This window comes from Paenibacillus sp. J2L1-98 (assembly GCF_056269405.1).
Window position 1 is genome coordinate 346,029 of record NZ_JBWDNW010000003.1, and the last position, 57,671, is coordinate 403,699.

At 47.7% G+C, this 57,671-nt stretch carries 50 protein-coding genes (2 of these 50 cut by a window edge); 44 read left to right on the forward strand and 6 right to left on the reverse strand.

The features are described from left to right. The 7 genes from AC0YNZ_RS09890 to AC0YNZ_RS09920 all read left to right on the forward strand — a co-directional run. Positions 1–491 carry the end of a trans-sulfuration enzyme family protein gene (locus tag AC0YNZ_RS09890; protein ID WP_475826434.1) on the forward strand. 682 nt of this gene lie to the left of the window's left edge, so 491 of the gene's 1,173 nt are visible here — the last part of the coding sequence; the start codon falls outside the window, past its left edge; the stop codon is at positions 489–491. A 162-nt stretch (positions 492–653) separates the two neighbouring features. Next, positions 654–1,790: a cyclic dehypoxanthinyl futalosine synthase gene (gene mqnC / locus AC0YNZ_RS09895; RefSeq protein ID WP_475826435.1), complete on the forward strand. Its 1,137-nt coding sequence runs from the start codon at positions 654–656 to the stop codon at positions 1,788–1,790. 178 nt (positions 1,791–1,968) lie between these two features. Beyond that, positions 1,969–2,901, forward strand: a complete 933-nt coding sequence (locus AC0YNZ_RS09900) for a putative sporulation protein YtxC (RefSeq protein WP_475826436.1) — start codon at positions 1,969–1,971, stop codon at positions 2,899–2,901. 426 nt (positions 2,902–3,327) lie between these two features. After that, positions 3,328–5,265: a threonine--tRNA ligase gene (gene thrS / locus AC0YNZ_RS09905; protein WP_475826437.1), complete on the forward strand. Its 1,938-nt coding sequence runs from the start codon at positions 3,328–3,330 to the stop codon at positions 5,263–5,265. Between the two features lie 61 nt (positions 5,266–5,326). Continuing rightward, positions 5,327–5,941 (forward strand): 3D domain-containing protein, encoded by a 615-nt coding sequence (locus tag AC0YNZ_RS09910; protein ID WP_475826438.1) that lies wholly within the window; start codon positions 5,327–5,329, stop codon positions 5,939–5,941. A gap of 60 nt (positions 5,942–6,001) precedes the next feature. Continuing rightward, entirely contained in the window at positions 6,002–6,130 is a 129-nt protein-coding gene (locus tag AC0YNZ_RS09915; RefSeq protein WP_475826439.1) for a hypothetical protein, read from the forward strand. Positions 6,131–6,341: 211 nt separating this feature from the next. Continuing rightward, a complete protein-coding gene (locus AC0YNZ_RS09920) occupies positions 6,342–6,725 on the forward strand; it encodes a hypothetical protein (protein WP_110769871.1) in 384 nt (127 codons plus the stop codon). Between the two features lie 65 nt (positions 6,726–6,790). On the opposite strand, the gene AC0YNZ_RS09925 is transcribed toward AC0YNZ_RS09920, so the two are convergent. Beyond that, complete coding sequence (locus AC0YNZ_RS09925; RefSeq protein ID WP_475826440.1) at positions 6,791–8,086, reverse strand: ammonium transporter; 1,296 nt, start codon at positions 8,084–8,086, stop codon at positions 6,791–6,793. Positions 8,087–8,348: 262 nt separating this feature from the next. Here AC0YNZ_RS09925 and liaF point away from each other — a divergent pair, with 262 nt between their 5' ends. The 11 genes from liaF (at position 8,349) to serC (ending at position 21,131) form a co-directional block, all read left to right on the forward strand. Further along, on the forward strand, positions 8,349–9,377 hold the full coding sequence (gene liaF, locus AC0YNZ_RS09930; protein ID WP_475826441.1) for a cell wall-active antibiotics response protein LiaF: 1,029 nt from the start codon (positions 8,349–8,351) through the stop codon (positions 9,375–9,377). A gap of 6 nt (positions 9,378–9,383) precedes the next feature. Continuing rightward, positions 9,384–10,415: a sensor histidine kinase gene (locus tag AC0YNZ_RS09935; protein WP_475826442.1), complete on the forward strand. Its 1,032-nt coding sequence runs from the start codon at positions 9,384–9,386 to the stop codon at positions 10,413–10,415. Next, positions 10,415–11,080 carry a response regulator gene (locus tag AC0YNZ_RS09940; RefSeq protein ID WP_475826443.1) on the forward strand — a complete coding sequence of 222 codons (666 nt, stop codon included), beginning with the start codon at positions 10,415–10,417 and terminating at the stop codon, positions 11,078–11,080. The genes AC0YNZ_RS09935 and AC0YNZ_RS09940 overlap by 1 nt, the downstream gene beginning before the upstream one ends. Positions 11,081–11,151: 71 nt before the next feature. Then, positions 11,152–11,565: a YugN family protein gene (locus AC0YNZ_RS09945; RefSeq protein WP_475826444.1), complete on the forward strand. Its 414-nt coding sequence runs from the start codon at positions 11,152–11,154 to the stop codon at positions 11,563–11,565. Positions 11,566–11,750: 185 nt separating this feature from the next. After that, positions 11,751–13,427, forward strand: coding sequence for a S1C family serine protease (locus AC0YNZ_RS09950; RefSeq protein ID WP_475826445.1), 1,677 nt, complete (start codon positions 11,751–11,753; stop codon positions 13,425–13,427). A gap of 84 nt (positions 13,428–13,511) precedes the next feature. Then, the gene (locus tag AC0YNZ_RS09955) at positions 13,512–14,204 is read left to right on the forward strand and encodes a response regulator transcription factor (RefSeq protein WP_475826446.1); all 693 of its coding nucleotides are present in this window, start codon (positions 13,512–13,514) and stop codon (positions 14,202–14,204) included. A 4-nt stretch (positions 14,205–14,208) separates the two neighbouring features. Continuing rightward, positions 14,209–15,732 carry a sensor histidine kinase gene (locus AC0YNZ_RS09960; protein WP_475826447.1) on the forward strand — a complete coding sequence of 508 codons (1,524 nt, stop codon included), beginning with the start codon at positions 14,209–14,211 and terminating at the stop codon, positions 15,730–15,732. A 40-nt stretch (positions 15,733–15,772) separates the two neighbouring features. Next, positions 15,773–16,759 (forward strand): 4-hydroxy-3-methylbut-2-enyl diphosphate reductase, encoded by a 987-nt coding sequence (locus AC0YNZ_RS09965; protein ID WP_475826448.1) that lies wholly within the window; start codon positions 15,773–15,775, stop codon positions 16,757–16,759. Positions 16,760–17,018: 259 nt separating this feature from the next. Then, a complete protein-coding gene (gene aroF / locus AC0YNZ_RS09970) occupies positions 17,019–18,080 on the forward strand; it encodes a 3-deoxy-7-phosphoheptulonate synthase (RefSeq protein WP_475826449.1) in 1,062 nt (353 codons plus the stop codon). 322 nt (positions 18,081–18,402) lie between these two features. Continuing rightward, complete coding sequence (gene glnA, locus AC0YNZ_RS09975) at positions 18,403–19,827, forward strand: type I glutamate--ammonia ligase (RefSeq protein ID WP_110769882.1); 1,425 nt, start codon at positions 18,403–18,405, stop codon at positions 19,825–19,827. A 218-nt stretch (positions 19,828–20,045) separates the two neighbouring features. Continuing rightward, entirely contained in the window at positions 20,046–21,131 is a 1,086-nt protein-coding gene (serC, locus tag AC0YNZ_RS09980) for a 3-phosphoserine/phosphohydroxythreonine transaminase (protein ID WP_475826450.1), read from the forward strand. 129 nt (positions 21,132–21,260) lie between these two features. Here serC and AC0YNZ_RS09985 read toward each other — a convergent pair whose 3' ends face one another. Further along, positions 21,261–21,983, reverse strand: coding sequence for a response regulator transcription factor (locus AC0YNZ_RS09985; RefSeq protein ID WP_475826451.1), 723 nt, complete (start codon positions 21,981–21,983; stop codon positions 21,261–21,263). Positions 21,984–22,133: 150 nt separating this feature from the next. On the opposite strand from AC0YNZ_RS09985, the gene trmL reads away from it, so the two are divergent. The 3 genes from trmL to AC0YNZ_RS10000 all read left to right on the forward strand — a co-directional run bounded on the left by trmL (position 22,134) and on the right by AC0YNZ_RS10000 (position 24,653). After that, positions 22,134–22,598, forward strand: a complete 465-nt coding sequence (trmL, locus tag AC0YNZ_RS09990; RefSeq protein WP_475826452.1) for a tRNA (uridine(34)/cytosine(34)/5-carboxymethylaminomethyluridine(34)-2'-O)-methyltransferase TrmL — start codon at positions 22,134–22,136, stop codon at positions 22,596–22,598. Positions 22,599–22,774: 176 nt separating this feature from the next. Further along, positions 22,775–23,023: an AbrB/MazE/SpoVT family DNA-binding domain-containing protein gene (locus AC0YNZ_RS09995; RefSeq protein WP_110769886.1), complete on the forward strand. Its 249-nt coding sequence runs from the start codon at positions 22,775–22,777 to the stop codon at positions 23,021–23,023. A gap of 433 nt (positions 23,024–23,456) precedes the next feature. Next, a complete protein-coding gene (locus AC0YNZ_RS10000) occupies positions 23,457–24,653 on the forward strand; it encodes an aminotransferase-like domain-containing protein (protein WP_475826453.1) in 1,197 nt (398 codons plus the stop codon). Here the strand turns inward: AC0YNZ_RS10000 and AC0YNZ_RS10005 are convergent. Beyond that, complete coding sequence (locus AC0YNZ_RS10005; RefSeq protein ID WP_475826454.1) at positions 24,637–25,362, reverse strand: DUF2161 family putative PD-(D/E)XK-type phosphodiesterase; 726 nt, start codon at positions 25,360–25,362, stop codon at positions 24,637–24,639. The two genes, AC0YNZ_RS10000 and AC0YNZ_RS10005, sit on opposite strands and share 17 nt — an antisense overlap. Before the next feature lie 241 nt (positions 25,363–25,603). On the opposite strand from AC0YNZ_RS10005, the gene AC0YNZ_RS10010 reads away from it, so the two are divergent. The 10 genes from AC0YNZ_RS10010 (at position 25,604) to AC0YNZ_RS10055 (ending at position 36,688) form a co-directional block, all read left to right on the forward strand. Beyond that, positions 25,604–27,499 (forward strand): PrkA family serine protein kinase, encoded by a 1,896-nt coding sequence (locus tag AC0YNZ_RS10010; RefSeq protein WP_475826455.1) that lies wholly within the window; start codon positions 25,604–25,606, stop codon positions 27,497–27,499. 250 nt (positions 27,500–27,749) lie between these two features. Then, positions 27,750–28,640, forward strand: a complete 891-nt coding sequence (locus AC0YNZ_RS10015) for a protoglobin domain-containing protein (RefSeq protein WP_475826456.1) — start codon at positions 27,750–27,752, stop codon at positions 28,638–28,640. A 227-nt stretch (positions 28,641–28,867) separates the two neighbouring features. Next, positions 28,868–30,325, forward strand: coding sequence for a circularly permuted type 2 ATP-grasp protein (locus tag AC0YNZ_RS10020; protein ID WP_475826457.1), 1,458 nt, complete (start codon positions 28,868–28,870; stop codon positions 30,323–30,325). A gap of 18 nt (positions 30,326–30,343) precedes the next feature. Continuing rightward, positions 30,344–31,339 (forward strand): alpha-E domain-containing protein, encoded by a 996-nt coding sequence (locus AC0YNZ_RS10025; RefSeq protein WP_475826458.1) that lies wholly within the window; start codon positions 30,344–30,346, stop codon positions 31,337–31,339. After that, complete coding sequence (locus AC0YNZ_RS10030; protein WP_475826459.1) at positions 31,336–32,226, forward strand: transglutaminase family protein; 891 nt, start codon at positions 31,336–31,338, stop codon at positions 32,224–32,226. The genes AC0YNZ_RS10025 and AC0YNZ_RS10030 overlap by 4 nt, the downstream gene beginning before the upstream one ends. Before the next feature lie 166 nt (positions 32,227–32,392). Then, on the forward strand, positions 32,393–32,950 hold the full coding sequence (locus AC0YNZ_RS10035) for a YhcN/YlaJ family sporulation lipoprotein (RefSeq protein ID WP_475826460.1): 558 nt from the start codon (positions 32,393–32,395) through the stop codon (positions 32,948–32,950). 255 nt (positions 32,951–33,205) lie between these two features. Further along, positions 33,206–34,120, forward strand: coding sequence for a ribokinase (gene rbsK, locus AC0YNZ_RS10040; RefSeq protein ID WP_475826461.1), 915 nt, complete (start codon positions 33,206–33,208; stop codon positions 34,118–34,120). A gap of 29 nt (positions 34,121–34,149) precedes the next feature. Next, positions 34,150–35,133: a LacI family DNA-binding transcriptional regulator gene (locus AC0YNZ_RS10045; protein WP_475826462.1), complete on the forward strand. Its 984-nt coding sequence runs from the start codon at positions 34,150–34,152 to the stop codon at positions 35,131–35,133. A gap of 237 nt (positions 35,134–35,370) precedes the next feature. Further along, complete coding sequence (locus tag AC0YNZ_RS10050; protein WP_475826463.1) at positions 35,371–35,988, forward strand: DNA-3-methyladenine glycosylase family protein; 618 nt, start codon at positions 35,371–35,373, stop codon at positions 35,986–35,988. Positions 35,989–36,004: 16 nt separating this feature from the next. Beyond that, positions 36,005–36,688 (forward strand): DNA alkylation repair protein, encoded by a 684-nt coding sequence (locus AC0YNZ_RS10055; protein ID WP_475826464.1) that lies wholly within the window; start codon positions 36,005–36,007, stop codon positions 36,686–36,688. Positions 36,689–36,782: 94 nt separating this feature from the next. Here the strand turns inward: AC0YNZ_RS10055 and AC0YNZ_RS10060 are convergent, their stop codons facing one another. Next, complete coding sequence (locus AC0YNZ_RS10060; protein WP_475826465.1) at positions 36,783–37,331, reverse strand: methylated-DNA--[protein]-cysteine S-methyltransferase; 549 nt, start codon at positions 37,329–37,331, stop codon at positions 36,783–36,785. Between the two features lie 445 nt (positions 37,332–37,776). On the opposite strand from AC0YNZ_RS10060, the gene AC0YNZ_RS10065 reads away from it, so the two are divergent. The 7 genes from AC0YNZ_RS10065 to AC0YNZ_RS10095 all read left to right on the forward strand — a co-directional run bounded on the left by AC0YNZ_RS10065 (position 37,777) and on the right by AC0YNZ_RS10095 (position 46,567). Then, positions 37,777–38,799 (forward strand): LacI family DNA-binding transcriptional regulator, encoded by a 1,023-nt coding sequence (locus AC0YNZ_RS10065; RefSeq protein ID WP_475826466.1) that lies wholly within the window; start codon positions 37,777–37,779, stop codon positions 38,797–38,799. 233 nt (positions 38,800–39,032) lie between these two features. Further along, positions 39,033–40,346, forward strand: a complete 1,314-nt coding sequence (locus tag AC0YNZ_RS10070) for an ABC transporter substrate-binding protein (RefSeq protein WP_475826467.1) — start codon at positions 39,033–39,035, stop codon at positions 40,344–40,346. 70 nt (positions 40,347–40,416) lie between these two features. After that, on the forward strand, positions 40,417–41,295 hold the full coding sequence (locus AC0YNZ_RS10075; RefSeq protein ID WP_475826468.1) for a carbohydrate ABC transporter permease: 879 nt from the start codon (positions 40,417–40,419) through the stop codon (positions 41,293–41,295). Then, the gene (locus tag AC0YNZ_RS10080) at positions 41,292–42,107 is read left to right on the forward strand and encodes a carbohydrate ABC transporter permease (RefSeq protein ID WP_475826469.1); all 816 of its coding nucleotides are present in this window, start codon (positions 41,292–41,294) and stop codon (positions 42,105–42,107) included. Before AC0YNZ_RS10075 ends, AC0YNZ_RS10080 begins: the two co-directional genes overlap by 4 nt. A gap of 33 nt (positions 42,108–42,140) precedes the next feature. Next, complete coding sequence (locus tag AC0YNZ_RS10085; RefSeq protein ID WP_475826470.1) at positions 42,141–44,339, forward strand: alpha-galactosidase; 2,199 nt, start codon at positions 42,141–42,143, stop codon at positions 44,337–44,339. Between the two features lie 308 nt (positions 44,340–44,647). Beyond that, the gene (cysI, locus tag AC0YNZ_RS10090; RefSeq protein ID WP_475826471.1) at positions 44,648–46,432 is read left to right on the forward strand and encodes an assimilatory sulfite reductase (NADPH) hemoprotein subunit; all 1,785 of its coding nucleotides are present in this window, start codon (positions 44,648–44,650) and stop codon (positions 46,430–46,432) included. Continuing rightward, entirely contained in the window at positions 46,433–46,567 is a 135-nt protein-coding gene (locus AC0YNZ_RS10095; protein ID WP_475826472.1) for a hypothetical protein, read from the forward strand. 79 nt (positions 46,568–46,646) lie between these two features. Here AC0YNZ_RS10095 and AC0YNZ_RS10100 read toward each other — a convergent pair whose 3' ends face one another. Continuing rightward, on the reverse strand, positions 46,647–47,135 hold the full coding sequence (locus tag AC0YNZ_RS10100) for a FixH family protein (protein ID WP_475826473.1): 489 nt from the start codon (positions 47,133–47,135) through the stop codon (positions 46,647–46,649). 19 nt (positions 47,136–47,154) lie between these two features. Then, positions 47,155–48,570, reverse strand: coding sequence for a PepSY-associated TM helix domain-containing protein (locus AC0YNZ_RS10105; RefSeq protein WP_475826474.1), 1,416 nt, complete (start codon positions 48,568–48,570; stop codon positions 47,155–47,157). Between the two features lie 573 nt (positions 48,571–49,143). On the opposite strand from AC0YNZ_RS10105, the gene AC0YNZ_RS10110 reads away from it, so the two are divergent. From AC0YNZ_RS10110 to AC0YNZ_RS10135, 6 genes are all read left to right on the forward strand, one after another. After that, on the forward strand, positions 49,144–50,886 hold the full coding sequence (locus tag AC0YNZ_RS10110; RefSeq protein ID WP_475826475.1) for a sensor histidine kinase: 1,743 nt from the start codon (positions 49,144–49,146) through the stop codon (positions 50,884–50,886). A 19-nt stretch (positions 50,887–50,905) separates the two neighbouring features. After that, on the forward strand, positions 50,906–52,516 hold the full coding sequence (locus AC0YNZ_RS10115) for a response regulator (protein ID WP_475826476.1): 1,611 nt from the start codon (positions 50,906–50,908) through the stop codon (positions 52,514–52,516). A 142-nt stretch (positions 52,517–52,658) separates the two neighbouring features. Beyond that, complete coding sequence (locus AC0YNZ_RS10120; protein WP_475826477.1) at positions 52,659–54,206, forward strand: ABC transporter substrate-binding protein; 1,548 nt, start codon at positions 52,659–52,661, stop codon at positions 54,204–54,206. Positions 54,207–54,518: 312 nt separating this feature from the next. Then, positions 54,519–55,451 (forward strand): ABC transporter permease, encoded by a 933-nt coding sequence (locus tag AC0YNZ_RS10125; RefSeq protein WP_475826478.1) that lies wholly within the window; start codon positions 54,519–54,521, stop codon positions 55,449–55,451. A 17-nt stretch (positions 55,452–55,468) separates the two neighbouring features. Then, a complete protein-coding gene (locus tag AC0YNZ_RS10130) occupies positions 55,469–56,356 on the forward strand; it encodes a carbohydrate ABC transporter permease (RefSeq protein ID WP_475826479.1) in 888 nt (295 codons plus the stop codon). A gap of 61 nt (positions 56,357–56,417) precedes the next feature. After that, positions 56,418–57,671, forward strand: partial view of a glycoside hydrolase family 43 protein gene (locus AC0YNZ_RS10135; RefSeq protein ID WP_475826480.1) — the 5' portion only. Its footprint extends 279 nt past the window's final position; 1,254 of the gene's 1,533 nt are visible here — the first part of the coding sequence; its start codon is at positions 56,418–56,420; its stop codon lies off the right edge, out of view.

The following is a 57,671-nucleotide window of genomic DNA, read 5'->3' on the forward strand; positions in this document are numbered from 1 at the left end:
GCAAACGCTTGAAGCAGCTTCAAAACGGTATGGGAACTGTTCTAAGCGCGCAGGAGTCGTGGCTGCTGATGCGCGGCATGAAAACGCTGAAGGCGCGGATGGAGTATAGCGAGCAAAGCGCGCGCAGATTGGCAGAATGGCTGTCGGGACATAAGGATGTAACTGCTGTTTATTATCCAGGCCTCGCTAACCATCCGGGCCGGGCTATACATGAGAAGCAATCGCTTGGGTACGGCGCCGTCGTCTCCTTCGATGTGGGCAGCGGGGAACGTGCCAAATCGCTGCTGAGCAAGGTTCAACTACCTCTGGTAGCTGTCAGCTTAGGTGCGGTAGAGAGTATTTTATCCTACCCGGCGATGATGTCGCATGCGGCAATGCCTAAGGAAGTGCGTCATGAGCGCGGCATAACGGACGGCTTGGTTCGTTACTCGGTAGGCTTAGAGGATATCGAGGATCTGATCGAGGATTTGGATCAAGCGCTTCGCGCTTAATCGGGACGAAATGAAAGAAAAGCACGGTTGTTCTAACGGACACGCCGTGTTTTTCCTTATTTCAGGCCGAGAGGGCATCATATGGCAAGTGACTTGGAGCAGAGATATATGTTAGGATAAAGTGATTGTCTACTAAGAACGGAACTAAGGAGGTCTTACGGAATGGGAACGTTAGACCATATTTTGGATAAGGCATTGCGCGGAGAGCGAATTGAGCTTGAAGAAGGCATGGAGCTGTTAGCTTCGGATCAGATCGAGAAGATGGGACATGTGGCTAATCAGATCATGCTGAAGCATCATCCTGAACCGATAACGACATTTGTCGTTGGCCGAAATGTTAACTACACGAACGTATGCGATGTCTATTGCCGTTTTTGCGCGTTTTACCGCGCTCCGGGCTCTAAGGAAGGCTACGTGCTGCCTGATGAGACCATCTTGAATAAAATTCAAGAGACGGTTAACGTTGGCGGTACCGAAATTTTGATGCAGGGCGGTACAAATCCTAATTTGCCGTTTACGTATTATTTGGACCTGCTTCGCAAGATTAAGCAGCACTTTCCAGACATTACGATGCACTCGTTCTCGCCTGCGGAAATTCAGAAGATGAAGGTCGTATCGGACGGCCTCTCGCTCGATGAAGTCATTAGACAGCTGCATGAAGCGGGACTCGATTCTTTGCCCGGCGGCGGAGCAGAAATTTTGGATGACCGCACGCGCCGGAAGATCAGCCGGATGAAGGGCTTATGGACGGACTGGATGGACGTAATGAAGTCTGCGCACCGCCATGGGATGAACACGACTGCAACGATGGTGTACGGACTCGGCGAGACGGTCGAGGAGCGCGCGTTACATATGCTGCGCATCCGTGACGCTCAAGACGAATGCATTGCGAATAAATACGATTCGACCGGCTTCCTGGCTTTCATCTCCTGGCCTTTCCAGCCAGACAATACAAACTTGAAGCTGGAGAAGGCGAAGCCTGAAGAATATTTGCGCATCGTTGCGGCCAGCCGTATTATGCTTGATAACATTCCGAATTTCCAGTCGTCATGGGTGACAATGGGTCCGGAAATGGGCAAGCTGTCGCTGTCCTATGGATGCAACGATTTTGGCAGCACGATGATCGAGGAAAACGTAGTTTCGGCTGCGGGAACGACTCACAAAGTAAACATCGAACTCATTCTTCAGCTCATTCGCGAATGCGGTAAAATCCCTGCTCAGCGGGATACGAAATATAATATTTTGAAAGTCTACAATGAAGCCGATAAAGCTGATCTTGATTTTATTATGCAAAATTAGCTTGTTTTGGCCATATAGCAACGGATTAGATGCGTTTGTCGATCGTTCTCCTCTTAGCAGGCAAGAACGGTCGGCAGACGTTTTTTCGTATGTCCAGATTCCCTTACATTCCAATGTCTTCATCGTATATCCCCGTACGCGGCACCATATACTGATAAGGAAGGAAAGGGGTGAGCTTATGGAGCTATTTACGGTATCGTTGCCTACAAGCCTCCAAAAGTCGGTTAATAAACTCACGAATTTGTTGACGGAACAAGCGCTCGTCGATTTACATATTGGCTCAAATGCTGAGCAACCGGCCGTAATCGAATTTTTGCAGGTATCCGGGCAGGATATACGGTGTCAGGCATTATTGCCGCATTTTCAACTGAAAACGCATGGTCCAGCTGTGTATAAAGCAGCGGCGGCGGCGATTGCCGAATTCGTGGTTAGCGAATTGGAGCCGGGCATGCTGTCTTTCATTATCCGCAGAAAGTATCGGAATAATCATTCGGCCGATGCAGCGGCTATTGAACGTTATTGTCATGATTTGCTCCATGGGAAAGAATGGGATGGCCTAGGCACAAGGTTTCTGGACGCAGACCGGTTAAGGCGGAAAAGCAAGGTGGCCGCTGAGATCGAGCAGTTTTTACAGGAAAATACGCAGCTTAACGTGACAGGATTTACAACATTCAGGCTGGAGCCTTATCGAAAGGAACTAGCCGAGGTCGTGGAATATGCTTTGGATGAATATGTACTCGATAAACAATACCAGGAGTTTATTTCCCTGTTAAAATATTTCGTATTTCTCCAGGATACGAAGCTGCCGATGGTCCATTTGCTGCATAAGGGCGGGCATGACTTCATGCTTTATAATGACAGCTTTCAGCCAATTGACCCGAATCCGCCAACGGACCGCATCGTAGCGGAAATGCTTGAAACGGAAATGAATATCGAGGATATGGTCATTAGCTCGCTGATTGCGGTATCGCCGAAGCATATCACAATTCATACAAAGCAGCCGGATATGCAGGTTATTCGAACGATTGAAACGATTTTTGATCAGCGGGTAACGGTTTGCGTGCAATGCGCATCGTGCAGCAGCAGTCTGGATGAGCTCATACAGCCGTAGGCATCTGTAGCTATAGTCTTGACCAAACGCGCAAGTCGAGCTATAATGACACACATATACGATCTAATCAGCAATGACAAAGACATGTGTCTGCTTACGATATTTGGCCCAGAGAGAGGAAACCCGGCTGTAATTTCCTTCCGTAATATCCGCAGATGTACCCCTTTGAAGCTGTATGGCCCAACCTGTAGCATACTCAATTTTGAGTGAGGCTGCGGCAGTATGCTGTACCGGAAATCTCCGTTACCAGATAATACGAGGACTGCAGGCTTAAGCTATTGCGCTGGAGCAGTCGAAGTAGGGTGGAACCACGAGCACACAAGCACTCGTCCCTTTTTAGGGATGCGTGCTTTTTTTGTGTTCTTTTTTGCTTGGAATAATGGATTTAAGCGATTCGCTTACAGACAAACTGGAGGATGAACGAAAATGGCCATTCAAATCACTTTGCCGGACGGCGCGGTTAGGGAATATGCCGCCGGCACAACAATTGAAGAAGTAGCGGGCTCGATCAGCCCGGGACTGCGGAAAAATGCGATTGCCGGCAAAATCGACGGCAAGGTAGTCGATGTATATACGCCGATCGATGCGGATGCGGCTATCGAGATCGTTACCGTTGAATCGGCAGACGGCCTTGAAGTATACCGCCACAGTACAGCTCACTTACTCGCGCAAGCTATTAAGCGCCTGTACGGAAATACAAACGTTAAGCTTGGCATCGGTCCGGTTATCGAGGACGGCTTCTACTACGATATCGATATGGAGCAATCGTTGACGCCAGAGGATCTCGTGAAAATTGAGAAGGAAATGGAGAAAATCGTTCAGCAAAATATCGATATTCGCCGCCGCGTCGTAAGCAGAGACGAAGCGCTGGCGATTTTCACAGAATTGGATGACAATCTGAAGCTGGAGCTCATTCGTGATCTGCCTGCTGATTCGGTTATTACGATGTATGATCAAGGCGAGTTTTTCGACTTGTGCCGCGGACCGCATCTGCCGTCTACCGGCCGGATTAAAGCCTTTAAGCTGCTGAGCGTCGCTGGTGCTTACTGGCGCGGCGATTCCAAAAACAAAATGCTGCAGCGGATTTACGGAACGGCTTTCCCGAAGAAAGCGCAGCTGGATGAGCATCTCCACTTCCTGGAGGAAGCGAAGAAGCGCGATCACCGTAAGCTGGGCCGCGAGCTGAAAATGTTCACGTTCTCGCGCGAGGTTGGTCAGGGCTTGCCGCTATGGCTGCCGAATGGCTCAAAGCTTCGCAGAACGATGGAGCGTTATATTGTTGATCTAGAGGAAAGACTGGGCTACGAGCATGTATACACGCCTGTTCTTGCGAATGTAGAGCTCTACAAAACCTCCGGCCACTGGGAGCACTACAGCGAGGATATGTTCCCGAAAATGATCATGGATAACGAGGAGCTTGTCCTGCGTCCAATGAACTGTCCTCACCATATGATGGTATTTAAAAGCGATATGCGCAGCTACCGTGATCTGCCTGTTAGGATTGCCGAGCTTGGAACGATGCATCGTTATGAAATGTCGGGCGCGCTCACCGGCCTGCACCGCGTACGCGCGATGACGCTTAATGATGCCCATATTTTCTGCCGGCCGGATCAGATCAAGGAAGAATTCGCGCGCGTCGTCAACCTGATCCGCAAAGTATATGAGGATTTCGGCATTAAAGAATACCGTTTCCGCTTATCCTATCGCGATCCGAAGGATACAGAGAAATATTTCCAAAACGATGAAATGTGGGAAATGTCGCAGCGCATGCTTCGCGAAGTAGTAGAGGAGCTTGATCTTCCGTTTTTCGAGGCAGAAGGAGAAGCGGCATTTTACGGGCCTAAGCTCGACGTACAAATCAAAACGGCACTTGGCAAAGAGGAGACGCTGTCGACTGCACAGCTTGATTTCTTGCTTCCTGAGCGCTTCGAGCTTGAGTATATCGGCGAGGACGGCAAGAAGCATCGTCCGGTCGTTATCCACCGCGGCATCATAAGCACAATGGAAAGAATGACTGCATTCTTGCTTGAAAACTTTGCGGGCGCTTTGCCGCTGTGGCTGTCGCCGGTGCAAGCGAAGGTCATTCCTGTGTCTACTGCTTACGAGGGCTATGCGCGTAAAGTAGCTGAACAGCTGCAATTAAGCGGCGTTCGCGTTGAGAGCGACCTGCGAAACGAGAAGCTGGGCTACAAAATTCGCGAGGCTCAGCTGGAGAAAACGCCTTACATGCTCGTCGTTGGCGAGAATGAAATGCAAGCAGAGGCCGTTTCCGTGCGCAAACGCGGCGAAGGCGATCTCGGCGCGATGCCTGTTGCTGAGCTGATCGCATTGCTCCAGAAGCAAATTGCAGACAAAGAACAATAAGGAATAGCGCATAAAGCTTGGGCCATCGGGGCATTATTCTTCTGAGGAGGAAGTAACCCAGATGGTCACAAGCTTTTTTTATTTTAGAAAAGGACTTACCGCCTTGCTGCTCCTATCTGTTATCGTAATCGGTATAAATGCAACGAGATGCTCGGAGCTAGCCGCGGCGTCATCGCCACAGCCCAGCGGTGCAGGCGGCAAGGCCGCGAATAAGAACAGTGTTACAGGTAAGCTGAACGCATCCGCCCGCACCTCTAAACAGGCAAAGCCGGATACCGTTGAGGTTATCGCCACAGGCTATACGGCAGGCGTGGAATCGACGGGCAAACGTCCGGGGCATCCGCAATACGGCATTACGTTTTCGGGCGTTAAGGTGCGCAGGGATCAAGTGTCGACGATAGCTGCCGATACGAGGCTTTTTCCGATCGGAACTTTGCTGTATATACCCGGTTACGGCTATGGCGTAGTGGCTGACACAGGTTCGGCAATAAAGGGAAAGCGCATCGATTTGTATTTTGAAACGATCAAGCAGGTGTACGAGCAGTGGGGTAAGCGGACGGTTCACGTAGAGGTGCTGCGCAGAGGAACGGGCAAGCTTTCGCAGGCGTGGCTGAACAAAATCAATCTGGCAGTCGAAGCCGGAAAGCCTATCCCGCAAACATATTTGGAATCCTAAAAACCCGTATAATAAGCGGCAGGAATGCCATACTATCATTGAACGGGGAGGTGACCTACAATGGCTAAAAACAAAAAAAACAAAGTCCAAAACAATAAATTTAATGCAGAGTTCGCAGAAGAATTTAACCAGAACAATGCTGCCGGAAAACAAGCAGCTAACACAGCTCAGCAAAAAGCTGAGAAGTAGTATTTTTTGCCATGTTATTAATGAAGAAACACAACGAGGAGCCCATGCGGTTCCTCTTTTCTTTTGTCCAAAACTTGGTTATGACGGTGAGGCGTCGTTTGATATAAGCGCAGATATTTCCATGTTATAAAAAACAGTTTTCAAATGACCCTGATCTGTTGTATGATTAAATATGTAAGAGATAATAACATGACAAGACAGGTGAATTCTCATGACAGATCCGATCATTCATTCAGGCTTTATAGCTGCTGCCCATCATCGTAAAGCGGGCGAGGTTTTACCTTTTATAGATGCTTTCGTTGCCAAGAAAGAGCAGGAAATAGCCGAAATTGAACAGATGGTCGAACGTTATGAGAAAAGAAGAATGATGGAAGACCGCGCTTATCAATCGATGTCTACTTTAAGACGGATGTTGACGGGTAAGAAGCCTGATCATCACTTGGCCGTTGAATATATTCATTTTGTAAGAAAACCGATGGAAAAGGTTCGCGCGCTCCGCTTAGAAATCGATAGCGCCCGTTCCATTCAGAATGTGTCGGCTCCGACTGATATTGTGACCGTATCCTATGAGCTTGCCAGTGAAATGAACGAGTAACGCATCTGAGCTGATTATAAATAAAGAACCGTCCAGGCCGAAGGGGCTTAGACGGTTCTTTTCGGTTACTTGCTATTTTTCAGACGATCGTAATCGAGGAAATCATGCTCCTGGCTGTAAGCAGGAACGCCATGAATGCCGACATCGAGACCGATAAGCTCCTCATCCTTGGAGACGCGGACAGGCGTAATCTTGCGAATAATCAACAGTGCCCCCCAAGTTAAAATGAAGCCCCATACGGAAACGATGACGAGTCCAATCGCTTGAACGCCAAGCAAGCTGAAGCCCCCGCCATAAAATAAGCCATAATAGCCTTTGCCGACGCCCTCCGTTAATTCCGGGAGAGCGAACAAGCCGACAGCGAGCGTGCCGATGCTGCCGCTAATGCCGTGTACGGCGAAGGCGCCGACCGGATCATCGACTTGTTTGCCCTCCAGCCATTCGGTTACCAGCACCATCACAATTCCTGATACTGCTCCAATGACGATAGCAGCAATATCGGATACGAAGGCGCAGCCCGCGGTAATTGCAACCAGGCCTGCTAGCGATCCGTTAATAACCATCGGGGGATCGGCCTTCTTATAGCGGAACATCGTAAATAAGATACACGTTGCGCCGCCAGCAGCCGCCGACAGCATGGTTGTAATTGCGATATGCCCGATCGAGCCATTCGTAGCGCTGAGCGTACTGCCGGCATTGAAGCCGAACCATCCAAACCATAGAATGAACGCACCAACGGAAGCGAGCGGCAGGTTAGAAGGCGGTACGATGTTCACTTTGCCGTCTGCACTGAACTTTCCGATTCGCGGGCCGATGAATATCGCAGCAGCAAGCGCAGAAAAGCCGCCCAATGCGTGAATGACAGCGGATCCGGCAAAATCTATCATTCCGAGCTTTCCGAGAAAGCCGCTTCCCGACCATACCCAATGTCCGGCGAGCGGGTAGATGAAGCCGGTCATCACAATGGTATATAAAATATAAGCTCTAAAGTTGATGCGTTCCGCAACCGCTCCGGATACGATCGAGATAACGGCAATAACGAACGCACATTGGAACAACCAATAAGTTTCATGAGTGATATTTAATGCTATGTGAGACAGGTCTCCTTTAATAAGAAAACCGGTCGTGCCTATAAATCCGCCGGCATCCTGTCCGTACATGAGAGCGAATCCCCAAAAATAAAAAACGAGTGCGCCGAAAGCGATGTCGACGAACACCTTCATAATAATGCTGACTGCATTTTTCTGCCTGACAAAACCCGCCTCAAGCAAAGCGAATCCGCCTTCCATGAGCAAGATCATGGCTGCTGTCAAAACGACCCAGATGGTATCCAGTCCTTTTGACAGTTCAATAACGTCCATTGCTTCATCTCCTGTTCCTCTTATTCATGCATAGTTATCTCTTCTGCCTAATCCGTTCATCATTATAAATAGTAGAAGTAAACAATGTCAACGCTGTGCGTGATGTTTCATAACGCATGTCAGGTTTGAATTGGATAAGATCAACAAATGCTCGGTCTAGAGGCTGATTGCGATTTCAATCGGCCGTCCCTTTTTCAAATGAATGGGGTCCGCTATACTAGAATTATCAAACGACGATGGAATCGTAAGGAGCTGGTGCCGCTTGAACGGAAATTTCGCAAACCGGTTATTCACCGGGTTAATTATTATTGCAATCGGTGTATTGTTTTTGCTAAGGCAAACAGGTCATGTGACCTTTGATATTAGTGATCTATTTTCCACCTATTGGCCTGTCATCCTTATTATTGTTGGCATTCGGGGGCTGTTGACCTGCAGGACGCATGGTTCAGGCCCAAGCTGGTGGGGAGCTGTCGTACTTTTAGTCGGATGTATATTTCTGGGACGCAATCTTGAATGGTTCTCATGGTCCATCGGTGACATTGTTCCTTATATTTGGCCAGTTGCGGTTATTTTAATCGGCATCAATTTAATTTGGCGACCCAAATCAAGGCGCCATGAGCCTCCAACCGATGATTGGGAATCATATCGCCCATATTCGGACCAAGCTGCCGTTCCTCCAGCGCCGCCTTTGCACCCTGATCCAACCAAGACACCGGTAGATCCGTTTGGAACGCATACGCAGGAAGAGAAGCGGGAAGGCATAGACCATAATCCATTTGGAGGCTACTCTGCAAGCAAGAAGGAATTCAAGGAGTGGAAAAAAGATCACAAAACCGAATACAAAAAACGTGCCCATGATTGGAAACGGAATCATAAGGAGCACATAGAGTGGTGGAATCACGGCGACTCGAATGTGCAGACCCGTTCCGGATTTATCGGCGATATTCATATCGGTCAAGATTATTGGGATTTGAAGCCGCTTAACATCTCTCATTTTATTGGAGATACGGTGCTCGATTTAACGAAGGCGCAAGTATCGCTTGGCGAAACAAAAATTCATGTTTCTTCCTTTATAGGCGACGTGAAGGTTTACGTGCCGAATGATTATGAGGTAGGCGTGCAGGTCGTATCAAGCGCTTTTATCGGCGACGTAAAAATTTTAGGCCAGAAAGAGGGCGGCATGTTTACGAACATCAATATCCAATCGCCTTCTTATCAGCAGTCCGACAAAAAAATCAAGCTGGTCGTCAGCACATTTATCGGTGATGTCCGCGTCACAAAGGTGGGGTGAGTTCAGATGATGGTCCGGTTTTTGAGAAGCGGAAAATGGGAGCTCATCGGAATGTTCGTCATTGCCTCCGTCGTTTCGCTGATGCTTGGAGCGGTGGCATGGATTGGTCTTGTAGATGAAACAGGAAAGACGGAAGCGCGCCTCGGGGCAGCCTCCGTCTTCCTGCTTGTGAGCGCGGCCTTCGGCTATTGGGCGGCACAGCGTATCGGGCGCAGGATCGATACGCTTCATTTATCGCTCAAGCAAGCCTCCAACGGCAACTATGGCGTTCGAATTACGGAAGGCGGTCATAATTCATTTATTGAGGTGTACCGTGAATTTAATGAGCTTGCAGAGCAAATGGAAGAGAAGATGAAATGGCTGCAAATGCGCGGTGAAGAGTATGTGATGACGGAATCGGCTTCGAATGAAGCGGCTGTGCTCGAGGAGCGCAAGCGGCTGGCAAGAGATTTGCATGATACGGTAAGCCAGCAGCTGTTTGCCATTCATATGTGCGCATCTTCACTGCCTAAGCTGCAGCAGGTTGATCGCGAGCGCGCCGATTCCGTGCTGGAGCAGCTAGTTCAAATGTCTAATTTGGCCCAAAAGCAAATGAGAAATTTTATCGCGCAGCTGCGGCCAATGGAGCTTGAGGGCCGGACATTGTATGAAGCGCTTGATAAGTGGTTTCCTGATTATTGCCGGCAAAACAATTTGCAGGGAGAGCTGGAATGGCGTCTGAAGGAGCACCTGTCCGAGGCGAAGGAGCATCAGCTTTTTCTTATTGCGCAGGAAGCGATGGCGAATATCGTTAAGCATGCGGGAGCGAGCGGCTGTACGCTTACGCTGGCGGATAATGAACGCCAGGTCGTTATGATTTTGCAGGATGACGGGGGTGGCTTCAAGGCAAATGAGGTGAAGCAAGGCTCATACGGGTTGTCCACGATGCAGGAGCGGGCGCAGAAACTTGGCGGTGCGGCGGAAATATGGAGCAAGCCGGGAAGCGGTACGAGAGTAAAGGTTACGATACCAAAAATGTTGCGGGGAGAGCATGAATAATGAATGGATCCGAGCTAATAAAAGTAATGATTGTCGATGATCATGATATGGTAAGAACCGGCCTGCGGACTTATCTGATGCTGGAGCCGAGGTTTCATGTCATTGCGGAAGCGGGCACCGGTCAGGCTGCAATAGATTTGCTGGAGACGTGCACGGACGAAAAGCGCCCTCATATTATTTTGATGGATCTCATGATGCCTGGCATGGACGGCATCGAAGTGACGAGAGCGATCATCTCCCGTTTTCCCGAAATGAAAATCGTCATGCTGACCAGCTTCCTTGAAGATGATAAGGTGTATGGCGCGATAGAAGCGGGTGCTGTAAGTTATGTGCTCAAAACCGTATCCGCTGAAGAGCTTATTTACGCAATTAGCGGCGCGTTCAAGGGCATGCCGGTCATGACCGCAGATGTTTCCCAAGCGTTAACGAGAGGCTTGAGACAGCGGACGGCTCAATCTGGCGATGAAGGCTTGACGGAGCGGGAGAAGGAAGTGCTGCTGCTCATCGCAGATGGACAATCAAACAAAGAGATTGCGGAAGAGCTGCATATCAGCGTGAAAACGGTAAAAACACATGTCAGCAATTTGCTTATGAAATGCGAGCTGGATGACCGGACGCAGCTTGCTGTGTTCGCTCACCGCAAGGGCTGGGCGAACCGCACATAAATGAAGAAATGGGCGGGTATACTACCAACTAGCGAAAATTGAAAAAAAAAGCTAGTAAAGGAGCAGCTGTCATGATACCCATTTCGTCCGTGCTGGAGTCACGGGAGCAACATTTTTTGGAAACGAAAGAACTGCTGGAGACGCAGCAATTTACGCTTGGCGGCAATTGGGAGTACGATGGCGGGTCCTTCGACCGCTCGCTCGATGAAGCGCATAAAGTATGGCTCCGCATTCCGTTTGAAGTCATTGCCGGCCATATCGATGTTGAGGAAAAAGATAATGAAGCGACGATTAAGCTCGGTACTCCCTATGTGCTCAAGCATCTCTACCGTGAAGGAAATGATCCTGAGGCATCTGTACGCGTTGCCGGTGCGCTGTTCGATCAATTTCAATCCCCCTCCGATCCCGATGCCAAGGTGGAGCCCCAGTGGATTGACCGTGCAAAGCAAGCGATGAATGAAGTCGAACAGCTTTTTCCAAGCTGATTATAAACATTGGACAAAAAACGTTCCTAAAGTGACGACGGAGCGTTTTTTTTTATTTCTGTTTAAATTCCTTTTAAGTTTGTTTTAAGGTAGAATGTGCATGATAGAGATAATGAAATGACATGCAGCGGGGCAGCAGGCCAAGCAGACGCATGATGGAATAAGATTCAAGGAGGAGAACGTACATGGACGATCAGAACAACAAAAAGGGCTTCGACGATTTTTTTCGTAAAAATGATGAGGGGCAAGGCGCTGCTGAGAGCGCTGACAGCGGAATAAATGCAAAGCCTGATGTTTTGGACGATGCGCAGGAGCAATCCGCTAAGCCATCTTATTACTATTCATATGGACCGTTTAAAGCAAATTCACAGGAGGACGGCAGCCCATCCAATCATGGGTATGCAGCAGACAAGCCTAAGCTGATTCAAGATCAGCCTTATGGGATTACGGGAAGCACATCCTATGCACAGCAACCGGAAAGGCAGTTGGAATCGCTTAATGAGACTGAGCAGGCAGCGCCAAGACCGTCTCAACAATCGCCAATTCGATCCTTTACTCCTTCATCGCAGTCCGCTAAAGGGGCTTGGCAAGTACGGGAGCCGCGCCGGACGTCCTTTAAAGCGGTATTCGCATCGTTTCTTGCAGGCGTCATCCTTGTAGGTTCTTTAATGTATACAGCGGATTTAAATAACTGGTTTACGAAAGAGCAAGCGTTAGCATCAAATACGCAATCGAACGGCTCGGGTTCAGCGTCCACTTCCAATACTGGGACTAGCGGCTCGGGTTCAGCATCAACGGTAGCCGCCAGACCGGATAATATCGCTCATTTATTCGAGACAGCAAGCCCGGCCGTAGTCAAAATTGAAACGTATGTGAACACGGCAAAACGCAGCAACAGCGGCAGCATGCTCGACGATTCGTTTTTCCGCCAATTTTTTGGCGATGACTACCCGGGTACGTCACAGCCGGAAGCAGGACAAAAGAATGAGGAAGGCCAAATGCAGCAGTCGGGCATTGGTACCGGATTTTTCTTCGAATCGACGGGATACATTTTGACCAATCAGCATGTGGTTGGTGATTCGGATCAAATCAAAGTTGTCGTTCAAGGCTATGACAAGCCGTTTACTGCTGAATTGCTCGGTTCCAGCTATGATTTGGATCTGGCTGTAATTAAGATAACCGGCGACAAAGCGTTTCCAACGCTTCCGCTTGGCAACTCTGATAATATCAATATTGGCGACTGGGTAGTTGCGATCGGTAACCCTTACGGCTTCGACCACACGGTAACCGTTGGCGTGCTGAGCGCGAAGGAGCGTCCAATCGATATTCAAGATACGCAAGGCGAGCGCAAATACGAACATTTGCTGCAAACGGATGCGTCCATTAACCCTGGTAATTCCGGCGGTCCGCTTCTGAACGTGAACGGCGAGGTCGTAGGTATTAATACGGCAGTCAGCTCGCAGGCGCAAGGCATCGGCTTTGCGATCCCGACGAGCACGATTCAGGAAGTACTGGATAATTTGAAAAATAACACAACGATTCCTAAGCCGGCTGCTCCTTACATTGGGGCTGAGCTGCAGGATGTAACAGAGGAAATTGCGAAACAGTTAGGCATGGACAAAGTGGAAGGCTCAATTGTGCGCAATGTATACTATAATTCTCCGGCTTACTTGGCAGGTCTGCAGCAATTCGATGTCATTGCGGGTATCGACGGCAAAAAACATGAGAATACGCAAGCTCTTATTACAGCGATACAAGCGAAGAAAGTCGGCGATAAGATCGAGCTGAATATCGTTCGCAAAGGAAGCGAAATGAAGCTGCAAGTGGAGATTGGTGACAAGAATACGCTTGGCGCTCAATAAAGCTGAACGAGATTGAAAGAAATGAAAAGCGCAGAGAGACAGCAGGCTCTGCGCTTTTTGTTGCAAATAGAGGGGGATAAAAAGATGAGGCAGCATATTGTAGTGGTGGATGACGATGATAAAATTATTTCTTTGCTTCGGAGAAGCTTAGCATTTGAAGGGTATGAGGTAACGACGGCGGCAAATGGAATGGAAGGGCTGAAGGTGCTGCTCAAGACTGAACCGGACCTGCTTATTCTCGATGTCATGATGCCGCAGGTGGACGGCTGGGAAGTTTGCCGCCGCGTGCGCGAGAGCGGCAGTACGGTACCGATTATGATGCTGACCGCCAAGGATGATGTTATTGACCGCGTGAAGGGACTAGACCTTGGCGCCGATGATTATTTGGTCAAGCCGTTTGCGCTTGAGGAGCTGTTAGCCCGGGCGCGCGCTTTGCTGCGCCGCAAAGCGGATAAAATCGAGCAATCCGCCAATCAGCTGCTTTATGAGGATTTAATATTGGATATGGACGCCAGGGAGGCTGTACGCTCCGGACGCCGGATTGAGCTTACGTCCAAGGAATATGATTTGCTTCTCCTGTTCATGCAAAATCCGCGCCGCGTGCTTACGCGCGATGCGATCATGGAGAAAATCTGGGGCTATGACTTTAGCGGTGAATCGAATGTGCTGGAGGTGTACATCGCGATGCTGCGCCAGAAGGTAGAGGACGGAGGCAGAAACCGGCTTATTCAGACGGTTCGCGGCACCGGCTATGTGCTTCGCGGAGAGGCAGGATAAAATTATGTCCATCCGGCTTAGACTAACGCTTTGGTATTCGGGGTTGCTTGCTGTAACTATGGTTGTTTTTGGCATTTGTATTTATTTTTTCGTAAATTGGAACACCTATGCGGAAATTAAAGAGCAGATCCGGGTTCAGGATAGTAAAATCGATGTTATCGGTGCAACAAATTTTTTGGATCAGAAGCTGGATTTAATCGTTGGTCCGCAGTTCCGCATTGACAAAAAGGATATGCTTGTCCAATTGGTTAATTATAAGGAAGGCGCTATTAAGCAATCAAACAACTTTCCATATGAATTTGTCATCCCGTATCCCGAGGCGAAGACTAACCCCAAAAAACGTTTTGTTAAAACCCACGTCGTAATAAACAATAACAAATATGCCATGCTCACATACCAACGGCCTGTTTATTTGGACAAAGATCATAGCTTAGTAGGATTAGTGCAGGTGGGCGTATTTTCTTATAACGAGGAAAAATTTCTGGGCGGTCTTCGCACGATATTAATTTTTTCCTCGCTAGTCGTTGTATTCATTGCCTTTACTGTAGGATTATTCATTGCCCGTCAAGCGCTACGTCCGATTGAACGTGTGATTCGCGCAACGGAGCAAATTGAAAACGGGTCTGATCTGAGCGTGCGAATTCCGGCGATGGGACCGAAGGATGAAATCGGGCGGCTCGTCAGCACGCTTAACGTGATGCTCTCCCGTCTGGAAATGGCATACAATGAGCTTGATGAGGCGTATAAGGCACAGCGCAGATTTGTCTCCGATGCTTCGCATGAGCTGCGAACGCCGCTGACGACGATACGCGGCAATATCGAGTTGCTGGAGCGGATGTGGACGAAGATTCGGGAGACGAACCGGGATGCTGAGACAGGAGATTGGCTGCCACTTGATACCGAGCGCTTTGAGCTTTCGAAGGAAGCGATGAGCGATATTTCCGCCGAGGCGAAGCGGATGAGTACGCTTGTGAACGACCTGCTTGCGCTCGCCAGAGCCGATGCGGGTTATATGATGGAGAAGACGCCGCTCGACCTGCTGCCGCTTACGGAAGAGGTCGTGCGCAGAGCGCAGCTCCTTCCGCGTACAGCTGAGTGGAAAGTGGGCGATCTGTCCGCTCTGGAGGGCGTACGCGTAAACGCGAACCACAATTATTTGCAGCAGCTGCTGTTTATTTTCATCGAAAATGCTTTCAAGTATACGCCTGAGGGCATGATTGAACTGAGCGCATTAAGGAGAGAACGGCAAGTCGGTTTTGTTATCGAAGATACCGGCATCGGAATGAATCCAAAGGAGATACCCCATATCTTCGACCGCTTCTACAGGGCGGATGAATCGAGGGGGGTAACGGTCGGTACAGGTCTCGGCTTATCGATTGCCAAATGGATCATTGACGAGCATCAGGGCTCCGTGGAAGTGACGACCCGCGAGGGAAATGGAACGAAGTTTACAATCTGGCTGCCGATAACCTTTTCTGACACGTCTCATTCGTCTATAATAGTAGCAACGGATGAAATACAGGAATGATCATTTATACGCATATCCGGTCAGAAAGCAGGTGCAAGTAATGGAAATTGTTAGAATATCACCGCGCGGCTATTGCTATGGCGTCGTTGATGCGATGGTGCTGGCTTTGCAGACAGCCAAAAATTTGGAGCTGCCGCGGCCCATCTATATATTAGGCATGATCGTCCATAATGCGCATGTAACGGAAGCATTCGAGCAGGAGGGCGTCATTACGCTTGATGGCGCTAATCGTCTCGATATTTTGGATCAAATTGACAGCGGCACTGTCATTTTCACTGCGCATGGCGTATCGCCGGAGGTTCGTCAGCGCGCCCGTGAAAAAGGATTGTCTGTCGTTGATGCAACTTGTCCGGATGTTACGAGAACACATGATTTAATCCGGGAGAAGTCGGCGGATGGATATCATATTATTTATATTGGCAAGAAGGGTCATCCCGAGCCGGAGGGCGCAATTGGAGTTGCGCCAGAGCAGGTGCATCTTATCGAGCGTGAAGAGGAGATCGCTTCACTTAACATACCGGAAGGGCGCATCATCATAACGAACCAAACGACGATGTCGCAATGGGATATTCGCCATATTATTAGCCGGCTACTTGTGCGCTATCCTGCAGCGGAGGTTCATAACGAGATCTGCATGGCCACGCAGGTCCGGCAGGAAGCGGTTGCGGAGCAGGCTGGCGAAGCGCAGCTGTGTATCGTCGTCGGAGATCCAAGAAGCAACAACTCCAACCGCCTTGCCCAGGTGTCCGAGGAAATTGCCGGTGTTAAAGCCTACCGGGTATCCGATGTGTCTGAGATCGAGCAGGAGTGGCTCAAAGGTGTTGACCGTGTTGCCGTTACGTCCGGCGCTTCTACCCCGACGCCGCTGACTAAAGAGGTAATCACATACCTGGAGCAATATGATCATAACAATCCGGATACATGGGAAATCCGTCGTACCGTGAATATGAATAAGCTGCTTCCTAACGTCCGGATTAAGTCAACAAATACGGATTCCGCAACGGCAACAGCAGAGAAGACTGAATAAATCGTTTACCCCAAAAGTGAGGCGGAACGTATTCTCCGTGAGGCGGTTTGCACGGCGAGTAAGTTTTTCCTCATTTTTTTTCATGTGATGGGTTGACGGATAGGCTCTTCTCTTGTATATTTACTTTAGTGATTAAAAGCGTAGAAGCTACGAAGCATAAAAGCTATAAAGCGTATAAGCGTTGAAGTGCGAATACAAAATCAAGCGAAAACTTACGAAGTAAGCTTTACTTTTACAAAAATTTCAAGGAGTGATCCCCATGATCGTTATTACTAATTCAAACATTGCTGAAGAACGCATTACTGAAATTGTTGCCCATATTGAAAGAGCCGGCGTACAGGCGCATGTGTCAAGAGGTACCGACCGTACCGTTATCGGAATCATCGGACAAGCCGCGCCAACGCTTGCTGAGCATTTGCGTCAGATGAAGGGTGTAGAAAATGTTATCAAAATTTCGAAGTCCTACAAGCTTGCAAGCCGCGACTTCCATCCCGACGATACAGTTATCGATATTAAAGGTGTGAAAATCGGCGGAAGCAACCTCGTGATTATGGGCGGCCCGTGTGCGGTTGAGACTCCGGAACAAATCGATGAGATCGCCCGTCTAGTTAAAGCGGCCGGCGGCCAAGTGCTTCGCGGCGGCGCGTTCAAGCCTCGTACAGGGCCTTACAGCTTCCAAGGTGTAGGTGTTGAAGGTCTCGTCATGATGGCGGAAGCAGGCAGGAAGCACGGGCTTCTGACGATTACGGAGGTCATGACGCCGGAGTATGTGGACGTTTGCGCGGAATATGCCGACATCCTTCAAGTCGGTACACGCAACATGCAGAACTTTGACTTGCTTCGCAAGCTGGGCACGATTCAAACGCCAGTGCTTCTGAAGCGCGGATTCAGCTCAACCTATGATGAGTTTTTGAATGCTGCTGAATACATTCTGGCAGGCGGCAATCCGAATGTTATGCTTTGCGAGCGCGGAATCCGAACGTTCGAGACTTACACGCGCAACACGCTCGATTTGTCGGCTATTCCAGTGCTTCAATCGCTCAGCCATCTGCCGGTTATTTCTGATCCGAGCCACGGCACAGGCCGCCGCGAGCTGGTAGAGCCAATGTCCAAAGCATCTGTAGCTGCGGGAGCGAACGGGTTGATCGTAGAAATGCATACCGATCCGGACAACTCGATGACCGGCGACGGCGTACAATCGCTATTCCCGGATCAATTCGCTAATCTTTTGAAGGATCTGGAGCAGCTTGCTCCGATTGTTGGCAAACAATTCGATACGCCTAAAGCGCCTGCAGAAGCCTTTAAGGAATGGAAAATCTAATCCAGCAAGCGAAAAAAGCTTTGTCATCCTGCGATGGCAAAGCTTTTTTTTATGCTTGTGATTTTTTACAATTATATATTTGCAGAAAGCTGTAAAGACTACATTATTCAAGGGCTGCGGGGCTTTTCATTACCTATTAAGGAGTAATTGTGAACAACTGTACAAACTTGTAAGTATAGCTCACATACCCGCAAAAAATACCTTACATAGCTATTGACGGAGCTTGAAGGCTAGTTTTATAATAACGTCATGGATTTGGAGCAATAATTGAACAATACCTGTTCAACACTACGCTAATGTTCGGAAATGGAGGAAATTATTAATGTCAGTTCAAAATGTTTTGGACAATATTAAAGAAAACAGCATTCAGTTTGTCGATTTCCGCTTCGTGGACCTTCTTGGTCATGCACACCACATCACTCTGCCTGCAGCTGAGGTTGACGCTGATACTTTTGTAAATGGGGTAGCGTTTGACGGTTCTTCCATCCACGGTTTCCGTGGTATCGAGAATTCCGATATGGTTATGATCCCAGACACTGAGTCTGTATTTATCGACCCTTTCACTGATCACCCTACACTGAACGTTATGTGTAATATCCATACACCTGAAGGCGAACGCTATGACCGCGATCCGCGCAGCATCGCTCAAAAGGCTGAAGAATATCTTCAAACAACTGGCATCGGTACGACAGCATTTTTCGCACCTGAGCCTGAGTTCTTCATTTTCGACGAAGTTCGCTATGAAAGCTCAATGAACGCTTCTTCTTACGTGGTTGAATCCGAGGAAGCTGGCTGGAACACGAACCGTAAAGAAGAAGGCGGAAACCTTGGTTCTAAAGTACCAGTTAAAGGCGGTTACGTTCCAGTAGCTCCGGTTGACTCCCAACAAGACATCCGTAGCGAAATGGTTCGCCTCTTGCAAGAATCGGGCCTTCGCGTTGAACGTCATCACCATGAAGTTGCAACAGCTGGTCAAGCGGAAATTAACTTCCGTTTCGACACGTTGACAAAAACAGCTGACAACCTGATGAAATTCAAATATATCATTCATAACACTGCTCGCCAATATGGCAAAACGGCTACTTTCATGCCGAAGCCACTATTTGGTGACAATGGTAGCGGTATGCACGTTCATACTTCTATCTTCAACGGCGACGAGCCTATGTTCTACGACAAAGGCGCGTATGCAAACCTTAGCGAATTGGCTATGCACTACATCGGCGGCGTGCTTTACCACGCACCGGCTTTGATCGCTATCACTAACCCAAGCACGAACTCGTTCAAACGTTTGGTGCCTGGTTATGAAGCGCCAGTTAACCTTGTATTCTCCAAAGGTAACCGTTCTGCAGCGATCCGTATTCCGATTGCAGCTGTAACGCCTAAAGGTTGCCGTATTGAGTTCCGTACACCGGATAACACTGCTAACCCTTACCTTGCATTTGCAGCGATGCTGCTTGCTGGTTTGGACGGCATCAAGCGTAAACTTGATCCGGTTGCTCTTGGCTACGGTCCTTTCGACAAAAACATTTACGAATTGCCTGAAGAAGAGAAAAAAGAAATTCGCAGCGTTCCTGGAACGCTTGACGAAGCGCTTAGCGCTCTTGAAGCTGATTCCGATTTCTTGACTGAAAGCGGCGTGTTCACGAAAGAGTTTATCGAGAACTATGTAGCAATCAAACGTCAAGAAGCTAAAGCAGTTGCAATCCGTATTCATCCGCATGAGTTCAGCCTTTACTACGATTGCTAATCCAATCGTTAGGATTTATACGAAACGGGTCCTTACAGGACCCGTTTTTTTTATTGATTGTGAAGGAATTATGAATAAAAACCGAATGTTTGTTGTCAGCAATTCGACATACGTTCGACTTTTTGTTTTTTGAAAATGTGGAATACACTTGATGCGGCTCTTCAAAATTGCTATCATAACCATATCATATATAAAGAAACAGAGGTGGGTATCCGAAGATGACTAGAGCGTTTAATTTTAATGCAGGACCAGCCGCAATACCACTTGAGGTACTGAAGCAAGCACAGGAGCAATTTGTCGATTATAAGGGTGCTGGGATGTCCATTATGGAAATGTCTCACCGGAGCGCATTGTACGAGCAGGTAAACAATGAATCGCAAGCCTTGCTTCGCGAACTGTTCGGCATTCCCGACAATTATCATGTGCTTTTATTGCAAGGCGGCGCAAGCACACAATTTGCAATGCTTCCGCTAAACCTGCTTCGTCCTGGTAAACCGGGTGCTTACGTCATGACAGGAGCTTGGGCTGAAAAAGCGCTGAAAGAAGCGAAACTTGTCGGAGAAACGGTAATAGCTGCTTCGACGGAATCCGACAAGTTTATGCGTATGCCGACAATGTCCGAAATTGAAGTTCCAAGCAACGCTTCCTATCTTCACCTTACTTCGAATGAAACGATCGGCGGAACGCAATTCAATGAGTTCCCGGATACCGGCGATATACCGCTTATCGCCGATATGTCCAGCGACATCTTGAGCAGACCTATTGACGTAAGCAAATTCGGCGTTATTTATGCGGGCGCTCAAAAAAACCTGGGACCATCGGGGGTTACCGTTGTCATCATCCGTGACGATCTAGTCAAAGAAAGCCCGAAAACAATTCCGGCCATGTTCCGTTACGAAACGCATGCGAAGAGCAGCTCGCTCTATAACACGCCGCCGTCTTTCTCGGTATACATGGTGAATCTGGTGCTTCAATGGATCAAAAACAAAGGCGGAGTTGCTCAGCTTGAGCAATACAACCGGGACAAAACGAAGTTCATCTATGACGCAATCGATCAAAGCAGCGGCTTCTACCTGGGCTGTGCGCAGCTTCAAAGCCGTTCTAACATGAACATTACATTCCGCATTCACAGCGAAGAGCTGGAGAAGCTGTTCATTAAAGAATCGGAGAAGGAAGGTTTCGTAGGCTTGAAGGGACATCGCGATGTCGGCGGTCTGCGGGCTTCAACCTATAACGCTGTGCCGCTGGAAAGCTGCCAGGCGCTTGCGCAGTTCATGATCGATTTCCAAAAACGGAACGGTTAATAAGCCATTTGCCCCTTTTCAATGAAATAGCAGGGGTAGAAAAAACCGCCCTCACCTTCTGAAAATGAAGGGCAGGGCGGTTTTCGTTTGTTGAAATGCATGAATATATTCGTTTGAGCTGTAAGGCATCTATGCTTGCGCAACTGAGCTCTCGGCTGCATGAGGTCCATTAAGCTTGTAACCAACATTGCGCACGGTCATGATGTATTCAGGTGTGCGTGCGTTTTTCTCGATTTTGTCACGCAGATGGCTGATATGCACGTCGACGATTCGGGTATCGCCAAGGAAATGATAATCCCAAACCCCGTGCAGCAGCTGCTGGCGGCTGAGCACTTTCCCTTTGTGACGGCAGAGGAACAATAGCAGTTCGAATTCCTTTGGCGTCAGCTCAACGGGCTTGCCTTCGATGAATACTTCGCGCTGTTCGACCCTGACGTTCAAACGGCCGATGTCGAAGGCGGTATCGTCTGCGATGCCAGGCAGCGATTGAACGCGGCGCAGGATGGCTTGAATGCGAGACACAAGCTCTTGCGGGCTAAAAGGCTTCGTCATATAATCATCGGCTCCATTATCGAGTCCGGCTATTTTATCTGTCACGTCTTGAAGCGCGGTGAGCATTACGATCGGTACTGCATTGCTTTGCTTGCGCAGCTCGCGGCAAACTTGAATCCCGTCCATTTTTGGCAGCATGAGGTCTAGAACAATTAAATCAGGACGAAAAGGCTTTAGCATGTCGAATACAGCTTCACCATCACCAACGCAACGCACATCATAGCCTGCCAGCTTTAAATTAAATTCAATCAACATCGAAATTGATGGCTCATCATCCACGACCAAAATCTTTTTTCGCATTGTTCAGCTCTCCTCCATGTGTTTCCGCCTCTTATGATTCCTATTATGAAGGTGGAAATTATGCTTGAGATTAACGGTACGTAAAGTGGGTGTAAAAATATTGAGCGTTTTCGTGTATAATAGGCAAAATGAGAGGTGAGATAGACAGCTATGCCATTTCATATCGTATTGGTAGAACCGGAAATTCCGGCAAACACAGGCAACATTTCACGTACCTGTGCTGCAACCGGCACGCATTTGCATTTAGTAAGACCGCTTGGTTTTGATACGGATGACCGTACCTTGAAGAGGGCGGGACTTGATTACTGGCATTCGGTTCATATTGAGTATCATGATTCCTTCGAAGAGGTGCTTGCCAGCTATCCGGAAGGTCGTTTTTTCTATGCGAGTACAAAAGCGACTAAGCAGTATTCACAATTCAAATACCGGGATGGCGATTTCTTCGTATTTGGCAAAGAAACGAAAGGGTTGCCGCAGGAGCTTATAGATGCGAATTTGGAAACCTGTATTCGAATGCCGATGACAAATACAGTGCGATCACTTAATTTGTCCAATTCTGCAGCAATCATCGTGTATGAAGCGCTTAGACAAAATGATTTTCCAGGACTTGATTAAGAAAAGTTACAGTATTTGTAATTTTATGGAATTTATTTGTCTGAAAATGAAGATTTATTGCAGGATATTAAGAAATTATGAAATTAGGAAGGAAAAGCCGAAGTACCATCGAAACACTATACGCAGAGGTTTCTCAGAGATGACTTGCGAAACCAGACACAGAAGAGGTGAAAGTGATGAAACCAGCAGGTGTAGTAAGGAAAGTGGACCAACTCGGCCGAATTGTACTTCCAAAATCATTACGTAAACGTTATTTGATGAACGAGGGCGATCCCGTTGAAATTTTCGTCCAAGGTGACCATATTATTTTGGAGCGTTACCGTCCAAAATGCGTTTTTTGCGGTTCTATGGTTGAAGTTCGTGATTTCAAAGATCGCTACGTTTGTAGCGTATGTATGGAAGAAATGGCAGAGCTGCCAAGCTAACTATCGTTTGGTCTGCTATTTTAACGAAAAGAAGCTTCCCGTGTTGAGCGCATGCGCTCAACGGGAAGCTTCCTTTGTTTGAAAATATAAGGCAGTATAAGCTTCAAACTTATACTGCCTTATATTTCATAGCGTAACGAATAGATGCCAAATGCTGGGCTGGAGTCGTCTACGCTTGCCATAAGCTCTAACTAGCAGGCTTATAGTCCTTTTGTTTTGTCTTCATTGTAGGAGCTGGTCAACATCGCCGTAATGAACAATGCTAACACAGTCATGACAATAATAAAGTTCATCTGTGGGACACCTCCAAGCATGCTGTCTTTATTATAACCAACGTCAGCTAAAAAGAAAACTTTAAAAGTTGTGAACACATTGTTAACATAGAGAGTATGAGCATAGCGAGCCTTTAAGCTTGCAAGGAGGAGCATACAATATGAATTATCGTTTTTCATCCAGAGTATCACAGCTAAAGTCGTCAGCAGTCAGAGATATTTTGAAGCTGACGCAAGGGAAAGATATGATCTCGTTTGCCGGAGGTCTACCCGCAGAGGAGCTTTTCCCGGTACAGGCGGTGCGTGAAGCGGCTGACCGCGTTTTTGCGGCAGGAGCAAGCGCTTTGCAATACGGCTTAACGGAAGGGTACTTGCCGCTGCGTGAGCAGCTTTGTGAGCGGATGGCGGCCAAGCAAATGCATGTAAACCCGGAACAAATGATTTTGACGACAGGCTCGCAGCAAGCGATAGATTTGCTGATTGGCGTACTTACGGAGCCTGGAGACGCCGTGCTGGTCGAGAAGCCCACTTACTTGGCAAGCCTGCAGGTGTTCGCGCTGCATGGATTAAAGGTGATAGCGGCGGAGAGCGACGAGAATGGTATTATTCCTGAGGATGCGGAGCGGCTCATTCGCGAGCATCGTCCGAAGCTGCTCTATGCGGTGCCGACGTTTGGAAATCCGACGGGTCGTGTATGGAGCGTGGAGCGGAGGAAGAAACTGCTCGCCCTGTGCAAACAAAATCAAATGCCAATCATAGAAGATGATCCCTATGGGGATATTAAATTCGATGATAACGAGCAATTCCCGACGCTGCTGGCGCTTGATGGTCAAGTGGAGCGCGGAACCGTCTTCTATACAAGCACATTCTCCAAAACGGTAGCGCCTGCACTTCGAACGGGATGGGCAATCGGGGATAGCAGCGTAATCGGAATGGTGGCAAAAGCTAAGCAAGCGGCTGACCTCCATTCGAGCGCGATCGATCAGCAAATTTTGAGCCAGCTGCTTTCAGGCTTTAAACTGGATGATCATATACGGCTTATTTCCAAATCATACGGTGAGCGGATGCTTGAAATGCATGAGCTTCTGAAGAGGCAGGGTCTGAGGGATGTCACGTGGGTGAAGCCGAAAGGCGGCATGTTCCTATGGCTAGAGCTGCCTGACGGTCTTGACGCAGAGGCGCTCCTTCGGTGTGCGGTCCAGAAGGGGGTTGCGTTCGTGCCGGGCAGCTCGTTCTATGCCGATAATCCGCAGCGCAACACCGCCAGACTGAACTATACGTACAATACAGGAGCGCGTACAAAGCAAGGCGTTGAGCGCTTCGTAGAGGCGCTTGGCGAATTTACGGCGCGGAGCTGACGGACGAGACCCATTCGGCTATCACATTGCCGTATTCGGATAATGCAGCCGCGCCTTCCGGACGAAGGCTGTATTTACCCCGGGCGATACGATCGAACCAGCCGTAATAATTGTTGCGCAGCGTTTCGCCGCTGCGTCTGTATCCAGTAATGGAGGCCACCTGACTTGGAGCCAGCGGACCTGATGTATGAAGAGCGTAGGCGCAGCGGAGCGCCTTCTCGCGGTAGGCGGTAACGAGCTTGCGCCCGGTGCTGCCGCCGACGTTATAATCGCCGCTGCGCTCTCTGAATTCGGTGAGCAGCTGCGCCTGCTTCTTGCGCCTAACGCCACGCTGAGGCGGATCGCCCGGCTGGCAGAGCAGCTCGATGACCGGCGGCTTTGTTTTATAGAACGTAACGGTCATGAACCCAAGGCCCAGCATCCGGCAAAGCTCAGTCAAATCACCGAAGCGCTGGTTATGGGCGCCGCTTTTCTTTCGGTTCCGTTCAACGGCAAGCACGACTTGGCTATTCAAACGCAGACGTTCAACCCCTTGCAAAAGCAAGGCGAGGTTGAACGTTTTTTTCATTTCGACAATTATCGTCTCGGCGCTGTCTGGATGAACTGCGACCAAATCGCAATGAAGCACCTCGCTTTTTACAGTAAAGCCAAGCTGCTCGTAGTACTTTTTTATAGGATTGTAAAGCTCTTCTTCGCGTACAACTGCCACGTTTAGTTTCTCCTCTCCAATCGGTCCTAACGAAGCTTATGCCCCCATTATAGCAAAGGATTTTGTGAGCTTGTCGTATTTTGATGGATGAAGGACAAAAATAGTGTGCAATTATCTCCCTGAATAAGCATAGGAATGTAATACCTCAATAAAAGTTAGCACCACTTGATAGAGCGTCTAGAGACAAATCCCGGGCGTAGAACGATTAATGGAATGCGGAAGCGATGGGAGGAGGCACGGTATGGACATTTTCAAGCGAATATCGGAGTATCAGGCTGAGAGCGAGAAGCTCGCATGGACAGGAACATTCAAGGAGTATATTGAATTGCTCGGGAAGGACCCGTCCCCGGCCATGACTGCACATTCACGCGTTTATGAAATGATTGAATCTCACGGGGTAGAAGACGTAGGAGGTCACAAGCAGTATAAATTTTTTGATCAAGAAATTTTTGGTTTGGATCGTGCGGTGGAGAAGCTGGTTGAGGAGTACTTCCATTCTTCGGCTCGCAGGCTTGAGGTTCGAAAACGGATATTGTTATTGATGGGGCCTGTTAGCGGAGGGAAGTCAACCATTGTCACGATGCTCAAAAAAGGGCTTGAGCGTTTCTCCAGAACCGAACGTGGAGCCGTTTATGCGATTAAAGGCTGCCCGATGCACGAGGATCCGCTGCATCTTATCCCCCATGAGCTTCGCTCTGATATTGAGAAGGAGCTCGCTGTCCGAATTGAAGGAAACCTTTGTCCTTCGTGCCAAATGAGGCTGCAGACGGAATACTATGGCGATATTGAAAACGTACTCGTTGAGCGTGTGTTTATTTCGGAGGATAACCGCGTCGGAATCGGCACGTTCAGTCCATCCGACCCGAAATCGCAGGATATAGCCGATCTTACGGGAAGCATCGATTTTTCAACTATAACAGAGTACGGTTCCGAATCCGATCCGCGCGCCTATCGGTTTGACGGTGAGCTTAACAAAGCGAATCGCGGACTGATGGAGTTTCAAGAGATGCTGAAATGCGATGAGAAATTTTTGTGGAATCTGCTCTCGCTGACGCAGGAGGGCAACTTTAAGGCTGGCCGCTTCGCTTTAATAAGCGCCGATGAGCTCATTATTGCGCATACGAATGAATCGGAGTACAAATCGTTTATCAGCAACAAGAAAAACGAGGCGCTGCATTCCAGAATGATCGTCATGCCGATTCCTTACAATTTGAGGGTTACGGATGAAGAAAAGATCTATAAGAAGCTTATCGCTCAAAGCGACATGCGCCATATTCATATTGCCCCTCACGCGCTGCGTGCGGCTGCTATCTTCTCGATCCTGACAAGGCTTAAGGAAACAAAGAAGCAAGGCATGGACTTAGTGAAGAAGATGCGGATGTACGACGGCGAGGAAGTAGAAGGCTTCAAGGAAGCGGATTTGAAGGAGATGCAAAATGAATACCTGGAGGAAGGCATGACGGGCATTGATCCGCGCTACGTTATTAACCGAATCTCCAGTGCGCTGATTAAGCAGGATACACAATGCATCAATGCGCTTGACGTGCTGCGTGCCCTCAAGGAAGGACTGGATCACCATCCTTCTATCACGAAGGAAGAGCGTGAGCGGTACTTAAATTTCATCTCGGTCGCGCGCAAAGAATACGATCTGCTGGCGAAGAAGGAAATCCAGAAGGCATTTGTATATTCCTATGAGGAGTCTGCCCGCACCTTGTTTGAAAACTACCTGGATAACATTGAATCTTATTGCAACTGGGCCAAAATCAAAGATCCGTTAACCGGGGAGGAGATGGATCCAGACGAGCGCTTAATGCGTTCGATTGAGGAGCAAATCGGCGTTTCCGAAAATGCGAAAAAAGCATTCCGCGAAGAGATACTGATCCGCATTTCGTCGTATTCACGAAAAGGGAAAAAGTTCGATTTTACGAGTCACGAGCGTTTGCGTGAGGCTGTAGAGAAAAAGCTGTTCGCCGACCTGAAGGATATCGTCAAAATTACGACTTCCACCAAGACGCCGGATGAGAGCCAATTGAAGCGGATAAATGAAGTGACGAAGCGGCTTATGGATGAGCATGGTTACTGCAAAGTATGCTCGAATGAACTGCTGCGTTATGTAGGAAGTCTGCTGAACCGTTAATTTGTCTGCATGGACAGGAGAAAAGCTGATAGACAAATGTCTATCGGCTTTTCTTACTGCTCCGGGGTTTAAAAAGATTTTGTATGTCAATACTGTTTCATGTATGTTTTCCGATATAATAGGTGATAGTTGTCTACTATACACTGAAGGAGTCGGACTATTTGATTAAAGTATCAGCAGAACGCAAGAGACAGCTTGAATACACGGGCATCACAGAGCAGAGCCTATTTTTCAGCGGATTGTCGGTGAAGTGGTAGACAGATTTTATGACAGTGTCGGCCAGCAGCCGGAATTAGTTGCGATTATTTCGAATGTAAGCACCATTGAACGGCTGAAGGAAACACAGCGCTGGTACTACATGTCGCTTACCGAAGGGGTAATCGATCAAGCTTATATTGAGAATCGTATAAAGATAGGCGCCGTCCATTCACGAATCGGATTAACGACCGATTGGTATTTGGGTACATATATGACATATCTGGACATTTCGACGAATGTGCTTCAGAGAGTTCTTCCTGACGGGTGGCAGGAAGTGGTACATGCTTTGACGAAATTGTTTAATCTGGATTCGCAATTCGTGCTTGAAGCCTACAACCGGCATGAGCAGCAGAAAATTCAGGATCTTGCGGACAACCGTCGGGCGATGCTGGCAACTGTTACGAGCGCGGTGCAGGAGCTGGCTTCACTTATGTTCGAATTGGACGAGGGTGCTCAATCTATTGCGGCTACCGCGATTTCAACCTCGCAATCCCAGGATAAGACGCATACACTATTAGGAGAGCTTCGTGAGGAGCTTGACGGTATTAATGACATGGGCACATTAATTCGCGGATTGTCGGATCAGACGCATCTGCTTGGGCTTAATGCCGCGATCGAAGCGGCTAGAGCTGGAGAAAATGGGCGGGGCTTCGAGGTTGTTGCGAATGAAGTGCGCAAGCTTGCCGCCTCCTCGCGAAATGCGCTTGAAGGGATACAGTCGAAGCTTGATGAGATTGACAAGAAGCTGTCCGCCGTACGTCATGAATCAGAGCAAACATCGGTCGAAGCGCGAAACCAGGCTGCCCGCTCGCAGGAGCTTGCATCGTTCGTTCAAATGGTCGATAAGGTTACGAAGGATTTACAGCAATTAAATCAATCCTAGAATAAAACGCAGCTTAGAAAAAGCAGGAATTCTCTCAGGTGAGGGTTCCTGCTTTCATGTTATATAAGTTGACACAATATTCAGATTTTAGTATGATATTCCTAACATTAAGATGCATTCCAGTTATAATTGTTAAGTTTTTTGACATGAATATAACATAAATGATCAAATGTTTAACCAACTTGTACTAAATTGGTGCAGCGCCCATCATGGAGGAGGCGGTTGTCATGTCGACGGCCAAACAGTCACAAACGCAATATTACGATTCACAAACATTTTACGATGAAATGTTCGACAAGGACTTGTCTGTTCGCGCTCACTATGACACTGTTCATCGTGTATTCGGAAGAATGAAACCGGCAGAGCTTGCAATCCGTCAAAATGCCATTAACCAAAGAATGATGGAGGAGGGTATTACGTTCACGCTGTACAGCGGAGCTCAAAATGAACCCCTCGAGCGAACGATTCCGTTCGATTTTATTCCCCGCGTTATTCCGAGGCATGAATGGGAGGGGGTAGATCGGGGCGTGCGACAGCGGATTCGTGCTTTGAACGCTTTCGTCCATGACGTTTATCACGGACAGCGAATTGTGGCTGACGGCATCATTCCCCGGAAGATGATCGTTTCAAATACTTATTTCCGTCCGGAAATGGCGGGTCTACATGTTCCTGGCGGTGTATATATTACAGCATCAGGCATTGATTTGATTCGTGACGAGAAAGGCCGTTATTATGTGCTGGAGGATAATTTGCGGTCTCCATCAGGCTTTTCTTACCTCTTTAAGGGTAGAACGTTAATGAATGAGTTGTTCCACGATTTATATTTATCGAGTTCAGTACAGAGTATTGACCGCAGCTTAAATTGTTTTTTAAGCTCGCTCCGCGCCCTCTCTCCTAACGGGAAACGTGATCCGCTTATCGTTCTGCTTACGCCAGGTGCTTATAATTCCGCGTATTACGAGCATACCTTTTTAGCGCAGCAAATGGGCATCCACCTCGTTGAAGGCAGAGATCTCGTGTACAAAGACCATAAGATCTATTTGCGCGATTTGCGCGGACTTCGTCAGGTCGACGTCATTTACCGCCGCATCGATGATGATTTTCTGGATCCTCTTGCCTTTCAGCCGGATTCCGTTCTGGGCGTACCGGGTTTAATGAATGCTTATCGCGCCGGAAACGTAGCCATTGCGAATGCGCCGGGTACAGGAGTAGCGGATGACAAGGCAGTATATGCGTATGTTCCGGATATGATCCGTTACTATTTGGGAGAAGAGCCCATTTTGCACAACGTTCCTACGTACATTTTGTCGCGTAAGGAAGAGCGTGATTACGTGCTGGATCATTTGGATCAGCTCGTTGTGAAGGAAACTTCGCTGTCTGGCGGTTACGGCATGCTGATAGGACCTAGCGCTACCTCTAAAGAGATTCAAGCATTTGCTGAAGCTATAAAGCGTGAACCGGGGCGTTATATCGCACAGACGACGATGAAGCTGTCACGCGCTCCGGTTATGGTTGATGGAGCCATGACGCCTCGTCATATTGATTTACGCGCTTTTGCATTAATGGGAGAGGAGACGCATGTCATTCCGGGAGGCTTAACGCGTGTTGCGATGAAAGAGGGTTCGCTTGTCGTCAACTCTTCACAGGGCGGCGGAGTTAAGGATACGTGGGTGCTTAATCGATAATTATAAGGAGGGAATGCTATGCTGAACCGGAATGCAGAGGCATTATTTTGGATTGGACGTTATATGGAACGTGCTGAAAATCATGCTAGGCTAATTGATGTTCATTATCATCTTCAGGTTGAAGATACAGCAATGAACATGGAAGGAAAGCCGGAGGGCGATGTGACCGAGTCCAGCTCAAAATGGGCGAGAATCGTCGATGCCTTAGGCAGCCGGGAAGCCTATGAACAGCAGTACGGCAGCTATAATGAACGGGATGTGCTCTTTTATACGACGCTGGATCGTGATAATTCGAATTCGCTGGTTTCATGCGTCAGCCATGCTCGCGGCAACCTGCGAACGCTGCGCGAGAAGGTGCCGAGCGAAATGTGGGATGCGACGAATGCGTTCTATTTGTGGCTGCGCGAGAAGCAGCCGGATGATCTGCTGCGTGAGTCTCCGCATTTGTTCTTCGGAAGGATTAAGGAATGGACGGCATTGTTTCAAGGCGTCAGCCAATCCGTAATGCCGAGAGAGAACGAATGGCATTTCATCGAATGCGGCCGATATTTGGAGCGCTCGGAGAATACGCTGCGCATCATTAAAGCGGTAGGCAATGCGGCAAGCGGCGAGGGCTGGAACAGCGCGAACGCTTATCCGTATTTACAGGCTGTATTGCGTTCCGTGAGCGGCTATCAGGCGTTCCGCAGATATTATGCGGACGGCATTTCCGTCGAATCAATCGTTGAATTTGTCGTGCTCAATGGCGCCTTTCCCCGTTCCCTTCATTTTGCTCTCCATACGCTTGATGATCATATGCGGAATATCGAGCTGCAGGATAAGCAGCTGCGGACGGCGCATGAACGTGTAATTCGCCAAGTCAGCAAGGTAAAGGCGGATTTAGCGTGCTTGGAGCGGGAGGATATGGTTATCGACCGGGGCGGAACGATCGTTGCGCATTTGCTTGACGCATGCCAGCAGCTTGGGCTCGCATTCGCTAAAACCTTTTTTCGCATGGGGGAGGCAAGCGCATGAAGTTGAGTATTTCACATGTGACGCAATACGAGTACGCGGATACGGTTACGGACAGTGTCAATGAAATTAGGCTGACTCCGAGCACGAATGAAAGACAGTCCTGCTATCAGCAAGCGATCGCTATTGAGCCGAATGCCTCTTTATTCACCTATGAGGATTATTTCGGCAACCGGGTGCATGCCTTCTCGGTGAACGGACCGCATAAGCGGCTCACGATACGCACATCTATGATTGTTGTAACGAAGCAGGCTCCTTCGCCCGAGGAGCGCGCGCAATATTTAAGCAAGCGAACGCCGGAGCAGGCGTGGAAATGGCTGGGGACGGAGGATGCGGCCAACCGTTTTACAGAATTTTTGCTGACGACGGAATATACGGCCGTAACGACTGAAGTGGAGCTATTTGCCCGTGAAATTTCTGAGTTTGATGAAAGTGGCCAAGCCAGCGTGTTGGACTGGCTGAGCGCTTTATCAACGAAAATTCGCACCGAATTTATTTATGACCCGGAAGCGACTGATGTTAAAACCAAAACATCAGACATGTTCTTGAGCAAGCGCGGCGTGTGCCAGGACTTTGCGCATTTGATGATCGCAAGCTGCAGGGCGACCGGTATTCCAGCCAGATATGTGAGCGGGTATCACTTTGTCGGTGATTTGCAGGGCGGAAGCGCGGACTTTGAGCAGGCGTCGCATGCTTGGGTTGAAGCTTTCGTGCCGGGGCTTGGCTGGTGCAGCTTTGATCCGACGAATGTCGACCCTGTCGGCGAGCGGTATGTGAAGCTGGGACATGGACGCGATTATAAGGATATCGTACCCGTAAAGGGAGTTTATAGAGGTACAGGCGAGCAAGTGCTGCATGTAACTGTCGATGTAAGAAATATTGAGGACTAATAGATGAATAGGCAAAAATAAAAAGAACAGTAATCCGCAATTTCAGTTTGCGGGCAACTGTTCTTTTCATTTTGTCAAAGCAATTTGGGGGTATTTAGCTGCTTTTGCCACGTATGATTACTTGCGTTTAGTTAATCTTATAATCATTAAACAGGAGGTGTTAAGTGTGCATAAACAGATCAAGCCCGTCGTTGTTTCGTTAATGGTTGTTGCCTTAGGTCTTTCAATGTCAGCATGCGGACAAGGCTATACGGCGAAAGAAAATGCGGTCCGTGTAAAAAACCGCATCGAATCGAAGTCAATGCCATACCGGGACAACATTACGGACAATCGGGTGAATAAGTTCGATAACCGAATGGATACGCTGGATTACAGAGGAAACCTGGCGAATCCTTCGAGAAGCGCAAAGCAGCTAGCGAATCGCGCTGATAAAGTACCGGGAGTAAGCAAGGCTACTGTCGTTATTCATAAAAATGATGCGATAGTCGGTCTTGATGTGGATAATACGGGTAAAAAAGCAATCATTGAAAAGCAGGTTTACGCTGCCTTAAAAGGCCAATATCCGGAGTATAACATTCATGTAACTTCTGAAGGACGTATCCATCAAAAAATAAAGTCACTTAACGTCAGTATGACAAATGGGCATCCCCTTAAAACATTAGCTAATGACGTAGCTATTATTATCCGGAATATCGGCGAAACGGTAACCGCTCCGCTGCGGTAACGATTGATAGAACGGCAGTTTGTACGGGGCTTCCGGATCCTGATTGAGCTTGAATACGAATGGGATATTATCGTTTGATTAAAGGAATGGCAGACTGGCGTCTCAATTTTGACGCTGGCCTGCCATTCCTGTTTTTCTATGCGCCTATTTTTCCGGTTGACAATCGTAAATACGGGCTATAAAATAATAAAAAGTGATGTGTAACCGATTACACATCTGATATGAAAATATAATGCGAACAAAGAGGTGCAGCAAATGAACAAGCCGAAAATTACGGTTATAGGAAGCATGAATATAGATATGGTTACAGAAACGGATATTATGCCAAATCAAGGCGAGACGATATTTGGCAGCGTTTTCTCCAGCTTTACTGGCGGGAAAGGGGCTAATCAGGCAGTTGCATGCGCACGTCTCGGCGCACATGTGACGATGGTCGGATGCGTTGGCGGGGATTCTTTCGGCAAGCAGCTTTTGGAAGCTTTGGAGAAGGAAAGCGTTGATACGAAGAATGTGAAAACGGTTCCTCATATTACTACAGGCGTAGCTGCGATTACCGTATGCGACAACGATAACCGAATTATTGTTGTGCCCGGCGCAAACCACTGTCTGCTGCCAGACGATGTTTTGTCCTTGAAGGAAATCATTGCGGGCTCGGATATGGTGCTGCTGCAGCAGGAAATTCCATTCGTTACAGTCGAGGCATCTATTAAGCTGGCTAGTCAGCTGGGCGTTCCGGTTATTTTAAATCCTGCTCCCGCCGTCAAGCTGCCTAAGGAGCTGCTGGAGATGATTCATATTATTACGCCGAACGAATACGAACTTGCGATACTGCTGGGCTTGGACGACAAGCAGGAACGTACGTATGAGCAGCTGATTGAGCTGTATCCGCATCGTATTGTCATGACCGGCGGCAGCAAGGGCGCATTTTACAAAACAAATGACGGTCAGATCAAGCAGCAGCCGGGGAGAAAGGTAGAAGCAGTCGATACGACCGGAGCAGGGGATACCTTTAACGGCGCATTAGCCGTTAGGCTGAGCGAAGGTTTGGCGTTGGAGGAGGCGGTGAGGTTTGCAGTCGCTGCCAGTGCATTGTCGGTAACCAAGCTTGGCGCTCAAAGCGGAATGCCGCTGCGGGCTGAAGTAGAGCGTTTTATGGAAATGGAGCCCTAATCGGGCAGGCTGAAAGGATTTTGTTATTTATGACTACAATTAAAGATGTCAGCAAGCTGGCCGGCGTGTCCGTCGCCACTGTATCCCGCCTGCTTAATCAAAGCGGCTATGTCAGCAAGGAAGCGGAGACAGCCGTCATGTCTGCGATCCAAAAGCTGAATTATAAGCCTAATAATATTGCAAGAAGCTTAGCAGGCAAAAAAACCGGAGCTGTCGCGTTAATGGTGCCAGACATTTTAAACCCGTTTTTCCCCGAAATAGCCCGAGCAGCCGAGGATGCCGCAGCGGCTCACGGTTATACGCTCGTGCTGTGCAATACGGACAATAATCCGGACAAAGAGAAGAAGTATATGGAAACGCTTATTAACAAACAAATCGACGGCATTATTATTTCGTCCTATACGGTTCTTCCCGAGCAGATCATTGCCTTGCAGGACCGTTCCATTCCGATTGTAGCCATCGATAAATCCTTTTCTGGTTATCCGATCCTTTCGGTTACGGCCGCTAACCGTCATGGCGGCGAGATGGCGGTACAGCATCTTCTATCTGGCGGCTGCCGCAAGATTGCTCATATTTCCGGTCCCGCGCATGTGCATTCCTCCAGGGAAAGGACGCTTGCTTATGAGAATTCGTGCAGAGATTTACCGTGGTTTGTGCCAAGTCTGATTGGTTACGGCAACTTCAATGTTGCAGGCGGTTATGAGGCGATGAAGGAAATTTATAAACAGCATCCTGATTTGGACGGCGTGTTTGCAGGCAATGATCTGATGGCCGCCGGAGCCTTGAAGGCGTTAATGGAGCTGGGAGCTGCTGTGCCGGAGCAAGTGAAGCTAATCGGCTTCGACGGGATTCGAATGGATATGGTTTATCCTGAAATTACGACGATATCTCAACAAATCTACTCAATGGGCAAAACTGCGGCGGACTATTTGATCCGCTTAATCAACAATGAGCCTATCGAGCGGAAAAATTACGAACTTGATGTGGAGCTTTTGCAAAAGGCAACGACCTGACACCCCGGGCGGTATCCATGAAATTCTGCTTGGCCTGTGTATCTGCAGTTTCCGTTTCGGGACTTCAGGTTACGGGCTTTTCTTCGTATGTTCTCCTGCAATTTATCGCATTCCACTCGGAAGTATTCTTCTCTATATCGCTATCTTGCTCTTATATTCGATTATCCGTACAAATGTATGACGGTGAGGTATATTACTTACTATGTGATTAACTTCATGGCAGGGTGGGGGAGTGGAATGCAAACAGTGAAAACAAAGTATTTTGACTATGGGCAGGAAGAAATAAATTATTTAAAAAGCGTAGATGAAACGCTTGGAGCCTCTATGATGCGAATGGGGAAGGTAGAGCGTGTCGTGATTCCTGATTTGTTCACCGCGCTCGTCTATGCTATTGTAGGCCAACTCATTTCCGTGAAGGCCGTCCACACGATTTGGGCAAGGATGCAGGAGCGATTAGGTGAAATATCTCCGCATAATATGGCCATGCAGACTGCTGAGCATATTCAAAAATGTGGTATGACGATGAAAAAAGCAGCTTGCATTAAAAAAATTGCCGATACGATTAAACAAGGTGAATTTAATTTGGATGATCTGCATGACTTAACCGATGCAGAGGTAATTAAAAAGCTGATGACTTTAAACGGAGTGGGCAGATGGACAGCGGAAATGCTGCTAATCAATGCAATGGAGCGCCGTGACGTCGTCAGCTGGGGAGATATTGCCATTCGCCGGGGCATGATGAAATTGTATAATCTTCGTTCTATTACAAAAGAGCAGTTTGAGCAATACCGGCTCCGATATTCGCCATACGGTTCAATTGCATCCATCTACTTGTGGGAAATTTCAATTGAATAAGGGAGTTAAGGTGAAAATGCGGGAAAAGACGATAAGGGAACAGATAATAGCGTTGGTTGATGAGGATTATCAAAAATTTGCTGCGGCACTTATTCCAAATATTAATAATGTACTGGGCGTTCGGCTGCCCGAGCTGCGTAAGCTGGCCAAAAAATTGGCAAGGGGTGATTGGCGCAGCTACCTGCAGGAGGCGGAAAGTGAATACTTCGAGGAGATTATGCTGCAGGGGATGGTTATCGGTTATGCGAAAACGGATGTTGAGGAAATTTTGCGCTATGCAGCTGATTTTGTTCCCAAAATAGATAATTGGTCTGTATGCGACAGTTTTTGTACGGGATTAAAATTCACTAAAACGAACAGGGAGCAAGTGTGGGATTTTTTGCAGCCTTATTTATCGTCTTATAAAGAATATGAGATCCGTTTCGGAGTAGTGATGCTGATTGATTTTTATATTGATGATGAATATATTGGCAGAGTTTTACCGTTGCTCGATAACGTTGAGCGCGAAGGCTACTATGTCAAGATGGCGGTTGCATGGGCCATATCGATCTGCTATGTAAAGCTTCCTGGGCCTACGATGCATTATTTGAAGAACAATTCATTGGATGATTTCACATACAACAAAGCTTTGCAAAAAATTACAGAGTCTTACCGTGTGGATCATGCTGCTAAAAAAATGATTCGCAGCATGAAGCGATAATAAAAAGAAGAACAAGCAGCCTATACATTTGTTTTTTACAAATGATAGGCTGTTTCGCTGCCAATCCAGATTCGCAATACGTTCTGCGAGACGATCAGGCATGCTGTAATCCGCTATCAGAAAGTACAGCGCTCCGCTCCAATTGCAACAGCTTCGTTTTCATGTCCATGCCGCCGCGATAGCCGGTTAAAGTGCCGTTTTTCCCGATCACGCGATGACAAGGAACGGTAATCAACATGGGATTTGCGCCAATAGCGGCGCCGACTGCGCGAACCGCGGCCGGTTTTTGAATCTGCTCGGCAATATCCGAGTAAGATTTGGTTTGCCCATATGGAATGGTGCAAAGCGCGTTCCACACGGCCAATTGAAAAGGCGTTCCGTAAAAATCGAAGGGCATAGTAAAGCTTTTGCGCGAACCCTGCAAATATTCGATAAGCTCGTCAGCATAGGGCTGGAGCTGCGCATCATCCCGAATCAGCATGCTGCCCGGAAACCGGGCGGCAGACCAGTCTGCCAATTCATCCAATAAGCGATTCTGAGAGCCGACATAGCAAAGTCCTTCCGTAGCAGCCGCGATGTGCATATTCCAATTCTCATACGTTAAAATTGTCCAATAGATCGGCGAATTCAATTTGTTTCCCACTTTCGCTCACCCCCACGAACAGTATAACCCCAAACATAGACGATTGTACGGCTTCAGGAATGTAACAGCAAGATAATGAAATGACAGGCTGTCATAGGATCGCCGCCTCTGCGGCAGGTCCTTGTGACCTGAAGTTCCAATCCCGGTTGGAAAATACGGAGTTGTGACGAGATGTATGGCGTCCAAACCGGCTGAAAGACATCGGAATACGCTCGGGAAGTTTACTTGATTCATGAATAATGTTTACTAAACATTATTCATAAAAACAACTACTTGAACCTGATAAAAGTTGGTATTATGCAAAAATCGAATTTCCTAGATTAATTTTCTGTTTAATCAAGAATGATATTGACATTGAAAGCGTTTTATTGATAAAATTAATTTGTAGACATTAGTAAACATTAGTAAACAAAAAAGTCATTACAAGTTAGTGGGGATATAGATCATGTCAACGATAAGAGATATTGCTCTCGAAGCCAAAGTGTCCGCGGCTACCGTGTCCAGAGTGCTTAACGAAGACCATACCCTTTCGGTATCCGACGAAACGAGAACTAGAGTATTCTCGGTTGCGCAAAAGTTACATTATGATCTCTCAAGAAGGAAGAAAAAGAACTTGCCGGAGAAGCAGAGGACGGAGAAAGCCGGGATCGGTCTTCTGGTATGGTGTCCACCCGAAATCGAGTTCGAGGATTCCTATTTCCATTCGATCCGTCAAGGAATTGAAAAGCAGCTGCTCGAACTGGGCATAGAAGTCTTTAAGGTTTATCGACTGAACGGACAGCTGCCGGAAAACGATTTAAACGAACTCGACGGTTTGATTGTTATCGGAGTGGCTTCCGACTTAATAGGCCGAATATTCACCCGGGATGATAGGGTCGTCTTCGTCAACCACTCGCCGGATGAAGAGCGTTATGATGCTGTCGTTTCCGATTTCAGGCAGGCCACTGAAAAGGTGCTTGATCATCTATTTCAGAAGGGGTACGAGAGAATTGGATTTATAGGAGGCAGGGAGCATGTCCATCGGCTGAATGGGGATAAGACGGATATCGTGGAACAACGCCGGCTGAACTACGAAAGGATATTGGAGGAGAAAGGATTATTCCGCTCTGAAGATGTTCATTTGGGAGAATTTTCCATTCCGGAAGGATATCGCCTAATGAAAGCGGCGATTAAGCAGGGGAACCTTCCGCAAGCGTTTTTCATAGCAAGTGACCCGCTTGCCATTGGCGCACTGAAAGCACTCCAGGAGGAGGATATCCCGGTTCCTCAGCAGGTGGCGCTCATCGGCTTCAATGACATTGAAATGGCATCCTTCGTAAGCGTGCCGTTAACAACGGTCAAAATATTCACGGAACAAATGGGCAGGACGGCGGTTAATCTGCTGATGGAGCGCATTAACGGCAGATCTATTCCAATCAAGGCCGTGATCCCGACTAAGCTTATCGTTCGCGAGAGCTGCGGCGCTTAATTTGTATCGAGATGAGAGGAGGTGCTGCCTGGCGTGATGAGGGGATTCGTGCACAAATCGGCGGGGGGATGGAATGCCGCCAAGTCAAGAAAAAAAATAAAAAAAGAGACTCCCACGAAGGAGTCCAAAAAAGGAAAATTTGTTTCAAGATCAAGTATAGGCGATGGGTAATGTACCGTCAAATCCTTATTCTAAGTGTAAAGGAATTTACTAATTAGGAGGCATTTCTATTTATGAAAAATATGAAAACGCTATCGTTGTTATGTATCCTTATTCTTACTTTGATTGTTTCGGGCTGTTCGTCGAATAAAGGCGGCAACGAGACTGAACCGGCTGTCAATGGCGGGGAAAATACCGATGCAAATAAAAACGGGGAAAAAATAACGCTGACGGTTTACAGTACGACGAATGACCAAGGCACGCAGAGTGTAATGAAAGAAATCGGAGACGCCTACTCTAAAGAAAATCCGAACGTTAAGTTCGAATGGCAATTTCCTGGGAACGACTACGAGAACGTCCTGAAAATGAAAATGGCTGCGAAGGATATGCCGGATCTTTTCGATACGCATGGCTGGTCCCAAGTCCGTTACGGCAATTTCGTTGCGGATCTGTCAGATCAGGAATGGGTTGGAAATCTATCCGATGCGATGAAACCAATTGTAACGGACGATAAAGGCATGGTTTACACTCTTCCGCTGAATGCAGCGAAGGATGGTCTTACTTATAATAAGGATGTACTAGAAAAATACGGCATTGAAGTGCCTAAGACGATGGATGAATTGATTGCTGCCGGCGAGAAAATCAAGACAGAAAGCAAGGGAGAAGTCATTCCGTTCTTCTTCTCCGCGACCGACGCGGGTTCGCTAGCTCAATTCTTTGATTATTTCGCGACTCCTTTGTTGATTAGCGCGCAGGAGAACCATGCTAAAGCCTTACTAGATGGAAGTTTTGATTGGAACAATTGGACGCCGCTAGCGGCGAAATTCAAAGAAATGTACGATAAAGGTTTGATGAGTGAAGATGTATTAACAATACGTGAGACAGACCGTCCGCAGCTGTTCGCTGAAGGCAAAATTGCATTCTCCTTTACTGCGCCAGGCTTTGTACCGGATGCATTGAAAATCAATCCTGAAGTGAAAGTAGGCATCATGCCGGTTCCGGCCATTGTGCCTGGCGATACACCTACGTTCTCCGGAGGCGAGCGTTTCACGATGTCTGCCTGGAAAGATGGGAAGAATCTGGAAGCATCCAAAGACGTCATTAATTTCTTTGCAAAACCGGAAAACCTGAAGCGGATCTCGGAAGCATCGGGAACGCCGACGGCTATGAATGGAATCACGCCGGATCTCGGCATATACACCGAATATTATGACATGTACAAAGACATTCGCGTCTTCCCTTATTTCGACCGTGTCTATCTGCCAAGCGGGATGTGGGATGTTATGCAAACGACGTCTTCCCAAATTCTTGGCGGTGAGTTGACGCCGGAAGATTCTTCTCAAGTCTACAAACAAGAAGTTGAACGCTTGAAGGCTCAACAGAAATAAATGAACGTTGGATTGGCAGAAGGGGCTCCCAAAGCCCCTTCTATCACCTCTATAAGAAAGGAATCAAATTATGCGCCCGATACGTAATTCGACTTTTTCGCTAAACCTTATGTATGTCCCGGCGTTGCTTTTATTTGCATTGTTTATTTATTACCCGTTCTTCGAGGGGATTAAGGTTTCCTTTACGAACTGGGATGGATTTAATCCAACGTACAGCTGGGTCGGATTTGATAATTACGCCCGGATGCTGGAGGATAAAAATATTGGTACCGTTATACGCAACACGCTCATCTATGGGGTGGGAAGCACATTTTTTCAAAATTTGATCGGACTGTTGTACGCTTTGCTGCTCAACCAAAGCATCCGGACCCGCGGTTTGACCCGCACAATCGTTTATTTACCGGTAATCGTGAGTCCGCTCATCATGGGTTACATCTGGTACTTCTTTTTTCAATACCGGGGTGGGGCCCTTAATGATATCATCCTTTTATTCGCAGATAAGCCGGTAAATTTACTGGCCGATCCTCAAATCAACATCTTTATTATCACCTTCGTGAACACATTCCAGTATCTCGGCATTGCAATGGTGATCTATTTAGCCGGTTTGCAATCGATTTCGAAGGATTATTACGAAGCGGCCTCCATCGATGGAGCGAGCTCGCTCACAAAGTTTTTTAATGTTACGCTTCCGCTGCTTGCACCTTCCATTACGATTAACATCGTTCTCAATTTGATCGGAGGGCTTAAGCTATTCGATGTCATAATCGCGCTTACGAAAGGCGGTCCGGGCTTCGCGTCGCAGTCGCTGTCCACGATGATGTATAAAACCTACTTCGGTGCTCAGGATGCAGGTTATGCGGCCGCGATCGGCAATCTGATGTTTTTCATGATTGCTATCATTAGTATCGCTGCTTTGATTTATTTCCGCAGGAAGGAGATCCAAGCATGAAAACAAATCATAAGCTTTCGATCGTACTGTCCGTCCTCATCGGACTCATTCATATTCTTCCGTTCTATCTGCTGATCACGACCTCGTTCAAGCCTATGAGCGACCTTAGCTCCAAATGGAGTTTTCCTAAATCGTTGGATTGGAGCAATTTCACCAGCGCATGGGAAGGTGCTGATCTCGGGCGGGCCTTTATGAATAACGCCGTCATTACGTTCTTATCTCTAATGGGGATTATTCTAATCGGAGCGTGTGCAGCTTATCCGCTCTCGCGTTTTCAGACGAAGCTGAACAAATTTGTCTACCTGCTGTTTATTTCAACACTCATTGTACCGCCGCTGACGATCCTTGTTCCGTTATATCAATTTTTTATCGACATCCACGGGATGAACACGTATTGGGGAATCGTACTGCTGCATGTGACGTTCAGTTTGCCGATGACCATTTTCCTGTATACCGGGTTTATCAGTTCGATACCGAGGGAGTTGGATGAAGCGGCGATGATGGACGGCATGAGCCGGTTTATGCTGTTTTTCAAAATGATTTTGCCCCTGCTCAAGCCGGTGACGGCGACGGTTCTCATTATGACGGGGGTCGGTATTTGGAACGACTATCAGTTCTCGGTATTTTTCCTGCAAAAAGTTGAAATGCGTACGGTGACAGTAGCGCTTGCGTCCTTCTTCGGACCGAATGCCAATCGGATCGGCTGGGTAGCAGCGGGCTCTCTTCTTGCCGCGTTGCCTGCCACGATGATGTATTTGTTTATGCAGCGCTGGTTCATCTCCGGTCTCGCTTCGGGAGCGGTTAAAGGATAGTCTGATCGTAATGAAATAAGGGAGGATTTTTGCGTGTCCATACTTTACGACGAAGAGCGGAAAATATTTCATCTGGCAACTAACAAAACAAGCTATGTTTTAGAAGTCGTAAGGGACGGCTATTTAGCACACCGGTATTGGGGAAAGAAAATCAGCCGGTTCCGGGATTCGAATCCTTTGGTTTCCATTGACCGTCCGTTATCTCCAAACCCGTATCCGCATCGGAAAGAGAGTACATTCTCACTCGATACGCTGACTCAGGAGTATCCAGGCTACGGCACGAGCGACTTCCGAACGCCAGCGTATCAAATTCAACAGGCGTCCGGGTCGACGACTACCGATTTGCGTGTGCATTCCCATCGGATTATGAAGGGAAAACCCGGATTGGAAGGCTTGCCGGCAACGTATGTGGAGAATGAAAACGAAGCCGATACGCTTGAGATCGAGCTTAGAGATAACGTTCTAGATTTGGTCGTCGTCCTCTCTTACTCCGTGTTTGAACAAGGGGACGCGATTACGCGCTCGGTCCGGTTCATTAATGAAGGCGCAGAAAAGCTGAGCTTGCTTCGGGCTTCCAGCATGAACGTCGATTTTGGCGATGCGGAGTATGAAATGCTCCATCTGTCCGGAGGATGGTCGAATGAACGCAATGTGATCAAAAGGCCGCTCCAAAAAGGAATGCAATCAGTCGATAGCAAGCGGGGGGCAAGCAGTCCCCAGCATAATCCGTTTTTGGCGCTTCTCCGCCGCGATGCCGGCGAAGACTCCGGCGAAGTCTACGGCTTCAACCTTGTATACAGCGGGAATTTTCTTGCCAATGTAGAAGTTGATCAATACGATACGACCCGTGTCTCCATCGGAATCAATCCGTTTGACTTTGCTTGGCTCCTGGAGCAAGGCGAAAGCTTCCAAACGCCTGAAGCCGTGATGGTGTATTCAGACGAAGGCTTGGGCGGGATGTCCAGAACTTATCACAGACTCTACCGTGCCAGACTGTGCAGAGGGGAATTCCGTGACAAAGAAAGGCCTGTTCTCATCAATAACTGGGAAGCGACCTATTTTGATTTCAATGCGGATAAAATCGAACAAATCGCAGCCAAAGGTAAAGACCTCGGTATTGAATTGTTCGTCTTGGACGACGGATGGTTCGGTAAGCGCGATGATGACACCAGCTCGCTTGGCGATTGGTTTGTTAATCAGAATAAACTTCCGGGCGGCCTGGATGACTTGGGTAAACGGATTAATAAGCTAGGCTTACAATTCGGTCTGTGGTTCGAGCCTGAAATGGTGAACGAGGACAGCGACCTCTACCGGAATCATCCGGATTGGGTCATCCATGCTGCTGAGCGTCCACGTTCGACGGGACGTTATCAGCTCGTGCTTGATTTTTCCCGCCGCGATGTCTGTGATGCCATTATCGGAATGTTATCGGATGTGCTTAACAGTGCCCCGATTACGTATGTGAAATGGGATATGAACCGCCATATGACCGAAATCGGCTCCGCATTGCTTCCTCCGGAACGTCAGAGGGAAACCGCGCACCGCTATATGTTAGGGCTGTACCGGGTGATGGAAGAACTTACGACGGCTTTCCCGCATGTGCTCTTTGAAAGCTGCTCCAGCGGCGGCGGACGCTTCGACCCCGGGATGCTTTACTACATGCCGCAAACCTGGACCAGCGACAACTCCGATGCCATCAGCAGACTGAAAATCCAGTACGGCACAAGCCTTGTTTATCCAGTGAGCTCAATGGGAGCGCATGTTTCGGATGTCCCGAATCATCAAGTTGGCCGAGTGACGCCGCTCGAAACAAGGGGGAATGTGGCATTATCCGGCGTTTTCGGGTATGAGCTGGATTTGACAACCTTTTCGGAGCAGGAAGAACAAATGGTTAAAGATCAAGTCGCTTTCTATAAAGAGGTCCGAAGAATGGTACAGTTCGGTGATTTTTACCGGCTGCTCAATCCGTTCGAGGGCAATGAAGCGGCCTGGATGTTCATTTCCGAAGACGGTTCAGAAGCTTTGGCCTTTTATTACAAGGTGCTGGCTCAGCCGAACCCGGGGTTCCGTACTTTACGGCTGAAGGGATTGAATCCGGATGCCCTGTACCGGTTGGACGACGGCGATGTGTTCGGCGGTGATGAACTCATGCATGCCGGACTCCGCGTACCGGCCGATCTTCTCATGGGGGATTTTCGAAGCAAGGCATGGAGGCTTCGCAGAGCGGATTGACGGCTGAGAGGAGACTGTCCTATTGCGGATACAATCCGCTGCGGGGATAGGCATAGGTGAAAAATGTAACGGTCTTTAAACTCCCGCGCGTCAGGGGCCACATGTGAGTTGTATACTCCATGTGGTCTCTTTTTGTGTCCGCCGTTTCTTGTTCGCGGCATTCGGCTTAAAATGGAGGGCCGTAATTTCTGCCGGTTTGGATGGGTTGTATTTATACCATTTCTTTTATGATAGACATTAAGCAGTCATTCAATAAGCAGCTGCGCGGCTGGCAGTGTGCGGGCACAGAGTGGAAGGAGTTAGTCGATATGGCGAAGGATCAAATAAGTGTCATACAAGATACGGTATCCGAGGGGGTTCTAGAGACCGTTCCGGTAACACCGCCTAAGGTGGCTCCTCCGGGAGGACCTCCAAGCGAGGTTGAGCACATTAAACGCGGAAGTGAGTATTTGCGTGGCACGATTTACGACTCTTTGCGTGACCCGATTACGGGCTCAATACCGGAGGACGATAACCGGCTGCTTAAATTTCACGGCAGCTATATGCAGGATGACCGGGATCAACGCAATGAGCGCGAGAAAAAGAAGCTGGAACCGGCTTACCAGTTCATGCTGCGTGTCCTGGCTCCCGGCGGCGTTGCTTCGCCGGAGCAGTATTTGGTTTTGGATCAATTGGCATGCCGGCATGGGAACGGTACGTTAAGGCTGACGACGCGGCAATCGTTTCAGCTTCATGGTATTTTAAAATGGAACCTGAGGAAGACGATACGGGAGGTCAACGACACGTTGATGACGACCAGGGCTGCTTGCGGGGATGTTAATCGCAATGTCATGTGCAATCCGAACCCCTATCAGTCTGATATTCATATGGAGGTTTACGGGTGGGCGTGGGCACTCAGCAACCATTTATCGCCGCGAACACCTGCGTATCACGAGATTTGGATTGATGATAAGAAAGTGGTCGACAGCATGCAGGGGAGTTTGGTAGAGCCGATTTACGGGCCTGCATACTTGCCCCGCAAGTTTAAGATCGGGATTGCCGTTCCGCCTTCTAACGATATCGATATTTTTTCTCAGGATCTTGGCTTTATTGCCATTGTAGAAAACGGGAAATTACAGGGCTTCAATGTGGCTGTCGGCGGAGGAATGGGCATGACGCATGGCGACAAGACAACCTATCCGCAGCTGTCACAGGTCATCGGTTTTTGCAGGCCCGAGCAGGTTATAGATGTGGCAGAGAAGACCGTCATGATTCAGCGGGACTATGGCAACCGTTCGATACGGAAAAATGCCAGGTTCAAATATACAATCGACCGGTTCGGATATGCCTGGTTTATCCAGATGCTGAATGACCGAATGGGGTGGGAACTGGAAAACGCTCGCCCCTATCAATTTGATCACCACGGTGACCGCTATGGCTGGGTAAAGGGAAGCGACGATCAATGGCATTTGACTCTCTTTATTATGAACGGACGAATTAAGGATCAGGAGGATTACCCGTTAATGACCGGATTGCGGGAAATCGCCAAAATTCATAAGGGCGACTTCCGGCTGACTGCGAACCAGAATCTCATTATTGCCAATGTATCCAGTAAAGATAAACCGAACGTGATGGAACTGGTGGAGAAGTACAGGTTGAGCGATGGCGTCCGTCACTCCGCGCTGCGGCGAAATGCGATGTCATGTGTGTCGCTGCCTACTTGCGGGCTGGCGATGGCTGAAGCTGAACGCTATTTGCCGGCATTGCTGGAAAAGATAGAGACGGTATTGGATGAGGCCGGCCTGCATGAGGAAGAGATCGTCATCCGCATGACCGGCTGCCCGAATGGATGCGCACGTCCCGTTCTGGGGGAAATTGCGCTGATCGGCAAATCCCCTGGCAGGTACAATCTTTATCTGGGGGCAGGCTTTGCAGGAGAGCGGATGAGCAAGCTCTATGAGGAAAATGTGAATGAGCAGAGGATAATGGAAATCCTTACTCCTATTGTCCATAGATATGCGAAAGAGCGAATGGCGGGCGAGCATTTTGGCGATTTTGTCATTCGGACCGGTTACGTTAAAGAGGTTCGTTCCGGACTGGATTTTCACGAGTAGATGATGATGGTCTTTAGAGAACGAATTGCTTTTACACCGATATGGGAGAATGACGGCTGGAAGGCTAATATTCAAGCGAATATTCATCATGTGGAAAATCGAGAGCAGACATACAGTCTTCGCTTCCGCAGCTGAACGGCAAAGATATCGTGTTCAGAGGCGTGAACCGCCAAATCCCCCCGTCCTGATCAGGGCGGGGGGATTTGGCGTCAATTCAATGATGTTTGCTTTTAGCAGCAGCGGCGGCACCGGTTTCTGTTGCACTTTCCAGCAGAGCAAGCCGTTCGATGGCAGCTGCTCCAATGGCGAAGCTTTTGGCCGGCATAACCTGTTCGTTGGCTGCGCTGATTCGCGACTGCACTACGTAAAGCCCTTCATCTGTGATCGTGTGAGAGACCGTATAAACGCCTGGAGACGTTTCGGTTGCTTTTACCGTTACGGAAGCGCCCTTCTTGCCCTCTGGCCAAATGATAAATTCGGCTTTATCGGCATTCTCCAGCGGCTTGCCGCCCTTCAAAACTTCTACGGAAAAAACGCTTTGGGCACCCGTCTCAAGCTTCGCGGGCAAATGCAGATTAACGGTTAGATGTGGCGGAAGCCCGCTCTCGTCAGTTGCAGCTGCCCTCGCGGTGCAGCCGCACAGCAAAGCGGCAAGAAGCAGCGGCCATGCCCATACTGCCAAGCGATGAATATTTATTTTCATAATTACATTCTCCTTAGCTTTATACCGAGAACCAGTGCCGAAGCGGCTTTATTCTGCGGAGGATGAATAGATCAAGCAAAAGTACGACAAGAATGGACAGACCGACTAGCGGCATGATTGCTCCGCATACAAGCATGATGAGAAGCACGCCAATCGTTATTTTATTACTCTTCGGTTTGGCTGGAGCGCCAAGCTTACCTTCAGGCTTGCGTTTGCGCCACATTACATAAGAGCTCAAAGCTACCAAGATCAACCCCAAGCATGCAACGAGTCCGAGCAATTGATTGGCAAGACCAAAGAGTCTTCCTTCATGGAAGGCTATGCCGTACGAAATAGTTTTGGCCATGATCCCGTAATCTGCAAAGCGGACATCCGTCAAAACTGCGCCGCTATATTGATCTAAGTGAAGTGTAGCGTTGTTACCGGGCTTCGTATGTGAGGTCGAGACGGTGAATACTCCAGTCTCACCTTTTGGCATTGTGATCGTGTATGGCTTTAGAACGTCCTTTTGATTAGCGATTGTTTCAATATCGTTGACGCTTAACCGTATATAGCCTCCGCTTGCGGAAGCTGGGACAGGAAGATTCTCAGCTGCCCATGGCAAATCCTCTGCAATATCCTTGGCGACGGTCACCGACTCTGGTTTTTCACCGAAGCTGTATGCGAAGGGAGGGGCGTTCGTATTCGTCGAATTTGCCAGCTTATCAATTTGCCCGCCCATAATGCCCGACCAAGGCAAACCGCTGGCTATGATCGCAAGCAGCACAAGGGAGAGCCAGAATGCGGGTACGGCATGCAGATCGCGCCAGAAGAGGCGGCTTCCCGGCTTGCTGAGCCTTGGGAGAATGGTTCCCCATATGGCTGATTTGTTTCGCGGCCACCACAAATATAAGCCTGTCAACAGCAGGATGATTGCCCAGCATGCAGCAAGCTCAACAAGCCGATTGGCAAACGTCCCGCCAACAACAAGCTCGCTATGCAGCTTTTTGAAAAACGCGGTGAATGTTTTGTCGCTGTTAATCATGCCCAGCACATTGCCTGTGTAAGGATCAACGTACATTGTAGTAGAGGTTTCATTGCGTTTGACTGACATTTTGTAACTGGAATCTGGCTTGTCGCTGAGCGTAATGGAGGAAATCGTGGTGCCCGGATAAGCTTTAACCGTTTTCTCCATAATGTCCTCAGGTGACAGCGGTGTCGTTCCGACCTCGCGAACCGTCAGCATATCCTTATACAGATATCCCTCAATTTGCGGCTTAAATAAATAAACGGCACCGCTGAACGCTAAAATAATTAAAAAAGGCGCGAAAATAATACCTGCATAAAAATGCCATCTCCATACGGATTGGTAAATGGCTTGACGCAATCCTGTAGAGGCTTTGCTTTTCAATTCGGGCTCAGATGTGTTCAACTTCTCTAATGGCATAGCACTCATATTGTTAACCCCGTTCCAGTAATAATAAAAATCTCATTTATTATAACGTTGTCGCTGCAGGAAGCGGATGACTCGAAAGGGCTATTCAATTGAAATAATGATTTTCACAAAAAAAATCGGAGCCTCCATTTGAGAGCTCCTTGTCATGGGAGAGAGATAAATAGATAAATAGCCAAATAAATTTCTGATTCTCTTTTTTACATTTGCCCGATCGGGAGAAATAAAAAGGAGAAATAAAAAGTCGTTAAATTAATAGTGGAAAGTCGGTTCAAGAGCGGTCGTGCGCGTTTGGAGGCTTTAAGATTGAAGATAGGTTTATAGATTGGTTGCGATTGTCCGAAAGATGCCGACTCACAACATGACAGGGGGGATTATGCTTTGAAACAGTTACCTTATATCCATAAAGAGAAGCGCTTCGGCGTTGATCATTGAAGCTTATAAATATGAGGAAAAATGGTAATGACAAGGGTTTGATGAGATTTGGCATACCATTGATATACCAAAGAAGACGGGAGAGTAAGAATAGGCCTGTCTTCTTTTGCTGTATAATAAAGGGATGAGGGAGGCATGCCTGTGAAAGGTTTTTTTAAGGAATGGTCTTGGCGCTCCATACGTACGAGATTGGCCATTAGCGTATTAGCCGTTACTTTGCCATTGATTGCCTTGTTGCTGTATAACAGCTTTTATTCTATTAATGTCGTACGGAATCAGGTGGCAGGCTCAAACAAAAACATGTTGACCCTATATATGGACCAAATCGACATAAATTTAGAAGACGTTGATCAGTATCTGAACAATTTAGTTGCAATCGACACGGATTTGCTAGTCATGGGGCTGCCTGTATCCGACCAGGATTACAACATGGCTAAGCTCAGTTTGTTCAGTAAGCTGACTGAGAAAATTCCGATTTATAAATCTATTGATGCTTTCTTTGTTTATTCGGTGAGCAGACATGATTATATAAGTGCATATCGTCAGGTAGGCACTTTCAAAGAAAGAGCGGAAATTCAGGAATATCTGACGAATCTATTGCATGATAGCCCGGACGGCGATTCTATCGGCAGCAAGAGCTGGTACGTGAAGCAAATTGGCCAATCCTTTTATTTGTTTCATATTTTCAAATCGGGTGACAGCTATATCGGAAGCTGGGTCAATACGAAGCGTTTGGTCGGCGCGTTGGGCTTAATCGATCTTGGAGAAAAGGGCAGATCGCTGTTATCGACGGATCATGGGGTTCCGCTGACGGAGGCTGATTTTATTCGCGAGAATGGTATCGAATTGGATCGGGATCTGGACAATTATTATTTAACAGGAAGCAATAGTCGGTATTTACTCGTGGGTGCCAAATCAAGAAAAGGTAACATTAACCTACTAGCCGTCATTCCCGATGAGAAAATATTGGAGAATCTACCTTACCTGAGAAAAATTATTATGTTTGTTTCCATCTGTTCTCTTATCATTTTACCGGTCGGTTCTTTGCTTTTGAGAAAAATGATTCTGATTCCACTGAACCGTATCCTGATGGTAATGAAGCGAATCAAAGAAGGCAATATGGACGTTCGGATAAATCAATCTGCAGGTGTTGATGAGTTCCAAATTGTTAATGAAACCTTCAATAAGATGATGGCCCAAATACAGCAGCTTCACGCGAATGTCTATGAGGAGCAGCTAAACAAGCAGAAAGCAGAGCTTCAGCATCTGCAGCTTCAAATCAATCCGCATTTCTTCATGAATTCATTAAACATTATGTTTAGCTTGGCCCAAACGAAAAACTTCGAGCTTATTCAAGAATTGTCCTTGTGTCTTGTTACCTATTTCCGATATATGTTCCGGACCAATCTGAATTTCGTTCAGCTTAGGCAGGAGCTCGATCATACCCGTAACTATATTCGCATTCAGGAATTGCGATATCCGAATAGTCTTTGCGGACGGATTGAGGTGCCTGACTTTCTTCTCGAAACTAGCGTGCCTCCGCTTTTCATTCAGTCGTTCGTGGAGAATACCGTAAAACATGCGATGACGTTGGATGGGCCGATTGAGATCATCATTCGAATCGATCTGTTAGATACGGGAGGAAGTCCATATATACGCGCAGTGATAGAGGATACCGGGAAAGGATTTCCGGAAGATATTTTAAGCAAGTTGAACGAGGGGGGCAGAATGACGAACGAACAGGGAGAGCATATCGGAATATGGAATGTGCAGCAGCGTCTAGCCCTGCTTTATAATGGACAAGCGAGTATCGCATTTATGAATAGAAAAACTGGCGGGGCTAGCGTGGTCATTCTGTTGCCGCTTCAAGAGCATAACGGCTAGAAGAGGAAGGAGCGTTGACATGTATTCATTACTTATCGTTGATGATGAGGTTCATGCGGTCAAAGGCATTGAATCCGCGATTGATTGGGAGAAGCTCCAAGTTACATCGCTCTATGCGGCATATAATATTCGTCAGGCAAAGGAAGTATATGACAACCACCCCATCGATATTATGCTGTGCGATATTGAGATGCCGCAAGGCAGCGGTCTTGAACTGCTGACTTGGGTCAGGAAGCATTATCCACATACAGAATCGGTTTTCCTGACCTGCCATGCGGATTTCGAATATGCTAAGCAAGCTATGCAATTAGGAAGTCTGGACTATATCCTTAAGCCAATCCCATATGCGGAACTCGAGAAGGTTATCATCAAAGCGATTAATAAAATCAACACGAACAATGAACTTACAGAGTTTAGCCGTTACGGTCAATACTGGTTCCAGCAGCAGCCGCTTCTGACTGAACAGTTCTGGCTTGATATATTAAATCAGACTATTTCTTCTAATGAAGCTGCCATTCGCAAAGCTGCAGCTGACCGTAATCTTCCTTATCTCGAAGGCGCTCGTTATTTACCGGTACTCATCAGCATTCAGAGATGGCATAAGTATCTGTCGGTGCGCGATGAGAAAATAATGGAATTTGCCCTGCGCAATGCGGCGAATGAAGCGATTCTGGAGCAAGGAAAGATTGGACACCTGATTCAGCGTGGAAAAGGAAAGCTCATTGCGTTAATTTCCGTAGAAATTGGCGTGGATCTTGATCTAGCGGCGATCAAAGCCGGATGTGCTTCATATATTTCCACTTGCAACACCTATTTCTATTGCGATCTTTCCTGTTATGTCGGGAAGATGGTACATGCTCATGAATTGTCAGCTATGGCTGATAAGCTGGCTGCTGCAGAGAGAGATAATGTCGCACTAGATAACAAAGTGTTCGTGTTAGACGGGCGCTTTCCATCATCCAATACGTTCAATATGCCGAATATGAGCGTCTGGGCCGTGTTGTTAAAGGATGGGGAAACAGATAAATTGATTTCCAAGATTGCAGGTTATTTGGATAATCAAGTACGTGCGGATTGTCTGGATGCTAACCTGCTTCATCAATTTCATCAGGATCTATTACAAATGGTCTATTCTATATTTCAGATGAAGGGGATTCGGGCTCATCAACTGTTAAATGATTCGGTTTCTATGGAGCTTTCGCAACAAGCGACTCGTTCACTCATGGACATGCTTGTGTGGATCAAGCATATTTTGTGGAAGTCCACGGAGTATGCCAAGACGGTAGAAGAGACGCAAACCGTCGTAGATCGCGTTATTGCCTACATTGAGTTGAACAAGAATAAGGAGCTGTTGCGAGAGGACATTGCGAACCATGTGTTTCTGAATCCGGACTATTTGACACGAATTTTCAAGAAGGAAACCGGGCTGGGCATTTCCGAGTATATTTTACGAGAGCGCTTGAATTTGGCGAAAAATTTGCTTCTCCATTCGGAGTTGTCTGTAAGCGCTGTAGCAGCGCATGTTGGATACTCCAATTTTTCTCACTTTTCAAGAATCTTTAAGAAGCATACAGGTAAGAACCCCTTGGATTATCGACATACCGGCGCGTCTGAATCTGCAAGCGAATAAAGTCGGATTGTGCATATTGAAAAGTCGGATTTAGAGCAGTTATACGTATCGGACTTGTATACAATCAAGTTAGGTTCAGTGGCTGATACAAACCAGTACGTGGCCACCGAATCCAAACCTATTATAGTAACGGGGGAGTAACATGAGAAAACGGGTGGGTTGGTTTAGTATGATTTTGGCGTTAAGCCTGTTGCTTGGCGCTTGCGGTTCGAACAGTGCAAATAACGGAAATACCAACAAGGGCAATGAAAGTTCCGCTCCTGCTGCGTCTAACGAAGCAAACAAATCGAATGAAACGCCGTATGAGTTAACAATTGCGTTCATCACATTCGGCAACACGCCAGCGGACATTGAGCAAGTGCAGGCGGAAATTAGCAAGCTTGCGCAGGAAAAGATTAACGCGACCGTAAAGCTGCTGCCGATAGCGATCGGCTCATGGAATCAACAAATGAATCTTATGCTGACGAGTAATGAGAAGCTAGATCTGATCGTTACAGGCTCCAGTCCCACGTTCGGCTACGGTCCTCAGGTAGCAAAGGGTCAACTGCTTCCACTGGATGATCTGGTCTCTCAATACGGGCAAGATATTAAGAGCGCTGTAGGCGAAGAATTTATGAAAGCAAGTAATATCGGCGGTAAAATTTACGGTATACCGAGTATCCGCGATCTAGCGGTAAACTATGGCGTTTTAATGCGTAAAGATATCGCGGATAAGTACAACATCGATATGGGCGCAATGAGATCGCTTGATGATTTGGAAGCAGCCATGAAAACTATTAAAGCGGGAGAGCCGAATACGGCTGTTATTGCTCCTGGATCTGCGGGTAACTCCATTGTTGATTATTTGATGGGAGATATCGACAAGCTAGGTGACTCCTTTGGTGTTCTTTTGAACAATGGATCGGATCTAAAGGTTGTCAATTGGTACGAAACGCCGCAATATGCGGAGCTCGTGAAGCGTGTGAGAGGCTGGTACAATGCGGGGTATATTCTTAAAGATGCAGCTACGAACAAGGAAAGCATCGGGGATTTAATCAAGGGTCAAAGGACACTTGCGTATGTAGCTAACCTTAAGCCGGGGATTGAGTCGCAAGAAAGCCGATTGACAGGAACGGAGATCGTAAGGGCGAATCTGACCGAACCTCTAGCTAAAACCGAAACCGTAACGAATATTATGTGGGCAATACCGCGCAACTCCAGCAATCCGGAGAGAGCTATGCAGTTTCTGAACCTTATGTATTCTGATAAGCCAATCATTAACCTGTTCGATTGGGGTATCGAGGGCAAACATTATGTGAAGACGGCTACGGATAATGTCATTAAATATCCGGATGGTGTTGACGCGTCGAACAGCGGTTACAACTTGAATATGGGTTGGTTGTTCGGTAATCAGTTCCTTTCGCATACATTCGAAGGTGACGATCCGGGTATCTGGAACAAACTGGACGAGTTTAACAAGTCTGCGATTAAATCCAAAGCACTTGGTTTTACATTCGATACCACTTCGGTCAAGACGGAATATGCAGCCGTTGTGAATGTAGTGAATCAGAATAAGCTGGGGCTTGAAACCGGGACGCTTGATCCAGATAAGACGCTTCCAGATTTTATTGCCAAGCTTAAGGCCGCAGGTATCGACAAGATTATTGCCGAGAAACAGAAACAATTAGACGCTTGGGCTAGCAATAAATAATTAAACTGGTTCGTTCATTAGATCGGGATAGGCGATGTTTTGTTGTATCCGAAAAAAACAGGGTTTTTAAGTTGATTTTGTCGACTTAGATGCCCTGTTTTTCTTTATTCACGGGCTCTAGTCGTCGTAACAAGTCCATGGCAAGTTGAGGACGGCGAAGTTGCTTATACTTATCCTTCAACCGTGAAAGCTTGTCGTAAAAGCGCAAGTAAAAGGTCGGCGGAGCGGTAGTTGGCCCCCTCTGGTTAATCTATCATAAAGGTATAAACACAGTGCAACGCACAAGCTGAAGGATAAGGAAGGGATCTTAGGATGGAACAGACAAAGAAGAGTGCATTTATTAGGAAGTATGCAAGATATGCTCCGCTGTTTCTGATGATGCTGCCGGGAGTGCTCTATTTGGTACTCAACAATTATTTGCCGATGTTCGGACTCATTATTGCTTTTAAGGATGTCAATTTTGCTAAGGGGATACTCGGAAGCGACTGGATTGGCTTCAGTAACTTCGAATATTTATTTAAGACAAGAGACGCATACATCATTACCCGTAATACGCTGTTATACAATGGCGGCTTTATTGCAGTCAATTTGGTCGTCGCTGTAGGAATTGCAATATTGCTAAATGAAGTCAAAAACAAGTTTATGGCAAGATTCTATCAGAGCGTTGTGTTATTGCCATACTTGATCTCAATGGTTATCGTAAGTTACCTTGTCTACGCGATGCTCAGTATCGAGACGGGTTTCATGAACAAAACGGTACTGCCGATGCTGGGGATGAGTGAGATTTCCTGGTACAGCGAAGCGAAGTACTGGCCCTATATTCTGAATTTCGTTCATGTTTGGAAGAGTGCAGGTTTCCTATGCGTTGTGTACCTGGCGGCGATAATTGGCATCGATCAGGAATATTATGAGGCAGCGACTCTTGATGGAGCTACGAAATGGCAGCAAATCCGGGCGATTACGCTGCCTCTGATCTCGCCGGTCATCACAATGATGACACTGCTGGCAATCGGACGGATTTTTTATTCGGATTTCGGCTTGTTCTACCAAGTGCCGATGGATGCAGGCGCCTTGAGTGATACGACAAACGTAATAGATACCTATGTATACCGCGGATTGATGCAACTTGGGGATATCGGAATGTCGTCAGCGGCTGGCTTGTATCAATCGCTTGTAGGTTTCGTGCTGGTGCTCTTGTCCAATTACCTCGTTCGCAAAATAAATAAAGATAATGCCTTATTCTAGAAGGGAGTGTATATAAGATGAATATTGAGAATCGCGTGTGGCAATGGACAGGCCATCTTATCATGATTGTTGTAGCCGCTGCTTGCATAGTCCCGTTCGTTCTTCTGTTTATCTCCTCCATAACGGATGAGAAAATAATTATTCAGAACGGATATTCGTTCTTTCCGTCACAATTAAGCGGTACCGCCTATGTGTACTTATGGAACCAACAGGAGCAAATTTTACGTGCCTATGGCGTAACAGTGTTGGTTACGCTGATCGGAACGACCGCCAGTCTGATCATTACTTCTCTGCTAGCCTATCCCTTGTCCCGGCGGGACATTCCGCATCATAATCTATTGGCGTTCTTCGTGTTTTTCACCCTGCTGTTTAACGGAGGACTTGTCCCGACCTATCTAATTTATACACAGTATCTGGATATTAAAAATACGTTGTGGGCTTTGATCGTCCCGGGCTTGCTTATGAATGGTTTCAATGTCCTGCTGATGAGAACCTTCTTCAAGACTTCCATACCTGTTGCAGTGCTAGAATCCGCCTATATCGACGGTGCGGGCGAATTCAGAACTTTCCGATCTATCGTTATGCCGTTATCGCTTCCTATTATGGCAACGATAGGATTGTTTCAGACGATCGGCTACTGGAACGATTGGTTTAACGGACTTGTTTATTTGAACGATCCCAAACTGTTCAGCATTCAAAATATTCTTAACCGGATACTTACGGATATCCAATTCCTTACTAACGGCAGCTTGAGCACGAATGCCAGTCAAGGTTTGGAGGCACTGCCGAGCGCAACTGTGCGGATGGCTATTGCCGTCATTGGTGTCTTACCCATACTGATAGCCTATCCGTTTTTCCAAAAGTATTTTGTAAAAGGGATAACAATCGGTGCCGTAAAAGGGTGAGTATACACCGGTTGCTGAGGAATAACGACGAGAATGATAAACCATTAGGGAGGATCATGCTATGAACTTTCGAAATCCGATAATAAGCGGGTTCCATCCGGATCCGAGCATTTGCAGAGTGGGATCTGATTTTTATTTGGTGACCAGCTCCTTCGAATACTTTCCGGGTGTTCCAATCTTCCGCAGCGAGGATTTGGTGAATTGGCGACAAATTGGACATTGCCTGACACGGGAGAGTCAGCTGCCCCTACATCAGACTGGAAGCTCGGCAGGTATATTCGCTCCAACGCTGCGGCATCACAATGACCGGTTTTATATGATTACTACAAATGTAACAGCAGGGAAAAACTTCTTTGTTATGTCCGATAAGGCTGAAGGGCCTTGGTCTGAGCCTGTATGGCTGGATTGGGAGGGCATCGATCCCTCCCTCCTGTTCGACGAAGACGGTAAGGTATACATTACCGGAACCGGAGGCTTTGGCAACGGTGATACAGCCGGGATCTATCAGGCTGAAATCGATCTCGAAACGGGTGAGCTGCTTTCGCCCCGTCGATGTATCTGGAGCGGAACGGGAGGTGCTTTTCCGGAAGGGCCTCACCTCTATCGGATATTCGGCAAGTATTATCTCATGATTTCCGAGGGTGGAACTGAATATGGCCACATGGTCACGATTGCGAGGAGTGATTCACCTTACGGCCCGTTCGAGAGTAATCCCGGAAACCCGATTTTGACCCATCGCAGCTGCAAAAGTGATATTCAAGCAACCGGTCATGCCGATTTGGTTCAGATGGAAGACGGAAGCTGGTGGGCGGTCTGTCTGGGCATACGGCCGATTGGTTATCCGTATCACCACCATCTGGGGAGGGAGACTTTTCTAGCCCCCGTTCATTGGTCGGAGGATAAATGGCCTTCGATTGGAGAGAAGGGAATGATCAGTCAACTAATGGATGCTGGTACGCTTTCTCTAAAGCAAGGGGAGCGATGGTGTGAAAGAGATGATTTTAACGAAACCAACCTCGCTCCAACCTGGAACTTTCTACGAAACCCATACGACGGATGCTGGTCGCTTGCAGAGCGTGCCGGATGGCTGACCTTACACGGCTCCGAGATCACCTTGAACGAAGAGGATTCTCCTGCATTTGTGGGACGGCGGCAGCAACACTTCGAATGCTCGGTCTCCACTTTGTTGGAATTTGAGCCTCGTGAAGAGGGGGAAGAAGCGGGTCTTACCGTTTATATGAATGAGCAATTTCATTATGAGATCGCTCTATCCCTTCGTGACGGTAAAAGATGTGTTCTATTCCGTCGCCGTATT

Coding starts and splice junctions, on each gene's coding strand:
- mqnC (WP_475826435.1), top strand. CDS start 654: ATGGGAACGTTAGACCATATTTTGGATAAGGCATTGCGCGGAGAGCGA.
- AC0YNZ_RS09900 (WP_475826436.1), top strand. CDS start 1,969: ATGGAGCTATTTACGGTATCGTTGCCTACAAGCCTCCAAAAGTCGGTT.
- thrS (WP_475826437.1), top strand. CDS start 3,328: ATGGCCATTCAAATCACTTTGCCGGACGGCGCGGTTAGGGAATATGCC.
- AC0YNZ_RS09910 (WP_475826438.1), top strand. CDS start 5,327: ATGGTCACAAGCTTTTTTTATTTTAGAAAAGGACTTACCGCCTTGCTG.
- AC0YNZ_RS09915 (WP_475826439.1), top strand. CDS start 6,002: ATGGCTAAAAACAAAAAAAACAAAGTCCAAAACAATAAATTTAATGCA.
- AC0YNZ_RS09920 (WP_110769871.1), top strand. CDS start 6,342: ATGACAGATCCGATCATTCATTCAGGCTTTATAGCTGCTGCCCATCAT.
- AC0YNZ_RS09925 (WP_475826440.1), bottom strand. CDS start 8,086: ATGGACGTTATTGAACTGTCAAAAGGACTGGATACCATCTGGGTCGTT.
- AC0YNZ_RS09935 (WP_475826442.1), top strand. CDS start 9,384: ATGATGGTCCGGTTTTTGAGAAGCGGAAAATGGGAGCTCATCGGAATG.
- AC0YNZ_RS09940 (WP_475826443.1), top strand. CDS start 10,415: ATGAATGGATCCGAGCTAATAAAAGTAATGATTGTCGATGATCATGAT.
- AC0YNZ_RS09945 (WP_475826444.1), top strand. CDS start 11,152: ATGATACCCATTTCGTCCGTGCTGGAGTCACGGGAGCAACATTTTTTG.
- AC0YNZ_RS09950 (WP_475826445.1), top strand. CDS start 11,751: ATGGACGATCAGAACAACAAAAAGGGCTTCGACGATTTTTTTCGTAAA.
- AC0YNZ_RS09955 (WP_475826446.1), top strand. CDS start 13,512: ATGAGGCAGCATATTGTAGTGGTGGATGACGATGATAAAATTATTTCT.
- AC0YNZ_RS09960 (WP_475826447.1), top strand. CDS start 14,209: ATGTCCATCCGGCTTAGACTAACGCTTTGGTATTCGGGGTTGCTTGCT.
- AC0YNZ_RS09965 (WP_475826448.1), top strand. CDS start 15,773: ATGGAAATTGTTAGAATATCACCGCGCGGCTATTGCTATGGCGTCGTT.
- aroF (WP_475826449.1), top strand. CDS start 17,019: ATGATCGTTATTACTAATTCAAACATTGCTGAAGAACGCATTACTGAA.
- glnA (WP_110769882.1), top strand. CDS start 18,403: ATGTCAGTTCAAAATGTTTTGGACAATATTAAAGAAAACAGCATTCAG.
- serC (WP_475826450.1), top strand. CDS start 20,046: ATGACTAGAGCGTTTAATTTTAATGCAGGACCAGCCGCAATACCACTT.
- AC0YNZ_RS09985 (WP_475826451.1), bottom strand. CDS start 21,983: ATGCGAAAAAAGATTTTGGTCGTGGATGATGAGCCATCAATTTCGATG.
- trmL (WP_475826452.1), top strand. CDS start 22,134: ATGCCATTTCATATCGTATTGGTAGAACCGGAAATTCCGGCAAACACA.
- AC0YNZ_RS09995 (WP_110769886.1), top strand. CDS start 22,775: ATGAAACCAGCAGGTGTAGTAAGGAAAGTGGACCAACTCGGCCGAATT.
- AC0YNZ_RS10000 (WP_475826453.1), top strand. CDS start 23,457: ATGAATTATCGTTTTTCATCCAGAGTATCACAGCTAAAGTCGTCAGCA.
- AC0YNZ_RS10010 (WP_475826455.1), top strand. CDS start 25,604: ATGGACATTTTCAAGCGAATATCGGAGTATCAGGCTGAGAGCGAGAAG.
- AC0YNZ_RS10020 (WP_475826457.1), top strand. CDS start 28,868: ATGTCGACGGCCAAACAGTCACAAACGCAATATTACGATTCACAAACA.
- AC0YNZ_RS10025 (WP_475826458.1), top strand. CDS start 30,344: ATGCTGAACCGGAATGCAGAGGCATTATTTTGGATTGGACGTTATATG.
- AC0YNZ_RS10030 (WP_475826459.1), top strand. CDS start 31,336: ATGAAGTTGAGTATTTCACATGTGACGCAATACGAGTACGCGGATACG.
- rbsK (WP_475826461.1), top strand. CDS start 33,206: ATGAACAAGCCGAAAATTACGGTTATAGGAAGCATGAATATAGATATG.
- AC0YNZ_RS10045 (WP_475826462.1), top strand. CDS start 34,150: ATGACTACAATTAAAGATGTCAGCAAGCTGGCCGGCGTGTCCGTCGCC.
- AC0YNZ_RS10050 (WP_475826463.1), top strand. CDS start 35,371: ATGCAAACAGTGAAAACAAAGTATTTTGACTATGGGCAGGAAGAAATA.
- AC0YNZ_RS10055 (WP_475826464.1), top strand. CDS start 36,005: ATGCGGGAAAAGACGATAAGGGAACAGATAATAGCGTTGGTTGATGAG.
- AC0YNZ_RS10065 (WP_475826466.1), top strand. CDS start 37,777: ATGTCAACGATAAGAGATATTGCTCTCGAAGCCAAAGTGTCCGCGGCT.
- AC0YNZ_RS10070 (WP_475826467.1), top strand. CDS start 39,033: ATGAAAAATATGAAAACGCTATCGTTGTTATGTATCCTTATTCTTACT.
- AC0YNZ_RS10075 (WP_475826468.1), top strand. CDS start 40,417: ATGCGCCCGATACGTAATTCGACTTTTTCGCTAAACCTTATGTATGTC.
- AC0YNZ_RS10080 (WP_475826469.1), top strand. CDS start 41,292: ATGAAAACAAATCATAAGCTTTCGATCGTACTGTCCGTCCTCATCGGA.
- cysI (WP_475826471.1), top strand. CDS start 44,648: ATGGCGAAGGATCAAATAAGTGTCATACAAGATACGGTATCCGAGGGG.
- AC0YNZ_RS10095 (WP_475826472.1), top strand. CDS start 46,433: ATGATGATGGTCTTTAGAGAACGAATTGCTTTTACACCGATATGGGAG.
- AC0YNZ_RS10100 (WP_475826473.1), bottom strand. CDS start 47,135: ATGAAAATAAATATTCATCGCTTGGCAGTATGGGCATGGCCGCTGCTT.
- AC0YNZ_RS10105 (WP_475826474.1), bottom strand. CDS start 48,570: ATGAGTGCTATGCCATTAGAGAAGTTGAACACATCTGAGCCCGAATTG.
- AC0YNZ_RS10115 (WP_475826476.1), top strand. CDS start 50,906: ATGTATTCATTACTTATCGTTGATGATGAGGTTCATGCGGTCAAAGGC.
- AC0YNZ_RS10120 (WP_475826477.1), top strand. CDS start 52,659: ATGAGAAAACGGGTGGGTTGGTTTAGTATGATTTTGGCGTTAAGCCTG.
- AC0YNZ_RS10125 (WP_475826478.1), top strand. CDS start 54,519: ATGGAACAGACAAAGAAGAGTGCATTTATTAGGAAGTATGCAAGATAT.
- AC0YNZ_RS10130 (WP_475826479.1), top strand. CDS start 55,469: ATGAATATTGAGAATCGCGTGTGGCAATGGACAGGCCATCTTATCATG.